Below are 57,671 nucleotides of genomic sequence, written 5' to 3'. Positions count from 1 at the left end.
ACGGGCGGTCGCTCGCTTGGCGCAACGCTCCGGCGAAGTGGGGAAAATCGTGGACGTGATGGCCAAGATCGCGGCTCAGACCAACTTGTTGGCGCTGAACGCCGCGATTGAAGCAGCGCGCGCAGGCGAACAGGGCCGGGGGTTTGCTGTCGTCGCCGACGAAGTGCGCAAGCTCGCTGAACAGTCGGAAGGTTCGGCGCGTCAGATCGCCGGGTTGATGCAAGAGATCAACCGCGACACGGCCCAAGCGGTCACCGCGATGAGCGCCGGCACACAGGAGGTGCAGGCAGGTCTCGTGCTGGTGGGTGCGGCGGGGGAGGTTTTTGCACGGATCTGTCACGCGACAGAGGAGGCGGCCCTGCGTGTGGCGGAGATCACCACGCTGTCCCAGACGATGAACAGCGGTGCCCAGCGCGTGGTCACCTCTGTAGGAGCGCTGACCGCCAATGCCCACGAATCGGCAGCCTCCTCACAGTTCTGTGCGGCGACTTCGGTCGACCAATTGACCGCGATCGAACGCGTACACCAGTCGGTCGATGCGCTCGGGCAGATGGCGATGCAACTACAACTGGCGATCGGGAAATTCACGCTGTAGTGGAAAAAGGAGCAGACCCGGCGCGGGTCTGCTCCTTTTTTCAGATCGGGCACGCCAAGAGGATACGATGGGCGGTTGTAGAATAAGACAGAGGATGGAATTAAGAGCTAAGTGCAAATAATGCGGAGAGATTTCTGGTTAATAGATGGGGAGATATAGAAATGTCTATTAAACAAACAGTACACCTAGATACCCATCGCGAAATGGCGAGCGGAAGCGGGATAGGGAGCGGAATTGGGAAACCGATGCTGTTGCGCAGTGTGTTTTCGTTTGCGGTAAGCGCCCTGTTCCTGTTGCTGTTGGACCAAGGGCGGGCGCACCACATGTTCGGATTGCCTTGGGTGCAGCCTGACGAGGAGACAGTCGTCCTGTGGGCGCTGATCATCAATGTGATCCAATTGAGCATGGTCTGTTTCGGCTTGCTGTTCCTTGGCTACAACGTGATCACGCACGATGTGCGCAGACATCTCTATAAAGCGTATTCGGTGTTGCTCGCGGTCTCGTATCTCGCGCTCGTGGTGAAATACTTTGCCGGGCCGACCGTGGAGGTGATCAGCCAAGTGATCGGCTTGGTCGGATTCCTCGGCATCCCGGTGTCGCTGTATGCGCTTTATGCGATGGTTGGAGTCTACCGCAACATCGAGATGCGCTTACAGAGCGCGGAGGAACTGTCGGTTAACTACTACAAGCAATTGATCACCGACCCGCTGACCGGCCTGCCGAACCGCATCCTTTTCCAAGACGAGTTGAACAAGCGCTTGGCGGTGATGCAACGCACGGGTACACCGCTGGGCATCCTGTTCCTCGATCTCGACCGCTTCAAGTTTATCAACGACACGCTGGGGCACCGCATCGGAGATCTGTTGTTGCGAGCGGTGGTCAAACGCCTCCAAGCAGTGCTGGAGCCCACGGAGACGATCTATCGCCTCGGCGGTGACGAGTTCATCATCGTCGCGGAAGTGGGGAGCAAGGAACAAGGCATCGAACGCGCCCAAGCCTTGTTGCTCGACATGAAGGAGCCGTTCCAGATCGAAGGGCACGAGCTGTTCATCACGACCTCGATCGGACTCTCGTGGTACCCGGACGATGGGTTGGACATGGAGACGCTGTTCAAAAACGCCGACATGGCGTTGTATCGCGCCAAGGACCAAGGGCGCAACAACTTCCAAATGTACGATTCGGGGATGAACGTCCACGCGGTCGAGCGCTTGCAGATGGAGAAAGACCTGCGCAAAGCGCTGGAGCGCGAGGAATTTCTCGTCTACTACCAACCGCAGATCGACATCAAAAGCAACCGGATGATCGGCATGGAAGCGCTGGTGCGCTGGCAACATCCGGAGCGCGGGATGATCGCTCCCGGCCTGTTCATCCCGCTCGCGGAGGAGACCGACCTGATCGTGCCGCTCGGCGAATGGGTGATGCGCACCGCCTGTGCGCAGACCAAGCGCTGGCATGATGCGGGCTACCCGGACATCCGCGTCTCGATCAACCTCTCCGCCCATCAATTCGGGCAGGCGACGCTGGCGGCGAAGGTCTGCGAGATCTTGGAGCAGACGGGCATCGCCCCGCGCTACGTCGATTTGGAGATCACGGAGAGCATCACGATGACCAACGTCGAGCGGGCGATCTCCACGATGTTGGAACTGAAAAACTTGGGACTCCATATCTCCATCGACGACTTCGGCACGGGCTATTCGTCGCTCAGCTACCTCAAGAAATTTCCGATCCAGACGTTGAAAATCGACCAGTCCTTTGTGCGAGACATCCCGCAGGACCCCGATGACGCGGCGATCGCCACGGCGGTGATCGCGATGGCGCACAGTCTCAACCTCAACGTGATCGCAGAAGGGGTGGAGACGGAGGAACAGTTGGAATTCCTGCGCGAACGCAATTGCGACGAGTTCCAGGGCTACCTGTGCAGCCGCCCGCTGCCTGTGCAGGAGTTTGAAAAGCTGTTACAACAGGAGTTGCAAATGAGACGTTGAACCATACTAAGAACCTCAACCGCTTGTGCGGTCGAGGTTCTTTTTTTGCCAAGTTTACAATCCCTTAACGAACTTCGGGAACTAGATTTACGATCTGTTGGTAGGATGGAGACTGTAAGAAACAAACAAACACATCCAATGTGAAAACATTTCTATTGTATCCAAAGGGGGATTTTCAGTGTTTAACGTGTCGAAGAAGGCGGTCACACTCGGTATGGTGGCTACGCTGGCCGCAGGTCTTATGGTCGGTTGCGGTACGAGCTCGAATACAGATACCTCGAACAAAACGGGTGACGCGGGCAAAACCACCGAGCCGGCCCAAGCGGAAGTTTCCGGCAAGATCACCGCTGCTGGTTCCACGGCACTGCTTCCGCTGGTCAAGCAAGCGGCCACGGAGTTCCAAACGAAACATAGCAAAGTCACCGTCGACGTGACGGGCGGCGGTTCTGGCACCGGCCTCAAGCAAGTGGCAGAAGGCACGGTCACGATCGGCAACTCCGATGTTGAATCGGGCAAGGACTATGAAGGCAAAGGCCTCGTGGACCACCAAGTCGCCGTCGCTCCGTTCGTCCTCGTCACCAACAAGGACGTCACGCTCACGAACATCACCAAGGAACAAGCGGGCAAGATCTTCACAGGCGAAATCACCAACTGGAAAGACGTCGGCGGCAAAGACGAGAAAATCACCATCATCGGCCGCGCCGAATCCTCCGGTTCCCGCAAGCTGATCAAGCAACTGGTCCTGCCAGAAGGCAAGGACTTCGCCAAGGACGCGATCGCCCAAGACTCGACCGGCGCGCTCCGTCAAACGGTCGAACAAACCGCAGGGGCGATCGGCTACATGGATGCACCGTATGTGACAGACAAGATCAACGTCCTCAAGTACGAAGGCGTCGAATACAAGGCGGACAACATCTTCAACGGCACGTACAAACTCTACGCGTTCGAGCACATGTACACCAAAGGCGAGCCGGACAAAACCACCAAGGCGTTCCTCGACTACATGATGTCTGATGAGTTCCAAACCAAGTTCGTCGAGGAGCTCAAATTCATCCCGGTCAGCAAAATGAAGAAGTAAGAACCAATGCCCTGCGCACGATCAAGGGGGTAGGGACGGTGTGAGCAATCGCCGTCCCTACCCCTCTGTCAGAAACCAATTGTAAAAATTGTTTACATTATTCACAAAACTTTCTCTTGGAGGGAATCGCGCATGGACATCGCGCTCAAGGAGACACCTAGCGATGATCGCACATCGGCCCCGCCGAGCTGGAACAACCGCCGTCGTCGCACCGACCGTGTGATGCACGGGCTGTTTGTCGGCAGTGCGGCGTTTGTCAGTCTGATCATCTTCTCCATCATCCTGTTCGTCGGCAGTCAGGGTGTCAAAACCTTCACCGACGTGAGCTTTTTCCAGTTCTTTTTCTCACTTGATTGGACTCCGGCTGAACATCAATTCGGGGCCGGTGTGTTCATCCTCGGCTCCTTCCTCGTGACCGGCCTCGCGCTCGTGATCGCCGTTCCGTTCGCGGTAGCTGGTGCGGTGTTCATGTCAAAAATCGCCCCGAGCTGGATGCGCGAGATCATGCGTCCGGCGACCGACCTGTTCGTCGGCATCCCGTCGGTCGTCTACGGTCTGGTGGGTCTGACCACCTTTGTACCGATCATCGCCAAGCTGACGGGCACGGCAGGTTTTGGGGTGTTGCCGGCGGCGTTGATCCTCGCGATCATGATCCTGCCGACGATCATCTCCGTCTCCGAAGACGCGATTCGCACCCTGCCCAGTTCGTTGGAGGAAGCGTCCTACGCACTGGGCGCGACCCGCTGGCAGACGATTGGCAAAGTGTTGCTCCCGGCGGCAACGCCCGGAATTCTGACCGGCGTCATCCTCGGCATGGGCCGTGCGATCGGCGAAGCGATGGCGGTGCAGATGGTGATCGGGAATGCACCGCTTTTGCCAAAAGGCGTTGCCGAACCGACCTCTGTGCTGACGACGCAGATCGTCAAGGAGATGCTGAACGCGCCGTTCGGTTCCACGCTCAGCAATGCGCTGTTCCTGATGTCGCTCGTGCTGTTGCTCGTCTCGCTGTCCTTGATTCTCATCATCCGAATCGTGGCTCGCAGGAGGTCTGTCTAAATGTTGAACGCGAAACTGACCAACAAACTCGCCACCGTGATGTTCTGGGCAATCGGATTCGGAATTCTCAGCATCCTCGCGTGGTTCCTCTGGCACATTCTCAGCGCTGGACTTCCGCACATCTCGTGGAACTTCCTGACCCGCAAACCGGAGGAGATGATCGCGGGCGGCGGGATCGGCCCCCAGTTGTTCAACTCCTTCTACATCCTGTTCCTGTCGCTTTTGTTCTCGATCCCATTTGGGATCGGCGCCGGGATCTGGCTGGCTGAATACGCCCGGAAAAATTGGTTCACCGATCTGGTGCGCCTCGCCACTGAGATGCTCGCCTCTGTCCCGTCGATCGTGTTCGGTCTGTTCGGTCTGCTCGTCTTCGTCACCACCCTGCATCTGGGCTACTCGATCATCGGCGGAGCGTTGACCCTGTCGCTGCTCAATCTGCCGGTGCTGGTGCGCGTGACCGAGGAAACGTTGCGCGCCGTGCCGGATTCCTACCGCGAAGCCTCGCTCGCACTGGGGGCGACCAAGTGGCAGACGATCCGCAAAGTCCTGCTCCCGTCCGCGCTGCCGGGCCTCGTCACCGGGGTCACGCTGGTCGCCGGTCGTGCGCTCGGGGAGTCGGCGATCTTGATCTTCACCGCCGGGGTGTCCGTGTCGCGATTTGCCCCGGACTTGAACCTGTTCGCATCGGGGGAGACGCTGTCGGTACACCTGTGGTACGTGCGCTCCGAAGGTCTCGTCCCGGATGCCACGCAGATCGCAGAAGGCACCGCCGCCCTGCTCGTGCTCGTCGTCCTCATCCTCAATCTGCTGATCGCCCTGCCGAGCCGTCTGTACCAACGCAAGATGGCCGGCAAGTCTTCCTAAGGAGGGAACGCTCGTGACCACCATCGCCACACAGGACAAAATTCGCGTCCAAAACCTCAACCTGTTTTACGGAGAGAACCAAGCGCTCTACGACATCGACCTCTCGATGCAAGCGGGTTCGATCACCGCATTTATCGGTCCGTCCGGCTGTGGCAAGTCCACGCTGTTGCGCACCTTGAACCGCATGAACGACCTGATCGCCTCTGTGAAAATCACCGGGGAAGTGCTGGTCGACAACCAGAACATCTATGCCCCCGACACGGATGTCGTCTCGCTGCGCAAGCGCGTCGGCATGGTCTTCCAACGTCCGAACCCGTTCCCGATGTCGATCTATGACAACATCGCATACGGCCCGCGCATCCACGGCATCAAGCGCAAGCGCGACCTCGACGAGATCGTGGAAAAATCGCTCAAGCAAGCCGCGCTCTGGGAGGAAGTGAAGGACCGCCTGAACAAGTCGGCGATGGGTCTCTCTGGCGGACAACAACAGCGCCTGTGCATCGCCCGTCTGCTCGCCGTCGATCCCGATGTGTTGCTGATGGATGAACCGACTTCTGCACTCGACCCGATCTCCACCTTGAAAGTCGAAGAGCTGACCCAAGAGCTGAAGTCCCGCTACAGCATCATCATCGTCACACACAACATGCAGCAAGCGGCGCGCATCTCCGACACCACGGCGTTTTTCCTGAACGGGGTGATGGTCGAGCACGGGGAGACGGACAAACTGTTCACCAATCCGGGCGACCAGCGCACCGAGGATTACATCACCGGACGCTTTGGTTGATTTTCAAAAAAAGGAAACCCTGAGAAGGAGGCGTGTGCTGTGGATTCGAGAAAAGGATTTCATCACGCACTGGAAGAGCTGCAACATGGCATCCTGAAAATGGGTGTGCTCGTAGAAGAAGCGATCTACCACGCCGTCAAATCGCTGGCGAAGCAAGACTTGCAGATCGCCGAGCAAGTGATCGCCAACGACAAGCGCATCAACGACAAGATGATTGAAATCGAATCGGCCTGCCTGAAACTGCTGGCCTTGCAACAGCCGATGGCCTCCGACCTGCGCGTGATCGGCACGGCGATGAAGATCGTCACCGACTTGGAGCGCATCGGGGACCACGCGGTTGACATCGCCAAAACCACGCGCCGCTTGGAAGGGCAGAAACTGATCAAGGAATTGGTCGACACCCCGCGCATGGCAGATATGATCAAGACGATGCTCCATGATGCCTTGAATTCCTACGTCAAGCGCGACGTGGAGCTGGCGATGACGCTGGCGACCAAGGACGATGAAGTCGATGCGCTCTACAAGCAGATCTTCAGCGAACTGCAAGAGTTGATGGAACAGAACGGCTCGACCGTCAAACAAGCGACGATGTTGCTGATGGTCTGCCAAAGTCTGGAGCGGATCGGAGACCACGCCACCAACATCGGGGAATGGGTCATCTACATGGTCAGCGGAGATCGTACAGACCTGAATATCTAGGAGTCGGGCAGGACAACGCAGTCGCCTGCTCGAAATCCAGTACGTGAAACGTGTTGGACGGAGAGCAGGTGATTTTTTATGGAAATGTATCAAGGACGCGTCAAAAAAATAAACTTCCAAGCGGACGAGGACGGCTACACGATCGCCAGCCTGTACACCGAGGAGCCCCAAGGCACGGTGACCCTCGTCGGAACGATGCCAGGGCTGACGGCGGGTGATGAGATCAAAGTGTCCGGCTCGTGGACACGCCATGACAAGTTCGGGGCGCAACTGCAAGTCGAGAGCTGGGAGAAAGTCATGCCGCATACGCTCGACGGCATCTTGAAATACCTCAGTTCTGGCGCCGTCAAGGGCATCGGCAAAGCGACTGCAAAAAAACTGGTGAGCTTTTTCGGACTGGAGACGTTGCAAGTCTTGGAGCGCACCCCAGAGCGACTGACGGAGATCGAAGGGATCGGGGAGAAAAAAGCGCTGCGGATCGCCAAGAGCTTCCGCGAGCACCGTGGCGTGCAAGCGCTGATCTACTACCTCGCTTCCCAAGGCGTTCCGACCGGGATCGCTGACCGCATCTACAAGCGCTACGGCGCCGAATCGATCGCCGTGTTGGAGGAGAACCCCTATCGCCTCGCAGACGAAGTAACCGGCATCGGCTTCAAAACCGCCGACCGGATCGCCCAGCAGCTGGGCATCCCGCCCCTCGCGCCCTCGCGCTTGCGGTTCGGGTTGAAATTCGCGTTGGTGCAAGCGGCGGAGGATGGTCACGTCTACCTCCCGATGCCCGACCTGATGGAAAAAAGCCTTCACCTGCTCGGCGCAGAGTGTGCAACGCATCTCGATGAGGCTTTGTACGGTTTGATGCAGGAACCGACCGGCGGGATCAGAGTTGAGGAAGACCGCGTCTACCTGACCGGCTTTTATTATATGGAAGAAAAAACAGCCGCCCGGCTGTCCACCTTGATTCACGCGCAGTTTGATGCCTCCGAGCACGACCCGCAGGTGATCGCGGATGTGGAACGCGAGGAAGGTCTCGCGCTGGCCCCGCTGCAACGGGCGGCGGTCGAGGCCGTTTTGACGAAACGCTTGGTGGTGGTCACCGGGGGGCCAGGTACAGGGAAAACCACAACGGTCAAAGCGATGATCGCCGCACTTGGCAAGCAAGGCATTCGTCCCACGCTCGCCGCTCCGACAGGTCGTGCCGCCAAACGCATGACGGAGAGCACGGGTGTGGAAGCCAAGACGTTGCATCGCCTGTTGGAGTATGGGCAGGTCGAGGGCGAAGGGATGAAGTTTCAACGCGACGAGGAAAACCGCTTGGACGGTCGCGTTTTCATCGTGGACGAAGCGTCGATGATCGACTTGCACCTGTTCTACTGCCTGTTGCGGGCGTTGCCAGCTGAGGCGCGGTTGGTGCTGTGCGGTGACATCGACCAATTGCCGAGCGTCGGGGCCGGTCGGGTGTTGCAAGATGTGATCGATTCCGGCCGGGCGACGGTCGTGCGCTTGTTGACGATCTTCCGTCAGGCGGAGGAGAGCTACATCGTCAAAAACGCGCACAGGATCAATGAGGGACAATTGCCGCAATCGGCGAAGGATTTCTTTTTCGTCGAGCAACGCAGTGTGGACGATGTGATCGGGTATGTGCTCGATCTCGTCACGCGGCGCTTGCCGAAGTACTTGCAGGGAGATCCGCTGGAGGACATCCAAGTGCTGGTGCCGATGCGGCGCGGACCGTTGGGGGTCGAGGCGTTGAACGGGCATTTGCAACTCGCCTTGAACCCCCCGTCCGGGGAAAAACGCGAACTCACGCATGGGGAGCGCGTTTTTCGCGAGGGCGACAAAGTGATGCAGGTGCGCAACCATTACCAAAAGGATGTGTACAACGGCGACGTCGGGCGGATCGTGGAGATCGACGCAGAGGATGACGAACTGATCGTGGAGTTCGACGGACGTCCAGTGAATTATGCGGCGGGCGAATTTGACAACTTGACGCTGGCCTATGCGGTGTCGGTCCACAAGAGCCAAGGCAGTGAGTACCCGTGTGTCGTGCTCCCCGTGGTCTTTCAGCACCGCGTGATGCTCCAGCGCAATTTGCTCTATACCGGGGTGACGCGGGCGAAGCGGCTGGTGATGCTGGTCGGCTCCAAAGGGGCTCTGCAAGTCGCCGTGAAAAATGCAGACGGACAGCACCGCTACTCGTGGTTGTCCCAACGGCTCCAAGCAAGTGTGTAAACAACTCAGGAGGTGTCCAATGGCGGCTTCCCGCATCTTGGTGGTAGATGATGAAGAATCGATTTCCAAACTGGTGGAATACAACTTGCAGCAAGCGGGCTTTGACGTGAGCACCGCCGATTCTGGCACGCGTGCCTATGAGATTTTGCAAGAATCGCCGCGCCCGGACTTGATCGTGCTCGACTTGATGCTGCCGGGGATCGGGGGCATGGAATTGTGCCAACGCCTGCGCAAGGAAGGCATCTCCACGCCGATCATCATGCTGACGGCGAAGGACGATGAGATTGACCGCATCCTCGGTCTGGAGATGGGCGCTGACGATTATGTGACGAAGCCGTTTTCCCCGCGGGAATTGGTGGCGCGTGTGAAGGCGGTGTTGCGCCGCGCCAACGAGGAAGCCGGGCAAGAGGAAGGCGTGTATCACTGTGGTGAGATCATGCTGGACATCAACCGCTACGATGTGACGATCCGTGGGGAGCGCGTTGATTTGACCCCGCGCGAATTTGAGCTGCTGCACTACCTCGCCAAGCACATGGGGCGGGTGATGAGTCGCGACCATCTGCTCGACAAAGTCTGGGGCTATGAATTTGCCGGGGATACGCGGATCGTCGACGTACACGTCTCGCATCTGCGGGATAAGTTGGAGCGCGACCCGAAGCAGCCGGAGTACATCAAAACCGTGCGTGGCGTCGGCTACAAACTTGTCCGGGGTGAGTGATGAGAGGGATTCGCTATCGGATCGTTCTGACCTACGTGGTGCTGATCGGGTTGGCGCTCTCGATTTTCGGCGTGTACACGATGCAATTTATCGAGAAGCTGTACATGGACAGCATGGAAGCACACGTCCGCGAAGAGACGCTGTTGCTCTCGAAGTGGGTCACTCCGCATCTTGATCTGGACAAAAACTTGCTCGCCCGCGAGGAACTGCAAGACCTCGTCTCCCGCACGTCGCTCGAGACGGGCGGACGCGTCACGATCCTCGACCCGCAAGGCACTGTGCTGGTCGATTCGCGCCTGGATGCCGACTCCTCGGAAAACCAACTGACGATGCCGGAAGTCTCCGCGGCGGCCAGTGGCACGATCGGCAAAAACATCCGCAAAACGTCCTATACAGCCTTCAATATGCTCAACCTCGCAGTGCCGGTCATGGGCGACGAAGGGCCGATCGCGATCGTGCGCATGGCGGTGCCGATGGAAGTGGCACACGACACGTTGACATGGCTGTGGGGGCGCATCGGGATCTCGCTGGTGGTCGTCGCGGTGCTGGCGTCGCTGTTCGGGTTGCGATTCGCGCACAGCATCGCCGCCCCGATCGAAGTGATCACGAACACCACGCGCAAGATCGCGGAGGGTGCCTACGACGAGCGCATCTACCAGCGCGGACGGGATGAACTCGGCGTGATGGCCGACTCGATCAACCTGATGGCGGCGCGGATCTCCGACCAGATCGAAGACCTGACGCAGCAGAAGGGCAAGGTCGAAGGGATTCTCACGCACTTGGTCTCCGGCGTGTTCGTCGTCGATCGCTCAGGGCGCGTGACGATGGTCAACCCCGCGGCGGAAAAAATGATCGGCGTCACAGCGGAGGACATGTTGCAGAAGTGGCACTGGGAAGCGGGCGGCAACTTTGGCCTGTCGACGCTGATCGACGAAGCGATCCTCGTCGGGACGGCGCAAAAGCGCGAAGTGACGTTTTACAAGCCGGTTGAGCGCACTGTGGAAGTCTACATCACGCCAATCCAGAGCAACCACAACCGGATTGCCGGTGCGGTGGTGCTGTTGCATGACGTGTCGGACTGGCGGCGATTGGAGCGGATGCGCAGTGAATTCGTGGCGAACGTCTCCCACGAATTGCGGACGCCGATCACGGCGGTGCGCGGTTTTTCCGAGACGTTGTTGGACGGGGCGATGGAGAATCCGGAGATCACCAAGCAATTTTTGCAGATCATCCATGATGAATCGGAGCGGTTGACCCGCCTGATCAACGAACTTTTGGAACTCTCCAAAATCGAGTCCGGGCACATCCAGTTCCGCCATGGGCCAGTCGATCTGGTCAAGCTGGTGGAGCGCACCGTCGTGCGCTACAACCATCAAGGCGCGCAAGCCGGGCTGAGCATTCGAACGGAGTTGCCCGAGCAGCCGGTGGAGTTGGAAGCGGATGGCGATCGCGTGGCACAGGTGTTGATCAACCTGCTAGGCAATGCGATCGCGTACACGACACCGGGTGGCGTGGTGACCGTGGGCGTGGAAGAGGCGGGCGCCGAGGTGGTGTTGCGCGTGAACGACACGGGGATCGGGATTCCCGAGGAGGACCTGCCGCGCCTGTTCGAGCGCTTCTACCGCGTGGACAAAGCCAGAGCGAGACGTTCGGGTGGTACTGGACTGGGACTGGCGATCGTCAAGCACATCGTCGAAGGCCACCACGGGCGCGTGGTGGTGACCAGCGAGGTGGGCAAGGGCAGTTGCTTCCGGGTCTATCTGCCCAAGGAGCAACCGCATGGGTAAAAAACAGCACATCCGCTGTGGCGGGTGTGTTGTTTTTTTTGTGGAAATCACCTCTTGGGGGTTTTTTCTATTTCGGGTATACTGGTAACACGTATTCGAATGATTGTTCTCACTTTTACATAGGAGGGATTCTTCCATGAGCAAAATTGCGCTTGTAACGGATAGTGCGGCTTATGTGCCGAGCGATATTCTAGAAAAGTACGGCATCACGGTGGTTCCTCTCTCGGTGAACTTTGGCAACGACTCCTTCCGCGAGGGGATGGACATCTCGTCTGACCAGTTTTACGAGCGTCTCGTGAAGGAGAAAAGCCTCCCGACCACCTCGCAACCGGCGGTCGGTGAGTTCGTCCAGACGTTTGAAAAACTGCTCAAAACGCATGACTCGGTTCTCGCAGTCCTGCTCTCCAGCGGGATGTCGGGCACGGCGAACTCGGCGGAAACGGCCGCACGGATGGTCGGTGGCGACATCGCGATCATCGATTCCAAGATCACCGCATGGGGCCAGTACGCGCTGGTACTGGAAGCCGCCAAACTTCGCGACGAAGGTCTGTCCAAGGGCGAGATCGTCGACCGTTTGACTGCGATGCGCGACAAAGTCGGCGCCTACTTCGTAGTCGACAGCTTGGAGCACTTGCACCGTGGCGGACGCGTCTCTGGCATCTCCGCGATGCTCGGGTCGCTGTTGCAGGTCAAGCCGATCCTGCGCGTCACCGATGGCAAGTTGGAGATGTTCGAAAAAGTCCGCACACGCAAAAAAGCCCTCGCCCGCGTCATCGAACTCGTGAAAGCGGAGATCCCGGCTGGCGAACAACTCGTCGCCTCGATCGTCTACGCGGACAATCGGGAGGATGGGGAAGCCTTGCGTGCGCAAGTGCAGGAAGCGCTTCCAGACGCTGAGTTGCAAACATCCCAGCTCGGCCCGGTCGTCGGGACGCATACGGGACCCGGACTGCTCGCCGTCATCTACTACACCCGATGAAAAAGGGCGGATGGTGGGACGCGCTGGTCGGGTTGCTTTATCCCGAACCGCGTCGCTGTCTCTTCTGCCGCCACAACTTCATACAAGACCCCGAAGAGGTGGTGTGCGCTCCTTGTCTGAGACAAGTTACAGAGAGCGTGCCACCTCTTTGTCGTGTCTGCGGGCGGGAGCAGTCGGGGCGCGGTGTTTGTGACGACTGCCGACGTCGTCGGGAGGCGTTTTTTCAGCGTGCTGTGTCCTATGGGCCCTATCGCGGGCGGTTGCGCGCGTTGCTGTTGGCGTTAAAAAAGGACCGGCACACGAGCGTCGTGCCGATCCTCGCTGGATTTCTGGAGCAGGTCTGGGCGGCGGAATTGGCAGATCGGGGCGTCGAGGTGTTCGTGCCGGTGCCGATTGCGAGGGACAAGTTGCAGGAGCGCGGGTTTAACCAGGCGTTGTTGCTGGCCGAGGCGGTAGGGGAGCGGGTGCGCGTTCCCGTCTGCGAGGCCTTGACGTGGCAAGGGGCGCGGCGAGCACAAGTCTCCAGAAATCGAGCGCAACGGTTGGACAGCATGGAGGACTCGCTAGGGTTGTCACCGGAGGCGGCAGCAGTAGCGGGGCGGGTGGTGTGCCTGCTCGATGACATCTACACGACAGGAGCCACCGCAAATGCCTGTGCGAAGAAACTGCACGAAGCCGGGGCGCGGGCGGTGTATGTGATCACGGTGGCGCGGTAGTTTGACTGTGACCAACAGGCCGGTATGTGGAACCTGACTGGTCGCGAATCGAACACGCGAGATAAAAAGGACTTCGCCCTTTGGGACGAAGTCCTTTTTTTGCCTACCTTGACCGGAGGGCTGGACTTCTACTAGACTATATTTGTTAACACAATGTCGCATCTAGGTTAACAATCGGAAATGAGGAATGACACATGGCCTCACCAGACGTCTTGCGCATCTTGGCGCATCGAGCGCCTTTTTTGTTTATTGAGGAGATTGTCGAGCTGGTGGCTCGGGAGCGGGCGGTGGCGGTGTCGCATGTGCCAGCGGAGGACTTGCGTGCCTTGGGCGCCACTCTCCAGACGGTGCCGCTCTGGTACGCTGCGGAATTTCTCGCGCAGACGGGCGCCCTCGCCGTCCTCGCGGGCGCACCCCCTGAGGAAAAAACGCTGATGACCGGCCTCGACGGATTCACGATGGTCAGCGCGGCTACGTGCGCGCAACCGCTGCGTGCTGAAGTCACCCTGCTCGGTGAAAAGCGCGGCATCGGCAAACGCCAAGGCACGGTCTGGCAGGGCGACCGAAAAATCGCGGAAGGGCTGGTGTGGTATGCGCGAACCCGAAACTAATCCCCGCACCACAGCGTCGTCGAGCCTTGAGCCGAGCTGCACAGCACAACTCCGCACCCGCAGAGTTGCGCTCATCACCGGGGCCTCAGGTGCGATCGGAGCTGCCATCGCAGAACAGCTCGCACGGCGCGGCGATGACGTTTGGCTCGCCTACCATCGAAATGGGGAAAAAGCGGAACGTCTCGCGCAACACCTGCAAGCGACCTATGAAACTTCTGCCACGGCACTCCCGCTGAATTTGCTCGACCGCCCCGCCATGCACCAAGCCCTTGCGCGCATCCTCACCGCACATGGCAGGCTCGACATCCTCATCCACTGCGCCGGGGTCACTCGCGATAAACTATTGATTCAAACGGGAGCGTCTGACTTTGACGATTCGCTCGAACTCCATGTCACGGCGCTCTACCGACTCCTGCAAGCGTGTTTGCCGTCGATGCGCGCACACCATTATGGGCGCATCGTGGCCTTGACTTCCTACGCCGCACTTCACGGGCGGACCGGGCAATCGGCTTATGCAGCCAGCAAGGCGGCGCTGATCGGTCTGGTCAAAGCGGCCGCCCTCGAAGAGATCGCACACGGCATCACCGTGAACGCGGTCGCCCCCTCCGTCACCGCATCGGCGATGACCGATGCGCTCACCGATTCAGAACAGGCTCGATTGCTCCACCAGATCCCGCTCGGGCGGATGCAAACGCCCGCTGAAGCGGCGGCGCTGGTGGAATGGTTGACTTCGGAACCAGCAGGTACAGTCAGCGGGCAGGTTTTGGCTGCCGACAATCGAACGCACAGGTGGTAGATTTGCGATGATGAACAGCCAACCAAACAGACGCGTCGTCGTCACGGGCATGGGTGCGGTCACGCCGTTTGGCGTGGGCGTGCCGCTTTTTTCCAACGCTCTGAAAAAGGGTCAGAGCGGCATCCGCCTGCTGACCCAAATCGATACAACCCTCGTCCGCACCAAGGGCGGTGGGGAAGTGCAAGCTCCACTCCCGACGCATAGCTCCCTGCGCTTCCTGAATTTCGCCACCCTCGCTTGGCGAGAAGCGTGGGAGCAAGCTGGACTGGCAGGTCATGTCGATCCCTCGCGCCTCGGCGTCTTGCTCGGCACCTCGCGGGGGGCGGTCCGCGAACTCGAACTCGCCCACACGCTGCTGGAAAAAAGGAACCCAGCTGCGCACGGGTTCCTTTTTGCAGACGAACGCCCTCCCGCGTTGTCCGAACTGTTGCCGATGCTGTTCCCAAACTTCGGCTCCTCTCCGCTCGGCAGCTCGGTCGCAAGCCTTTGCGCGGCAGCAGGTCCCGTCGGAACGATCTCGGCGGCCTGTGCATCCGGCACGATTGCGATCGGGGAAGCGGCGCAGTGGATTCGCGAGGGCCGTTGTGACGCAGTGGTCACAGGCGGGGCCGAAGCGCCTTTTACCCCGGTCTCGTTTGCCGGTGTCTGTTCCTCCAAAGCGATGAGCGACCGCTGGGACGACCCGGCGACCGCCTGCCGCCCGTTCGATCGGACGCGGGATGGCTATGTGATGGGCGAGGGAGCGGGCATCCTCGTGCTGGAAGCGGAGGAACATGCGCGGGCGCGCGGGGCTGAGATCTATGGCGTCGTGCTCGGCTATGCCCAGACGGATGACGCTTCGCACATCACCGTGCCGACGGGCGATGGACTGGCGCGGGCGATCACGCTCGCCTTGCAACAAGCGCAATTGACGCCCGCCGACCTCGACTACATCAACGCGCACGGAACCTCGACCGAACTCAACGACCGCTGGGAAACCTGGGCGGTGAAAAAGGCACTCGGGCCACAGGCGTCCCGCGTGCCGCTCTCCTCCACCAAGTCGATGACCGGTCACCTGTTGGGCGCCGCGGGGGCGGTCGAGGCGATCGCCACGATGCTCGCGATGCGCGAGAGCTTCCTGCCGCCGACGATCAACCACCATCATCTCGATCCGAACTGCGATCTGGATTATGTGCCCAATTCAGCCCGACCTCACACCGTGCGCACCGCGATGTCGCAATCGCTCGGGTTTGGCGGGCACAATGCGGCCTTGGTGCTCGCTTGTTATTAGTAACGAGGATTCATCTTTTGCATCCCGCCATCGTTTGTTATAATGAGTATGAATGGGATGGAGGGGGAGTATCATGGCACTCGCAAACTGCAAGCGTTGTGGGCGACTTTATAATAAGATCAACAGCTTCGTCGAATCGTGTACGGTCTGTATCAAGGAAGACGACGAAAAGTTCTTCCAAGTTCGTGATTATTTGCAGGAGCAGCGTCGCGCAACGATGTACGAAGTCAGTGACGCAACCGGGGTAGATGTCAGCTTGATCATTCGATTTATCCGCGAAGGTCGGATTACCACCGTTGACAATCCGAACCTCAATTTTCCGTGTGACAGCTGCGGTACGCCGATTCAACAAGATCGCTACTGCAAACCTTGCAAGGACAAATTGCAAAAAGGCCTCAGCTCCACGCGGGAAGCTCTGCGCCAGCCGGAGAGTACCGGCAAGAAGCACGACTACTTCCACAAACGCGATCGCTAGAGTCCTCTCCTTTTGAAACAGAGCGGATACACGAGCATACGTGACCTGATGGGGAATAACGGTCACTTTTTCTACTCAACCCAATCTGGGCTTCAACCGATACTGGAATTATCCAAGTATCGGTTTTTTATTGTGGGGTGACATATACGTGAAAATCAATGATTCCAATCGCATCTCTCAGGTGCAAAAATACCAACAAGCCAATCGTCTGACAGACAAGGACCCAGCTACGGCTGCGTCGACATATGCCAAGCTTGACGGGGTCTCGATCTCGCCGCAAGCCTTGGAGAAGGCGCGCGACCTATCGCAATCGGAGGGTTCGGAGCACGCTGAGCGCATCGCGGATGTGAAGCGTCAGATTCAAGAAGGAACGTACCATGTGGAAACGAACGCCGTCGTGCGAAAAATGCTCGAAGCCTACGGTGAATAGCAGAGAGGAGACTTGCGGTGAGCGTGTTAAAGCCTTTGTTCTCGGTCGTCGAAGCCCTATTGCGTGAACACCAACAACTGCTCGAACTCGCAACGCGCAAGAAGGATGTCCTGATCCAAAATGATTTGGAAGCGCTAAACGAGATCGTCCAGACCGAAGTCGCCCATATCCATCGCATTGAGCGGATGGAGTTGGAACGCCAAGGAGCAGGCCGCCTGCTCGCCGTTCGCGCAGGTGTGCCAGCCGATCAATTGACGGCGGAACGCGTCAGCCAATTGGCCGAAACGCCGGAAGAACGCCAACGGATGACCTCACTGACCGACGACTTGCGCACGGTCATCCTCAAACTCAAGGACGCCAATGACCTCAACCAGATCCTCATCCAGCAGTCGCTCAACCTGATTCAATCGACGGTTGAAGTTTTGACCGAGTCACCGTCCGTACCGAATTATGGCGGTTCTGGTCAAACGCTTGCGAACAACCCGTACCAGCAAAGTCGCGTATCCTATTTCGATTCTAAAGCCTAACGGAGGTACTCCGATGACATCGACTTTCTTCAATCTAGAGACGGGCAAGCGCGGGTTGTTTGCACAACAATCCGGGCTGAGCACGGTTTCGCAAAACGTTTCCAACGCCAATACGCCGGGCTATTCCCGCCAGCGCGTCGATCTGGTCACCACCGCCTCGATGTATGTGCCGAGCATGGGGCGCACGATGGAGGCCGGGCAGATGGGCACTGGAGTCGTGGCGGGGCAGATCACCCGCATCCGCGAATCGTTCCTCGACGCGCAATTCCGCAATGAGAACACCACGTCGGGGGAGTGGACGATTCGCCAAGACACGCTCGACAAATTGCAAGCGGTGTTTAACGAACCGACCGATACCGGGTTGTCCAAAGTTCTGGATAACTTCTTCCTCTCCTGGCAGACGCTGGGCCGCAACAAGGACATGGCCTCGCGCAATACCGTGCGTCAAGCCACAATCGACCTCGTCGAAACGTTCAATACGGTGGGGGCGAAGCTCAACGAATTGGATACAGATATCGGTGACAATATCAGCTCTAAAGTCAATGAGTTCAATACGTTGACCGGGCAGATCAGTGATTTGAACAAGCAGATCACGACACTGGAAGTGCTCGGTGACAAAGCCAATGACCTTCGCGACCATCGCGACTATCTGGTCGATCAACTGTCCAAGACGGCAGGTGTGACAGGCAAGGAACTTCCGAACGGCACCTACCAACTCTCCGTGGGGACGACGGTCATCCTGAGCGGCGATACCCCGCCGGTTCAACTGACCTATGACGCGGCGACGAACACCACTTCGTTCCCGGTGCCAAGCGGTGAGATCGGGGGCATGACGTTCTCGCGCAGCAACATCATCAGCGGATTCAAATCGCAACTGGACTCGATGATCAACGGGATGGTCAACGGGCAGATTCAAAGCAAACTGCCAGGCGACTACACGTATGACAGCACCGTAACCCAATTGCCCAACGATATCACGTTGGCAAATGGGACTGTCGTTCCGAAGGGCACCAACGTAGACCCGTTGTATCGCACCCTGCCCAAGGGCACCACGATTACGTTTAACGGCCTGAACGAATTGCATCAGTTCGGGTTTACCGCCACGAAGCCGACGAGTAAGGCGGGCGTGCTGTTCGAGACGACAGACAGTTCAAAAGTCTTCACCGCCAGCAACATCAAAGTCGCGAAAGCCATTCTCGATGATGTGCAGAACATCGGTTCTTCGAATGCCACCTATGTAGATGCCAACGGCAAAACGCAGGCCAAGGAAGGCAACGGTGACTTGGCGTTCATGTTAGGCGAGTCTGTTTCTGCGACGATCGACTTCAAGCAAGGATTGCCACCGAATGGGGCGATTTTGGCAAAGGGTTCGGTCAACGACTACATGCGGGCGACGATCGGACAACTTGGGTTGCAAGCGCAGACCGCCGAACGACAAGTCAAGAACCAAGGCGCGCTGATCCAGCAGATTGACAACCGACGTCAATCGATCAGCGGAGTTTCACTCGATGAGGAAATGTCGAACATGATCCGATTCCAACAAGCCTACGCAGCTTCCGCGCGCGTCGTCACGACGGCGGAAACCATTCTCGATACGATCATTCACTTGGGCGGCAAATAACCAACGCCTGATCTCGATATAGATAGGAGGCAATGCGAAGCATGCGAGTCACACAATCCATGATGAACTCCCAGTTCATGTCGAACTTGAGCGCGAACAACGAGCGCTTGGTCAAGTACCAAGACCAATTGGCGTCCGGCAAGAAATTGAACAAGCCCTCAGACGACCCGATCGCGGTTGGCTATGCGATGCGTTATGACCAACAGATCTCGCGCAACGACCGCTACCAGCGCAATGTCGACGATGGCTTGAGCCAGATGGAATTCGTCGAATCAAACATCAACGAGGTCAACGACATCCTGCAACGTGCGCGTGAATTGTCTGTGCAAGGCTCGACGGGCACGATGTCGATCGATGAACGCAACGCGATCGCCAACGAAGTCCACCAGCTGTATGAACAGATGGTGCAGGTCGGCAATGGCAAATTTAATGATCGCTACCTGTACAATGGGCAGACGACCGATATCCAACCCTATGATCCTACGAATGCCATGTACCAACAGACGGACATGGGGTCGATTTCGTTCATGATGAGTGAAGGTGCGAACATGCAGATCAATGTGATCGGGGATGAACTGTTCGGGCAACCGACAACGGTAGGCAACGAAACGAACTCTGACAATGCGTTCGCCGCGTTGAAATCGCTGGAGACTGCGCTGCGTGCGGATAACCCGCCTGGCATCGAGAAGGCGCTCGGGAAGATTCAGGACCGCGCCAACAAGATTCAAACCGTTTGGTCGGATGTCGGGGCGCGCATGAATCGGATCGAGTTGATCCAAAATCGTCTGAAGGACTATGACGCGAACGTCCAAGGATTGCTCTCCAAAACGGTCGACGCCGACGTCGCCGAATCGATTATGAACATGAAAGTGGCGGAAAGCATTCAGCAGGCCTCGCTCTCGACAGGTGGTAAAATCATCGTGCCGACGCTGATCGACTTCCTGCGCTAGAACAAGCAGGGCAGAGGGAGGTGAGGGCTGGTGCTGAGCGTATCGCTTCGGCTTGGGTTTACGCAAGCAGCCGCTCGAATCGGGATTCAATCGACTGCAGGGAAATGGGAGATGCAATCGCCACGCGCAGAAGTCAGCATCACCCAACAGCCGGCTGTCTTGACGATCGACCAAGGCCCTGGACAACTCGACCTCGATATCTATTCGGCTCGCAAAGCGCTCGGGTTCAAGACCACGACCGATATGCTGGCCGATATCGGGTCTCAGGCGAAGCAGGTGGCGTTGGAAGCGGTCGGGCGAATCGTCGAGGAAGGCAACCAGATGGCGGCGATCCAGAACCATTCCAATGCGATCGCTGATATCGCCTTGCAACGGCAGGACATGGGTCCGATGCCGATCAAGGATTACGACGCTGCGAGTTACCGACCTGTGCAGATTTCCTATCATCCGCATGAAACGCAATTGAATTGGGAAGTCCGCGGAACGGAGATTCATGCCACGACGCATACCCCGATCATCAACTATACACCGGGTCAGGTCGAGGTTTATCTCGATCAGAAGAACTGGATACAGTTCAATGTCACAGGGCAATACATGAATATGCAATATTAAAAAGGAGCGGTGCCTATTGGCACGCTCCTTCTCGTCTAGGAAGGAAAGTGAGGAACTGCAATGGAGATCACATCCGTACTATTTGGTAAGTTGGAAATCGAAGAGCATGCAATCTTGCAATTTCCCGAAGGATTGTTCGGGCTGGAGGAGGTCCGGGAGTATGTCATCTTCAAGCAAGATGACTCGCTACCGTTCGCATATCTGCAAGCAAAGGAAGAACCAGGTGTCTGTCTCCTGCTTGCCGACCCGTTTGTGTTTCACCCGGCCTACGAGTTTGAGCTGAGCGCACAAGACCTGCAAGCGCTCGGCGACCCGGAACCGATGAATGTCCAACTGTGGGTGACGGTCACCACGACCGAGGAGATGGAGCATTCCACGATGAATCTGCTGGCACCGATTGTGGTCAACGCAGACAAGAGCCTCGCTCGTCAAGTGGTTCTGCACAACACGGGGTACCAGTCGCGCACCCCGCTGTTCCCACGGAAGGGGGAAGCGTAAGTGCTGGTCCTGAAACGCAAGATCGGGGAGTCGATCATGATCGGTGAGGACGTCGAAATCGTCTTGTTAGAGAAGGATGGGGACTCTGTGAAGATCGGCATCCATGCGCCGCGCACCATTCGCGTGTTTCGCAAGGAAATTTACGAAGAGATCCGCCAAGCCAACCGCAGTGCGCTGTCCACCGCGATGCCTCCGCTGGCCGATCTACAAAAACTGATGCAGAAAAAGTCGGATCTAGGAGAAAAATGACCAAACAGGCTTCTGTGGTTGAGATAATCAATCGGGAAGCCTGTTTTTTGTCCGAAATGGGCTCAAATAAGGCTCAAGTATTCCGAATGGCCAGACGATATAGATAGTGTAAGCGAGAAGCTTACTAAAACATCGGTCCCGCAAGGATGTGGGACGACATTCCAAGGAGGAAATTATCATGCGCATTAACCACAACTTAACCGCTCTCAACACCTACAACCGCCTCACCACCAACAACACCAATGCTTCGAAATCGATGGAGAAACTGTCTTCCGGTCTCCGCATCAACCGCGCAGGCGACGATGCAGCTGGTCTGGCAATCTCCGAAAAAATGCGCGGCCAAATCCGTGGCCTCGACCAAGCAGCTCGTAACTCCCAAGACGGTATCTCCCTCATCCAAACCGCTGAGGGCGCACTGAACGAAACCCACGACATCCTGCAACGTATGCGTGAGTTGGCAGTTCAATCTTCCAACGATACCCTTGCAACTGCTGACCGTGACAAAGTTCGCGGCGAAGTCTTGCAACTCTCCAAAGAAATCAGCCGTATCGCTTCCCAAACCGAGTTCAACACCAAGAAAATCCTGGTGTCCGGTAACTCCGCGATCACGTTCCAAGTTGGTGCAAACAGCGGCCAAACCATCAAACTGTCCATCAACAAAATGAACGCATCCGCACTGAAAGTTGACTCCGCTTCCCTCAACCTGGCAAATGCTAGCTGGGTAGGTGCTGCTCAATCCGCAATCGGTGTCATCAACTGCGCAATCAACACCGTTTCCAAAGAACGCGCAAACCTTGGTGCATACCAAAACCGTCTGGAGCACACCATCAACAACCTGACCACCTCTTCGGAGAACTTGACCGCTGCAGAATCCCGTGTCCGCGACGTAGACATGGCGAAAGAAATGATGAAGTTCACCAAGGACAACATCCTTGCTCAAGCAGCTCAAGCTATGTTGGCACAAGCAAACCAACAACCGCAAGGCGTTCTGCAACTTCTTCGTTAATTGGTTCATACTTTTTGGGAAAAGAGCCAACCATAATGGTTGGCTCTTTTTTAAAAAAACGAAGTTTACGGAGGCATTATGAACATAGACGCCTTGAAAATTGAAGAGATCGTGACCGAACTTTCCGGCATCGCAGACCTCTTTTATCGGATGGAATTCAACCTTGGGATGCAGAAATTGACCCGGGTTGTGGAATTGTTTGGCGAATACGTGGTCCTTGTTCAAGGGAACAATTTATTAAGCGTGGAACAAATTCAAGAGCTGAACGAGCTTTTGGAATTCTCGATGACCTGCATCAACAACCAGGATTATATTCTGTTCGCAGATCTTGTGAAATTTGAGCTATGTCAGCGGTTACGCGGATTTTCTCCAGCATAGTGTTGAGCTAAGGAGGGCGCACATGAACCTGTTCGAAAAAAATCGTCAATACCTATCAGAATACAACGCCCCGATGTTCATCGAGATGGAGATGGAAGCGGCGTCGACAGCGGATCTAGAAGTTCTCCACGTACAAGACGAACTCATTTTTAAACTTACGGACGACAACGGCAATGAATTTTATTCGGCAAGCCTCTATGACCCAAGTGCAGAAGCTGACGTGTTTCTGGACGGGGTCAATTTTGATAACACAGGCTATATCGTGATGGGCCTGAACTCCAGTGCAGTCATCCGGAAAATTTACGAACGAAAAACCGAAACCGCGTGGGTGTTTGTCATCGAGCGCGATTTAAATAAAATCAAGAAATTCCTAGAGGAAGTGGATCTTTCCGATTGCTTGGGGGATAAGTTAGAACGCTTGGTGTTCTTCTACGGACCTAGCACCTCGATCAAGATGAACCTTACGAGCTTCCTCTACTCCTTAGTAGGATTCTATTTCCTTCAAACTGAATTGTTGCGGACGTTCCCAACGTTCCGTCAAGACAAAGAGTATTATGGCGATTTGTTTGAATTTTTGCTGGAACAGATCAAACTCCATGTCTCGAACATCGGGAACTCCTTGGAAGATACATTGCTTGGTGTGACCAATGAATTCAAAAACCTGAAGCACATTTTGGGGAACAAACAGCTCAAACAGTTCAAGGACAAGTACAAGGGTGTGCCGATCATTTGTGTGGCATCGGGCCCGTCGCTTGACAAACAGCTTCCCTTGTTGAGACAGGCCAAGGGCAAGAGCCTGATCATCTGTGCGGAATCTGCGTTCCGCGTCTTGATGAAAAACGGGATCACCCCGGATATCGTCTGTATCTTAGAGCGCGGAACTCCCTCGTATGAGATCAGTTTGAAGGGGATTGAGATCCCTGAAGAGACAGCTTTCTTTGGACTCTCGCTGGTCGATTCTCGAATCTTCGAGGTATGGCCGAAATACAAAGTACCTTGTTTCAAACAGAATGTCGGGAACAGCCGCTTCTTGAACGAGGCACTAGGCAATTTCGGTGAATTGTATACGGGCAGTTCGGTCGCGCACATGAATCTCTCATTGGCGCATTATCTTGGGGGGAGCCCGATCGTCTTAATCGGTCAGGATCTGGCCTACTCCGAAGACGGCAATACCCACAGCAAGGACACGCTGTACCAAGATGCGGATGCCGTGGAGAAGGAACTGGGCCCAGATCGATTCAAGTCGATTCAGGATGTCTTCAAAGCGGAGAATGAATACAACAAGACCTACTATCTGGACGGGTATTATGGTGGACAAGTCAAATCTCGTGGATTGTGGAGACAATTCCTCAGATGGATGGAGCACTTGGTGGCCAGCACGCAGGCTGAAGTCATCAATGCCACAGAGGGTGGCGTTTACATTCAAGGCACGGTCAACATGCCATTCCAGGAAGTACTGGACACCTACTGCCAAGATCAGTTGGCACCGATTGGAGAATTGTTCGAATCGTTGCCCGATCTGGAGTTCGATACACACTACTACTTGGAGCGCGTCTATAACCGCATCTACAAACACAACCAGTCGTTGGATGGGTTGAAGCGATTTGCCGAAGAGAACCAAGAGATGCTGATGAAGTTGAGTCAGGAAGTGGCAGCCGGGAATACGGAATATTTGGAGACCAAGGTAAGTCGCGTGCTCCGAAATACCGAAAACCTGATCAAGTGGTCTTTGGAAGACGAGCACTTCACGTTCTATTTCCGACCGCTCATCGCCAATCTCCATGTGAAAACCAATCCGATCTCTCGCTTGACTTCTCTGGAGCGATTGCATGAGATCTTGAAGCATCAATCGTACTTCATGGCTCGGATGATCGATGGAGCCGCCGAAATGATTCAGACCTACGAGGAGGAATTCGAGGCGACGATCCTCGACCTCGGGTACACCCTCGATGAGTTCGAGCTGGACGAGGACTCGGAGGCGCATGAGGAAGAAGCACACACAGAATACATGGGGTAAGAGGTGAGCGCTGCGATGAATGATGTACAAGTGCTGGTTCGAGAGACGAAGGAAAGTTTGGCGGACTACCTGCCGAACCTGATTGCTGCATGCGATCAAGTTGCTGAAAAGTTTCAAACGGGGCAAGAGGACTGGGTGGAGCTGTTCCAAGCCGTTCTAGAAGGAATCAATTGGGTGACCGGTGCTGTACAAGGGATTCGAAACGTCGAGTCCACCACGTTGCTAGGTCTCGAATTGGAACGCGTCATCGAACTGCTCCAAGAAGTACAAGCCGCAATGACGAACCGGGACTACGTCCTGTTCTGCGACTTGTTACAATACGAACTCAAAACCCTGCTGCAAGCCTACAGCGACCAAGTCCAACAGGAGTTATAAGATCATGCCTCAAAAGCATTTGGTTGCAACGGAACCGATGGCGGACTGTGCGTTTCGGCTGGAATTTACACAGGCGAAGACGGGCGACTTAACGTGCTACTACAACCCGGGTACAACCGGGTTTTGGCTACACAGCAAGTACAACCCGATGCAAGAAGCGGAGCGTTTTGTCGGACAACAACTACAGATGGCGGTCGAACCGTTTTCGAAGCTCATCGTCTATGGATTCGGTTGTGGGCACCACCTCCGCGTGCTTTTGCGGCACCCCCAACTGATCGACACGGTGATTGAGGTCTGGGAATCCAATGTCGCTTTTTTCCACCAGATGTTGCAACAAGGGAATTTCGATGACATCATCAACGATCCGCGCGTGCAGTTGCGGGTCTCTGATGACATCGAGGTGATCGGGAGCATGGCCCAAGAATGGGAGCAGGAGCAACCGTTTTTGATTCTCCATGGTCCGTCGATGCGGATGATGCCACCTGAGCTGGAGCCTGTGCACAACGCATTGGTTACGTATCAGGTGTTTCTCAACAGCGCGGGTGCGTTTCAAGGACTGATGCGTGATAATTTTGCGAGCAATACCGCGCAGTCCTGGCCCGGTGTGAAACGTTTGATGGACCGTTTTACGAACGTGCCGATGATACTGGTCGGGGCAGGGCCGTCGCTTACGAACAACATGCATCTGCTAAAACAAGCGCGTGAACATTGTCTGATCGCTGCTGTGGGAACTGCCTTACAACCTTTGTTGAACAACGGAATTCGCCCCGACCTTTTCATGATCGCCGACCCGAAGGAACTGGTCGCCGAACAGATTCGCTTTGTCGAGCGGCATGACATGCCGTTATTTTTTTTAAGTACCGTGTATCAAGGTGTTCCCTTGAGTTATCAAGGTCCGCGGTTCTTGGTCTGCCAAGAGGGGTATAACTTGGCGGAGCAACGAGCTGCCGAACGAGGAGAACCTTTGATTCGCACCGGTGGTTCGGTGGCGACGGTGCTTTTCGATTTGTTGCTCGCTTTTGGTGCCAATCCGGTTTGCGTCGTGGGACTTGATCTGGCCTACACGGATAACCGTAGCCATGTAGAAGGCGCACACGATTTCCAAACTCGCTCGGTGGTAGACCAACATCAACAAGTGCTCAACTTCCATCGGGACGGGTACGTCAACACCCCGAACAATATGAAGACGTATCTGGAATGGTTTGTCCAACGTGCCGCCAGTTTGCGACAACCGGTGTACAATGCAACCGAAGGCGGTGCCTTCATTGAAGGATTTGTACATCTAGACTTGGCGCAGTTTTTGGAGGGTGTACGTCACCATGACGCAGCACCTGCGCGCAACAAATGGAGTTCCCTTGTACAGGAAATATACTCAAGTGAAATTGGGCGGTGAACGACATGTACACGGGCAAAAAGATCCTCATCACAGGGGGAACGGGTACGATTGGTAAGCTCTTAACCAGTTTTTTGCTGCAACACAATCCAAAGGTCATTCGAATTTTCAGTCGAGACGAGTACAAGCAGTTCGAAATGCAGCGTGAGTTTCTCGATCATGGGGATAAGTTGCGCTTCCTCATCGGAGATGTTCGGGATGGACAGCGGTTGGCTCGTGCGATGGAGCACATCGATTATGTGTTCCATCTGGCGGCCATGAAGCATGTCCCTTTTTGTGAATACAATCCGTTTGAGGCTGTGCAGACCAACGTGATCGGTACGCAGAACGTCATTCAGGCGGCGATTCAGAATAGCGTGTGCAAGGTCATGTTCACCTCCACCGATAAAGCGATCTCGCCTACCAATACCTATGGAGCGACGAAGCTGACTGCGGAGCGTTTGATCTCAGCTGCTGAATATCAAAAGGGCCCGAAACAGACGATTTTTTCCTCCGTTCGTTTCGGGAATGTCATGGGATCGCGAGGCTCTGTCATTCCGCTTTTCGCCAAGCAAATTATGGAGCGTCGCAAGATCACGATCACAGATATGAAGATGACGCGCTACATGATGACTCCGACACAAGCGATTTCGTTGATGCTGAAGGCCAATGATCTGGCGCATGGCGGTGAAGTGTTCGTGCTGAAAATGCCAACCGTCTCGCTCTCCGATCTGGCTGAGGTGATTATCGAGGAAGTCACGCAAAAATACAACCTGCAAGAGCCTGTTGAGATAGCGGAGATCGGTCTTCGTCCAGGGGAGAAAATGTATGAAGAGCTGATGACTGAGGATGAGATCAATGCGGCGTTGGAAACGTCGGAGATGTACATCATTCCTTCGAGCTTCACCGAACAGCGCATCGAATATCCGGAGGCGTTGAGCGCGACTCCGAATCACGCAAACTCAAGATATGAAACCCCGATCAGCAAAGAGACGTTGCGGGATTGGATTCTGACGGAGCGGTTGGTCTAACACAACTTTTGTCAAAAAGAGGTCGGGTCTTATGAAGCGAGTTGTTATTGTGCAAGCGAGGATGGGCTCCTCGCGTTTACCGGGGAAAGTCATGCTCGATCTGATGGGCAAACCTGTATTGGCACACGTCATCGAACGTTGCCAGTCGATTGCCCAGATCGACGAAGTTGTAATCGCCACCACGGAGAATCCGTCTGATGATGTGCTGGTCCATGTAGCCGAACATTGGGGGGTGACCTGCACGCGCGGAAGTGAGGATGATGTGCTCAGTCGCTACTACCAAGCGGCCCGAGCAAGTCAAGCGGACGTGGTGATGCGCGTGACCTCAGACTGTCCGTTCTTGGACCCGTCTGTGTCAGGGGCCGTGTTGCAGCAGTTGCTGTCCAACCCGCATTTGGATTATGTGAGCAATGGTCTGGTGTGTAGCTACCCGCGGGGGCTGGATACGGAAGCGTTTACTTTCGCAGCTCTGGAGAAAGCCTACCAAGAAGCCACACTACCTTTCGAACGTGAGCATGTCACCCCGTACTTGTATCAAAATCCGCAGATCTTCCAGCTTGCTTCACATGAGAACGCGGTCGACTACTCCCAGTATCGATGGACGTTGGATACGCCAGAGGACTGGGAGTTAATCTCGCAGGTCTACCAAGGGTTGTACCGACCGGGAGAGATTTTTAGCTGGCAGCAAGGCATTCAGTTCATGGAGCAACATCCAGAACTGCGCGCCATCAATGCGCATATCGAGCAGAAAAAACTGGGAGAATGACGATGAAGCGCAAGGGCCTACAGATCGTTTTTCGCGCTGATTCTTCGACCGAGATCGGGACTGGACACGTGATGAGATGCCTGACGTTGGCTGACGAATTGCGCGCACGCGGAGCGCGCATTGCTTTTCTCTGTCGCGAACTGGACGGCAATCTGTGCGACTATATCGAAACTATCAAAGGACATGCTGTTTTTCGCATGCCGGTGATTCCTGATCTTGAGGAGTCTTCGTTGAGTTTTTATGAGCGGTGGATGGGGGCTTCGTGGGCGCAGGATGCTCTGCAGGTGCAGGAAATTCTCCAAGAGTTGGACCCCCCCGCTGACTGGTTGATTCTCGATTCCTATGCGTTGGATCAGCGCTTCGAATCGCGCATGCGCCAATGGGTGGACCAGATCATGGTGATTGATGACATGGCAGACCGCCCGCATGACTGCGATTTGTTGCTCGATCAAAACTTGTACCCCAATCTCGAGACGCGTTACGACGCACTCGTGCCCAAGGACTGCCGGATGTTGCTCGGCCCGCGATATGCGTTGTTGCGCCCCGAATTTGCAAGTGCTCGGGAAACGTTGCGCCAACGCGACGGACAGGTGCGGCGAATGCTCGTCTTTTTTGGGGGGAGCGATCCGACAGAAGAGACGGAAAAAGCCTTGGAGGCACTGCGAAGCTTGAAACTAGACCACGTGACCGTGGATGTTGTGGTCGGAGGTGCGAATCCGCGCAAGGCGCAAATTGCCGCGCTCTGCGCCGAACTGCCAACCGCGGTTTTTCACTTGCAGATTCAAAATATGGCGGAGTTGATGGCATCGGCCGATCTGGGGATTGGTGCGATGGGGTCCGCCACGTGGGAACGGTGCTATCTGGGGCTGCCCTCGATAACGGTCGTGGTCGCTGAGAACCAAGCGGAGACCACAGCGGCGGTGGAGGCGGCGAAGGCCGTTTGGAACTTGGGTTGGAGCGATGAGGTGACACCTGCGAAACTAGCAAAGGCTGTCTATGACATGATGCAGGCTCCCGATCAACTGCTTGAGATGAGCGAGGCTGGTCTGAAACTGATGGGCAGCCGTCAGGACCTCGGGATCGGCGGTCCCGTCTCACAGGCAATATACTCCCGATATGAGGTGGACCCAGCATGACGATTCGTTTGCGTAAGGTGACTCCGAATGACTTAGAAATGGTGATGAACTGGCGGATGATGCCGGAAGTTACCAAATACATGTATACCGACCCGGTTTTGACCCTCGAAGATCAGCGCAAGTGGTATGAGACCACTAGTCAGAGCGATACCGAAACATACTGGATCATCGAACTGCTCGAAGGAGCAGTTCCGGTGGGGCTGATCTCGGTCAACTTCATCGACCGACGCAACCAGCACTGTGCATGGGCGTACTACATCGCCGATGAACGCGCTCGGGGCAAAGGGTTGGGAACGCTCCTCGAATGCAACATGTATGACTATGTCTTCGATCGGTTGGAGCTGAACAAGCTGTGGTGCGAAGTGTTTTCCTTCAACGACAAAGTTGTGCAAATCCACCAAAAGTTCGGTTCGGAGGTTGAAGGGGAGTTCAAGGAACACATTTGCAAAAACGGGCAGTTTTACGACGTCATTCGGATGGGAATTACCCGTGCGAAATGGCAGAGCATCAAGGCCACGTACAACTACCGCTCGATCGAGATTCAATAACACAAGGGAGGAAGTCAAATGAAAGTTGGCGATACAGCATCGATCACCAAGAAAATCACAGCTGCCGATGTGGAAAGCTTTGCCGAACTCTCGCTCGACACCAATCCGTTGCATCTCGATGAGCAGTTTGCAGCCCAATCCCGATTTGGCCGAAAAATCTCTCACGGCGCTTTGGTCTCCGGTCTGATCAGCGCGGTGCTCGGAACCAAGCTGCCAGGGCCGGGTACGATCTACCTCAGCCAGAGCTTGAACTACCATGCGCCTGTCTATCATGAGGATGAAGTCACAGCGAAGGTTACCATCGAGGAGATCAAAGACAAGCGAGACAAACAGATTTTTCGCTGCAGCACGATCTGCACCAACCAAACGAATGACGTGGTGATGGACGGAGAAGCGTTCGTCATGTTGATGAAGGAGCAGTGAGGTAGATGAGTAACTTTTCGATTGCAGGTCGGATGGTTGGGCCTGATCACCCGCCATTCATCATCGCGGAGATGTCAGGCAATCACAATCAATCCTTGGAGCGGGCGTTGGAGATCGTCGAAGCCGCTGCGCAAGCAGGAGCACATGCGCTGAAAATCCAAACCTACACCGCAGACACGATGACGTTGGACCTCGAAGAAGGCGAATTTTTCATCAACGACCCCAACAGTCTGTGGAAGGGCACTTCGCTCTACAAGCTTTACCAAGAGGCCTACACCCCATGGGAGTGGCACAAAGCGATTTTTGATCGGTGTCGCGAACTAGGTATGATTGGGTTCTCGACTCCGTTCGACGAAACGGCAGTCGATTTTTTGGAGTCCTTGGACGTGCCCTGCTACAAGATCGCTTCATTTGAAAATACAGACCTCCCCTTGATTCGCAAAGTCGCGGCGACGGGCAAACCGATGATCATCTCCACCGGGATGGCAACTGTGGCCGACCTCGACAAAACGGTGCGAGCGGTGCGCGAGGCAGGTTGCGAACACTTGGTGCTGCTAAAGTGTACCAGCACCTACCCCGCAACGCCGGAGAATACCAACATTCTGACGATCCCGCACATGAGCGAACTGTTCAACATCCAAGTCGGCTTATCCGACCACACGATGGGCGTCGGGGTCGCTGTGGCGAGCGTCGCGCTGGGGGCAACGGTCGTCGAGAAGCATTTTACGCTGCGCCGTGCTGATGGTGGCGTGGATTCTGCATTTTCGCTGGAGCCAGAAGAGATGCAGGCGTTGGTCGTCGAGACGGAGCGCGCGTGGCAGTCGCTGGGTCGAGTGACCTACGGAGCGACCAAAAAGGAGCAGGACTCCTTGAAATATCGTCGTTCGCTGTATATCACAGAAGACATCAAGGAAGGCGATGTGCTGACCAAGGGGAACCTGCGGGCGATCCGTCCAGGTCTTGGGTTGTCACCGGAACACTACGAACTTGCGCTAGGCAAGCGAGTCAGCCGCGATGTGAAACGCGGTACGCCTCTGAGCTGGGATTTGATCTAACATTTGCGGGGAGTTGTGAGAGATGAACGTATTTCTGACTGGCGGTGCCGGTTTTATCGGGCGTTGGGTCGCGAAACGCTTGCTGGAGGATGGACATAAGGTGTGGATTCTCGACGATCTCTCCAACGGTCGTGCCGAAAACTTGGACGAGTTCCAAGGCCACCCGAACCTCCAAGAATTTGTCGTGGGCGACATCAAAAACGAAGCGACGCTCGCAGAGCTGTTCGCGAAGGGTCAATTCGACCTCTGCTATCACCTCGGCGCCTCGATCAATGTCCAAGACTCGATCGATGACCCGCGCACGACGTTCAACAACGACACGGTCGGCACGTTCTATGTGATGGAGCAAGCGCGCAAACACAACGTCAAAGTCGTGTTTATGAGCACCTGCATGGTCTACGAGCGTTCCTTCGACGAGTCGGGCATCGCGGAAACGCACCCGACCAAACCGGCATCTCCGTATGCAGGTGCCAAGATCGGCGCGGAGAACATGGTGCTCTCCTACTTCCACTCCTACGGCTTGCCGGTCGTCGTCGTACGCCCGTTCAACACCTATGGACCGTTCCAAAAAACCGGCGGTGAGGGCGGCGTTGTCGCGATCTTCGTGCGCAACCAACTCAAAGGTCTGCCGCTGAAAATCTACGGCGAAGGCACGCAAACTCGCGACTTGCTGTTCGTGGAAGACTGCGCACGATTTGTCGTGGAGGCCGGCTACAGCGATGCGGTCAACGGAGAGATCGTCAATGCAGGTCTCGGTCGTGACATCGCGATCAATGACCTCGCAGCGCTGATCTCCGGCGGCACGGTGGAGATTGAACACATTGAACACATCCACCCGCAAGCGGAGATTCACAAGCTGCTCTGCAACTACGAGAAGGCCAAACGCTTGATGGGCTGGGAGCCGCAGGTGTCGCTCGAGGAAGGCATCGAACGCACGCGTGAATGGATCAAGACCAGTCACTTGATGTAAGGGAGGAAACCTCGTTGGAAAAACTCGCCCTCTACGGCGGCGCACCTGTGCGCACCTCCGTGCTCTCCTATGGTCAGCAATGGATCGAGGATCATGACGTGCAAGCGGTGGTCGACACCTTGCGCGGCAGCTTTATCACACAAGGCCCAAATATCGACGCCTTCGAACGTGCCGTGGCAGATTCCTGCGGTGCGAAGTATGCGGTCGCTTTCAGCAACGGCACGGCCGCGTTGCACGGAGCTGCATTTGCCGCGGGCATCGGGCCGGGCGATGAAGTGATCACCTCTCCGATCACCTTCGTGGCTTCTTCGAACTGTGTTTTGTACCAGGGCGGTACGCCCGTTTTTGCTGACATCCGTCCCGACACCTACAACCTCGACCCGGAGGCGGTGCGCGCCAAGATCACGGAGCGCACCAAAGCCCTGATTCCCGTCGATTTCACCGGCCAGCCGGCAGAGATGGACGCCTTCCGTCGCCTTGCTGATGAGCATGGGCTGGTGTTGATCGAGGATGCGGCGCATTCGATCGGCGCGACGTACAAGGATCGCAAGGTCGGAACGCTGGCTGACATGACGATGTTTTCGTTTCACCCGGTCAAGCACATCACCACGGGCGAGGGCGGGATCATCGTCACCGATCGCGAGGAATATGCGGAGAAGTTGCGCCTGTTCCGCTCACATGGCATCACCCGGGACGCGAAGTTGCTGACCAAGCCGGATGAAGGTCCTTGGTACCATGAGATGCATGAACTCGGCTACAACTATCGCATGACCGATTTGCAAGCGGCACTTGGCACGTCGCAGATGCAGCGTCTCGATGAGTTTGTCGCGCGCCGCCGTGAGATCGTCGCCGCATACGACCAAGCCTTTGTCGAATTCGCAGGCATCGTGACACCGTTCCAGCACGAGGATACGAACTCCTCGTGGCACCTCTACATCCTGCGCTTCCAACGCGACAAGTTCACTGCATCACGCAAGCAGATCTTTGAGGCGCTGCGTGCGGAGAACATCGGCGTCAACGTGCATTACATACCCGTCTATACTCAACCGTACTACCAAGGTCTGGGGTACGAAAAAGGTCTTTGCCCGCATGCGGAGGCCTTGTACGAGGAGATCATCACGATTCCGCTGTTCCCCAAGATGAGTGCAGAGGACATCGCAGACGTCATCCGCGCAGTTGGAAAAGTACATGCACACTTCTACAAAGCTTGACAAAAAAGTCCGCCGAAACTTCAGGCGGACTCTTTTTGTATCTAAACGGCGATTGGACGAGATAGATCTAGATAATCTCCCCAAACGCCTGAATATCGCACTCATGTCGTGTCCATCCCTGCCGATACAGAGACTAGAGATATATTCGGTAAAGGAGTGATTACGTCATGCCAATCCGCATCAGTGGTTTGGGGACCTCTGGTCTCGACACAGATACATTAGTCAAGCAACTCATGCAAGCCAAGCAGATTCCCATCGACAAAATGGTTCAAAAGCGCACCACCCTCGAGTGGAAACGAGATGCATATCGAGATATGAACACGACGTTGGCGGGTCTCCGTTCCGCCGTCGATAAAGTCAACCTCAGCACGACGCTCGCAGCGAAGAAAGCAACGTCGACCGATGACACCAAAGTCACGGCGACCGCTTCCAGCAGTGCGAGCAACGGGACGTATAGCTTGGAAGTGAAACAGGTGGCGAAGGCTGCGCAAGTGACCAGTGGAGCTCTAGGGGTCGCCTCGAACACAGCGCAGAGCATCACCGCCTCGGCGGTCGAATTCAACCTGACTGGCGAACTGGGCACGAAAAAGATCTCCATCGCCGCAGGAAGCTCGATCACGACCACTGTCAGCCAGATCAATGCCGCCTCCAACCAAACGGGTGTCAAAGCGGTCTATGACAAAGCGATCGACAAATTGACCTTGGTCTCCACCAGCACCGGTGAAGCGTCGAAGATCCAACTCACAGAATTGGACAACTCGCACTTCCTCTCGAACGGGTTGAAGCTGTCTGTCACCAATGATACGACAACGGCAACAGCAGACACGACAGCGACTGTCATCGGGCAGGACGCCATCGTGAACCTGAATGGCACGGGCGACAACAAAGTCCGCACCAACACCTTCACCTTGAACAACGTCTCGTTCTCTCTGAAGAGCGATCCGGCTGCACTCGGCGTCCCTAGCTACACAACCACGTTGACCGTGGAAACGGACATCGATGCGATGTACAACAACATCAAGACGTTCATCGACAAGTATAACGAAGTGATCGACAAACTCGATGCGAAGGTAAGCGAAAGATCCTATCGCGACTTCCCGCCATTGACCGACACTCAAAAAAAGGACATGAAGGACAGCGACATTTTGGCGTGGAACCAAAAGGCCCAATCTGGTCTCCTGCGCAACGATGATTTTTTGAAACCGGCGATGGATCAGTTCCGTCAGTACATTACGACACCAGTGGCGTCGATCGCCGATCCGATATACAATTCGATGACCTCGATTGGCATCACGGGTGCTGCAGTAACCGGGAGCAACAAGTACCAGTATGCCGACAAGCATCTCTACATCGACGAGAAAAAACTGCGCGAAGCGCTCACCGATGAGCCGGACAAAGTCGTGGAGTTGTTCACGAAGTACAACACTAGCAGCTACGATTCGCACGGCGTCCTCACCAAATCGAGCGATGAGGGGATCGCGTCCCGCTTGTCGTATGCACTGAAAAACGTCATCAACCGGATGGGTGATCGCGCCAGCACGAGTCCTTCTACGAGCCCATTGACCAAGCAGATCAACGACTATAACACGCAGATCTCGACGCAAACTTCGAAACTCGGCAGTTATGAGCAGCAATACTATTCGCAATTCGCAGCGCTCGAGAAAGCACTGTCCAAAATGAATGCGCAAGGCAGCTGGCTGATGTCTCAACTAGGCCAGTAATTTTAGGAGGAGGAACCTATACATGTCGATGAACGCGAACGCCTACAAACAAACGTACAACAATGCACAAGTCATGACCGCTCCTCCGGGCGAACTCACCCTCATGCTCTACAACGGTGCGATCAAGTTCTTGAAGCTCGCCATCAACGCGATGAAAGCCAAGCAAATCGAGGAGACGAACAAAAACATTCAACGTGCACAAGACGTCATCTCGGAACTGATGTGTACGCTGAACATGGACGTGGAGATCTCCAAGAACCTGATGGCACTCTACGACTTCATGAACCGTCACCTCTTGCAAGCCAACATCAAAAAAGACCCGGCGCTGGTGACGGAAGTGCTCGACCTCGTCGAAGACCTTCGCAACACGTGGGTTGAAGTGATCAAAGTCAACCGAAGCCAATCGGCACAAGTGGCAAACGGACTGGCCTAATGCAAGAGTTCCTCACATCTTACCGTGACCTCACACAGGCGATCATCGACCTGTTCCTTACGAGCGAGCGAATTGTTGATGCCGAACGCTTAGATGAGCTGCTGGCACAGCGCGACAAACTGATTGAACGCCAATCGACGTTGCCCAACCTGCGAGGGGAACCTGCCTTGCAGCGGTTGACCGAGGAGATCGTGCAACTCGACGCCCGCGCTCGGGAGTTGTTGCGCGAGGCGATGCAGGAGACCCAGCAATCGATTCAGCAGTTGAACACGCAGTCTCGCCGGACGTCCGCCTATGAGCAAGCGTACCAGCCTGACGCGATGTTTTTCGATAAAAAGAAATGACAAAAAAGCACTAGACATCCTCTGTCCACAGTCCTTCATAGCCCTTTTCACATTCCACCTGTGGATAGATGTAGGTTTATACACAGTAGCTGTGAATAACTTATCCAGAATTGTGAATAACTTTCGCATGGGATTGTGAAAAGGGAGGGATTTGCTTGCAAATTTCGAAGTATCCACAGCCAACATCACCAGTCGAAGCGGAAGTGCGTGTGCAGGCACCGAGCCCTGCGCCAGCCAAGAAAGTCACAGCGGAACAAGTTACCGACGGCATGGCCAGACTGCGGAAAAAACTCGAAGAGATGCAGGGTACGAAGGTGCAGATGAACTATGACAAGGACATCGATCGCGTGATTATCCGCTATACCAGCCAGTCCACTGGCGAGGTAGTGCATCAGATCCCAACTGAGAAGTTCGTGGAATTTGAAAAGGAATTTATCAAATCTGTCGGCTTGCTATTTGACCACAAAGCCTAGAAAAGCCCATCCCTGCAGACGCGGGGATGGGCTTTTACGCAATCGCTACAACTACTGCACTTGGTCAAATGTCAGCACGACCGAGACGAGCATCAGCAACAGGGCCGCGACCAGCAACGTGACGTCACGACCGCGCTCGCGCAGCACGACTTTGTCGCGCTCGTTGAGCTCTGCCTTCACTTTTTCATTCTCAAGGTGTTCCTCGCGGGTCTTGATCTTCATCAGCTCGACGTAATTTCGCAACCCCATCCGGCGGCGGAAACTAAACAGGCGGGAGAAGATCACGACCCCGACCATCAAGTAGATCAGTCCGAACTGAAACACGCCGTTCGAGATCCGGGTGTACAAATCCAACGTCGTGTCCGGTCGATACCGCAACCATTGGTAGAGCACGATCACCACGGCGCTGACCAAGCCGATGATCAGCCCACGCACGATTCCCTTGCGCATGGTGTCCCCTCCTTACAGGTTGTAAATGCTCTCGACCTCTTCGATTTCAAACTCCATCGTCCGCTCCTTGTTGCGCTCGCGGAAACTGACGACATAATGCGTATACGTGCGCTCTTGCAACAATAGATCCGTCACATGGAAGTCGGTCTGCAACTTCGCGGCCAAATCGGTTTTGGCGGCCTGTGCTTCTTCATCAGGTGCGATCATCTCAATCGCCACCATCTGCGTCCAACTCAACAGCAGCAAATCAAGGTCCGGCATGATTTCAACTTCCAGATCGTCTACGTAATCAGACACAGAAATCCCTCTCTCGTTTCAAAGCTATTTCCTATCTTACCACATTTTCCTTCGAATCAACCCTCCCAGCCCTTTCGCAGCAGGGAAAAAGCAGACCTATCCAGAATTGGTAAGACAGAGATTTTTACGGAATAGGAGAGTGAAGTCGACCATGCGCGAGACGATCAGACTGTTGCAAGCGGGCGACCTGCACATCGGCACCGCATTTTCCGGAAGCGGGTTCGGGGTTGAAAAAGCACGTCGCCGCCGCCGGGAAGTATTGGGGACGTTTCGCCTGCTGTGCGAAGCGGCCCTCACCCATCGGGCGGATGTGCTGCTGTTGACCGGCGACCTCTTCGAAGCAGAGTGGGTGACAGAAGCGGAAGTTTCCGAAGTGCGCCACTTGCTCGGCAAACTTCAACTGCCCGTGCTGATCACCCCTGGCAACCACGACGCCCTGCTGAGCGGCGGCCCCTACTCGTGGGGCGAATGGCCGGACAACGTCCACCTGTTCGGCCCAGCGGTGGAGGCGAAGACCTTCCCCGAGCTCGGCCTCACCGTACATGGATACGGCTATGGGCAGAAGTGGGTGCGTGACAACCCGATGGCAGGCTATCGGGTGCCAGCGGACGGACTGTTGCATGTGGTGATGATCCACGGCTCCTATGAAGCGCCTGAAGCAACCCCTTATTGGCCCGTCTCGCGTGACGAACTGCTCGCGCTGGGTGCTGACTATATCGCGCTCGGACACTACCACCAAGCGCAAGTCCTGCTCGACGAGGCCGGACTGATGCAAGCGGCCTATGCGGGCAGTTTGGAGCCGCTCGGCTACGACGAGACGGGAGAGCATGGCGCGTTCCTGTTGCAACTGCAGCGCGGCGGGGCACGGGTGGAATGGCTGCCGATCGCGCAGCGCGCCTACCGTCGCGTGGAGGTCGAACTCGACGGCTGTACCCACCTGCTCGATGCGGCCGACCGAATCCGCGCAGCCGTCCCCGAGGCGTGGCGCGGGCGCGACCTGTTGGAGATCGTGCTGGGCGGAGCGGTCGATCCAGGTCTGCATCTCGACGCACACGACCTCACCGAACGCTTGCAGGGCCTCGCGTTTCACGTGCGCCTCACCGACCGCACACACCCCGACCTCGACGGGGATGCCTATCTCCCGACCTCGGCGGCGGGACGCTATGTCGCCAAGTTGCGCGAGCGGCTGGCAACCGAAACGGATGAACAAAAGCGCAGGCTGCTCGAGCGTGCGCTGGTGATGGGACTGAATGCCTACGAACGCGGCAAGGTGGTGAACGCATGAAACTCCTAAAAGCACACATCGACGGATTCGGCCGCTACACCAACCGAGACTTTGCGTTTGGTGACGGCCTCAACGTCATCTATGGCAAAAACGAAGCCGGCAAGTCCACGCTCCAACACTTCCTGCTCGCCATGCTCTACGGGCAGAAAAACCCCAAGCGCAAGCGCACCGTCTATTTGGAAGAGGAGCAAAAGTACCGCCCGTGGCAGACCAGCACCTACGGCGGTGTGCTCTGGTTCGAAGTCGAGGGCACGGAGTACCGCATCGAGCGCAACTTGCGCCGCGAGGACGAATGGGTGCGGCTGTACCTGCAACAGAGCGGCGAGGAGATCACCGACCGCTTTGAGCTGGATTCGCGCAAGGAACCGAACTTTGCGCAGGTGTTGGTGGGCGCGGACCGCGACCTTTTTGCCCATGCCTTGTGCGTGGGGCCGGTGCGCGACCGCGACCGGATCGCATGGCTGCGAGATAGTGTCCGCGCAGGCGGCGAGAGCGCGGAGGGCGACGCACCTGCCACCCAAGAGCAACAGCAGATGCGGCTCGCCACCGAGGCGATCACCAAGCGCCTCGAAGCCCTCGGCAGCGAGCGTGCTGCCACCAAGCCGTATGGACAAGCTGTGAAACTGCGCGACGATCGCCATCGCGCTCTCAACGATGCCTTGGAGCGCGAACGCACCCAAGCGGGGGCTCGACAAGCGGCGGAGCAGACGGAGAGCGAGTGGCAGGAGTTTGCGCGCGAGGAGCAGATGTTGCGCGACCAACTGACCGACCAACTCGGTCAGTACCTGAGCATGCAGGAGGTCAGACGCACTGAATTGCGGGTGCAGGTCGAACAACTGACGCACGCGCTGGAGCAAAACCGTGCGGCGGCAACGACGGAACTTGCGAACCTCAACGAAGAGACCTTCCGCGAACTGCAAACGGACTTCAACCGCTTGCTCAACGCCAAAAAGGAACTCGACAACTACCAAAAGCGCCTCGACACGCTCCAAGCGGAGTCCAAGGAAGCCTCGCGCTATGTCGCGGAGCACCGCGCTTTTGAAGAATCGCAACTGCTCGACGTCGAACGCATGGCCCAGCGTCTGGAATGGTATGAAGCGCACGCCAGCGAACAAGTGGAGGAGACCGATGAGAGCGAGCGCGTTGCGATGCAGGTCGCTCAGAAACAAGCGCGGGGCAAAGTCTGGATGGGCGGTGTGGCGGCCGTTTTGACGACGCCGCTGACCTTCCTGCATTGGGCGGCGATCCTCGTCGTCCTCGCCTGCGTGGCGTTCACGGTGTTGACCTTCCTCACGATCTCGCGCATCCAGAGCGACATCGAGCGCTGGGAAGCGGCGCGGGAGCAGGAAGCCTGCGAGCGCGAAGCGGTGCGCCATGAACAGGAACGGCTGGAGCAGCAATTGCAAGACTTGCTCGCCCGCTTCCAAGTCGACACGCCGCGCCAATACCGTCAGAAGTGGAACGCGCTGGTCAAGGCCCGCGAGCAAGTCACCCTCTACGAGCGCCAGACGTTGTGGCTGTCGGGTGAAGTGTCCCGCGCCACCGGGGAGCGCGACATCCTCGCCCGCCGCTTGCTCCGCCAGCTCGGGGGTCAAGAGACGCAGGCGAGCTCCTTGGACGCGGAACGACTGCGTGCGGAGATCGCGCGGTGGGAGACGCGCTTCAGCGAGGCGCGTGCGCTCCACCAACAAGCGACGGTCTGGGAGCGCGAGTTGAATCAATTGCAGTTCGACTTGCAGACGTTGGAATCCGACCTGTCCCGTTGGGCGGAGATCGCCGCCCGGTTTGGTGTATCTCCCCAAGCTCCGTCCCTGCTGTGGCAAGCGGAGGAAGTGGCAACACACGACCTCGACGCTCTCTACCAGAGTTGGGATGCAGCCGAACGCTTGCTGCTCGATCAGAAAAGCACCGTCGCCGTCGCCCAAACGCGATACGCGACGCTCGTCGAAGGACAAAAATCGCTCGCGGACCTGTTGCTGGAGAAGGAACTTGCGGACGCGGACCTGCATCTGCTCACAGAGGAGCGCGAGGCGTTGCTCCTCGCAGCCGAAGTCTGGGGCGAGGTGCGCGATGAATTGTACCAAGCGATCGCACCGAAGTTCGCCGCGACACTGGCCGACGTCTCGTCCCGCGTCACACAGGGGCGCTACGGCGAAGTGTTTCTCGACGGCACCGACGGGATCACCGCTGTGTCGCCCGACTCCGGCTACACGGTCGATCTCTCGGCGCTGAGTGAAGGCACGATCGACCAGATCTCGTTTGCGATGGGGTTGGCGCTGTCCGGCTGGAGCATCTCCGGCGGGGAACGACTGCCGCTGTTGCTTGACGAGCCATTCCGCCGCTATGACGATGACCGCCTCGACGCGGTGCTGGGCGTGTTGCGCGAGGAAGCCCTGCAACGGCAGATTTTCCTGTTCACCTGCCGCGAGCAGGAAGTGGAACGCGTGATGCAAACGGGCGGCGAACCTGTCCGACTGGTCGAGTTACAAGATGGTAAGTATGGTATGATAAGAGATGAACAACCTAGCACTGCACACCTATAAGTCGCGAACTCTAGGGGGAAACTTACATATGAAAAAAACCATCAGTGTCATCGGCGTTCCGATGGACTTAGGTCAAGGGCGCCGCGGCGTCGACATGGGCCCGTTCTCCATCCGCTATGCAGGGTTAAAGGAACGCATCGAACGCCTCGGCTACACCGTTCATGACCAAGGCAACGTCAACGTCCCACAGGCAGAATCTCACCATATCCATGACGAAAAACTCAAATACCTCCCGGAAGTCACCCGCGTCTCCGAAGACCTCGCTTCGAAAGTGAAGGATGTCGTCGAGCAAGGGCACTTCCCTGTCATCCTCGGCGGTGACCACTCGATTGCGATCGGTTCGATCGCCGGGATCACCCAAAAGTACAAAAAACTCGGCGTGATCTGGTTCGACGCCCATGCGGATTTCAACACCGAAGACAGCACGCCGTCGGGCAACATCCACGGCATGCCGCTGGCTTGCTGCCTCGGGGTCGGCCACGAGAAGCTCGTCAACATCGCAGGGTTCGCGCCGAAGATCCAACCGGAGAACGTCGTCATCGTCGGCGCGCGTTCGGTTGACCGCGATGAGCGCCTGTTGCTCAAGCAACACGGCATCAAAGTGTTCGACATGCACGAAGTTGACAAGCTCGGGATCGCCAAAGTCATGGAAGAAGCGATTCGCATCGCAGGGGAAGGCACGGATGGCATCCATCTCTCGCTCGACCTCGACGCGATCGATCCGGACATGGCACCGGGCGTTGGAACCCCGGTTCTGGGCGGCATCACCTATCGCGAAGGTCATTTCGCGATGGAACTGCTGTTCCAATCGAACAAAGTCATCTCCTGTGATGTCGTCGAAGTCAACCCGATCCTCGATGAACACAACAAAACCGCACGCACCGCAGTCGATCTGGTCTGCTCGCTGCTTGGCGAAGCGGTCATGTAAGGAAAAAAGGCTCCCTCCGCAACCGTGCGGAGGGAGCCTTTTTTTTCGTAAAACCAAGTAAGCAGGGAGGTATTGACGGTCTCGCTAATTAGGGGGTATACTTACCTGAAAAGTTGGACTTGGCAGATGGTGGAACGCTCCGCATCTGACCTGTATATCTTAGAATAGACTTGGGAAAAGGGAGTGTGTGGCATGAGCACCAAACAACTGCTACTGACGGCTGAACAAGTCGCTGAACTCAATGAACAATACGTAGGGAAGACACCGCAGGAGATTTTGAAACTTGCCTTCGAGACCATCGACAACATCGCCTTCGCCTGTAGCTTTGGTGCAGAAGATGTCGCGCTCGTCGACATGATCGTCAAAATCAAACCGGACGCAAAAATTTTCTACCTCGACACGGATGTTCTGTTTGAAGAGACCTACACCGTGCGCGATGAAATCCTCAAAAAGTACTCCGCGAATCTCATCAAATACTCCCCGTTGCTGACCTTGGAGGAACAAGCAGACCAACACGGCGACAACCTCTGGGCGACCGACCCGAACGGCTGCTGCAACATCCGCAAAGTCGAGCCGCTCAACCGTGCGCTCTCGACCTTGGATGCATGGATCACCGGGATTCGTCGCGACCAAGCGCCGACGCGTGCCAACGCAGGCGTCGTGGAGACGGACACCAAGTTCAACCTGATCAAGTTCAACCCGATTGCGCTCTGGACATGGGAGGACGTCTGGGCGTATATCCGCGCCAACGACGTTCCGTACAACGTCTTGCACGATCAAAATTATCCGTCGATCGGGTGTACGCACTGCACGCGCCAAGTCGCACCAGGAGAAGACCCGCGCGCTGGCCGATGGGCTGGCAATGACAAGACGGAATGCGGCCTGCACAAGTAAATTTGACTGTGGGGCGCAACTAAGCCCCCGACAGGACCGCACCTCTAGGCCGGCCTGAAACGGGCCAACGGAGGAGGCAAACAACAGAGATGAACTGGGAACTATCGTTTGGCGGTTTTGTCGTGGGCATTTTGGTGGGGATGACAGGCATGGGCGGCGCTCTGGTGATGACGCCGATGATGATCTTTCTGTTCGGGGTGAACCCGACGGTGGCGGTCGGAACCGACCTCGTCTATTCCTCGATCACGAAGATCTTCGGTGCCTGGCAGCACTGGCGGCAAAAAACGGTCGACTGGACCGTCGTCCGCCTGTTGAGCACGGGCAGCGTGCCCGGCGCATTGGCCGGGGCGTTGATGATGATGATCTTGCAGAAAAGCTATGCCGATTCCGTACAAACGATTCTCGGCAAGGTATTGGGGTTGACCTATCTGCTGATCGCGCTGTTCATGATCTGGCAGATGGTGCGCAAGCTGTCGGAGATGCGCACCAAGCGCAATGAACTGCGCCACGCATCACAAGCTGAAGCCGCCGCCTCCCAGCAAGAGCTGGCAGCGACGGCGGACGGTGTCCTGACGCAGGCACCGGAGACGATTCGCCCCGATGCGCGCAAGATGATCTGGCTCGGCCTGATCGCCGGGTTCGTGGTCGGGCTGACCTCGGTCGGATCAGGAACGCTGTTCATGGCTGTCCTCGTGTTGATCTACCCGGTGGCCGTGGCGCGCTTGGTCGGGACGGATATCGTACAGGCGGTTCTGGTCACCGGTGTCGCAGGGCTTGCCCACTTGTCGATGGGCAACGTCGATCTGCATCTGGTCGGACAATTGTTGATCGGATCGATCCCTGGCATCCTGATCGGCAGTCGGATGACGACGCGTGTGCCGGAGACGTTTGTGCGCAGTAGTCTGGTGGTGCTGATCTTTTTGGCGGGATTCAAGATGTTGATGAAATAGAGGGAGGTCTGCAACCTTGAGCGGATTGATTGCACCACATGGTGGCACGCTGGTAAACCGCGTGTTGACAGGAGAAGAGCTACAGAGACAGCAGGAACGGGCGGCGACCTTGAAACGTGTACCGCTGGATGCGTTTGCGTTGTCCGACTTAGAATTGATCGCCGTCGGTGCGTTCTCGCCGCTGACCGGGTTCTTGGGAAGCGCGGACTATGACAATGTCGTCGACAACATGCGCTTGGCGGACGGCACGGTGTGGAGCCTGCCGATCACCTTGCCGGTGACCGAGGAGACTGCACAGGGAGTGGAAGTCGGGGAAAGCGTAGCCTTGGTTGATGAGCACGGCGTGATCTACGGCCTGCTCGACGTGACCGAGAAGTTTATCCCGAACAAAGCGCGGGAAGCTTCCCGCGTCTACCGCACGACCGAACCTGAACATCCAGGCGTTGCCAAATTGTACGAACGTCCGAACGTCTACCTCGCCGGACCGATCTGGTTGCTGCAACGCGACCCCAACAAGGACTTCCCCGAGTTTCGCTTCGACCCAGCGGATACGCGTGCGCTTTTTGCCCAGCGCGGTTGGAAAACGGTCGTGGGCTTCCAAACTCGCAACCCGGTACACCGGGCGCACGAGTACATCCAAAAGTCGGCGCTGGAGATCGTTGATGGCCTGTTCCTGAACCCGTTGGTCGGGGAAACCAAGTCGGACGACATCCCGGCTGACGTGCGGATGACCTCGTACCAAGTGTTGCTGGAGAACTACTACCCGGCAGACCGCGTGCAGTTGGGCGTGTTCCCGGCGGCGATGCGCTATGCAGGGCCGCGCGAAGCGGTTTTCCACGCGATGGTGCGCAAAAACTTCGGTTGCACGCACTTCATCGTCGGTCGCGACCATGCGGGTGTGGGCAACTATTACGGCACCTATGACGCGCAGTTGATCTTCTCAAACTTCACAGCTGAAGAATTGGGAATTCTGCCGTTGTTCTTCGAACACAGCTTCTACTGCACGAAATGCCAAGCGATGGCGTCGACCAAGACCTGCCCGCACGGCACCGGAGACCACCTCACGCTCTCCGGCACCAAAGTCCGTGAGAAGCTCCGCGCAGGCGAGGCGCTCCCGGTCGAATTCACGCGCCCAGAAGTTGCCGCCGTGTTGATCGCCGGCTTGCGGGAGAAGGAAGCGGTCCAATAGCACGAGAGCATGACCGCACGACACGACCGCACGACCGCATGAGAAAAAGGAGATGCCACGAGCTGGCATCTCCTTTTTTTCTATACCCAGCGCCCCTATGTACCGCCGCTCACAACAGCGTTCCTGGCTCGTACTCAGGAAGGCTATCCCCCGCTAGGAGGTCGCTGGCTTGACGTAACAGGTCGGCAGCCTGCCCAAGCTTGCCCTGCCGCTTGTAGGCGTCTGCAGCGATCTTCAAGGCGGCAGCGGCCTCCTCAGGGGAGTGCATCTCCAGCGCCTTTTCATAAGCGGTCATCGCGTGCTCAACAGACTCTTCGTACTGTTCGCGAATGATCATGAACGTTGCCTGTGTCGTGTAGTAGGTCCGCGTGATGAACATCGAAGGAATTTCTGCTGTCAACAACTCTGCCGCCCGTTGAAGGTGCTTGGACGTCTCCTCGTAGCGCTGCTTCTTCAAGCAATGTTCCGCCGCGTTCGAGTACGAATTGATCAAGCGGATGCGATCGTCGTCGCTGAGCGCATCGAGCCGAACCTCGCGCAGCAGCTCCTGCAACACCGCCTCTGGGTTCGCTTGCCGACGGCGCACTTCGTTCATCGCCTCGACGATCTGAGTGTGCATCTGACGGCGGTTCAGCGACCGGTACAGCGCTTTGGCTTGTGTGAGGTAGTTGAACGCCATGCGCGGGTCGCGTTCAGCAGATGTGCTGGACATCTCGAACAGTCGGTCTGCCATCTGTTGGGCACCGCCCATGTCATCAGCGACTCGACCAAGCCCTTCCGCCAACTGATCAGCGAGTCCAGCCGCTTCCGAGTGTTGGAGCTTGTCCACCAAGAGATACCCGCGCATATAGGCGAGATACGATTCCATCTGGGCTTCCTCCAAGGGCATCCGTCCCACCCTCGATTGGCTCAGGTACAGCTCGCCTAGACGGTGATGCAACTTCGCTGCGTAGACATTGTCCTCTGGTGATCGCCGCCCTACACAGCTCTCCACCGCCTCCAACAGGATCGGGAGTGTTTCCTCCACGCGCTCCATGCGGACCAACGCGTCCACTTTGATCAACAACAACTTGCGTCTAGCTTCTTGAGGCAGCTCGGGGTCGAGCTCTTGCGCGCTTACCTGATCGAGAATTTGTCGGTAGGTCTCGCGCAGGTAGTAGCCCTGCCCGATCTCCATCCGTACCGGAGCCAACGTTGGAAACGTTTCCGATGCGGGCAACCATTCCCCGGCCTCCACGCCCAAGCGCGCGGCCAACTTCCCGATCAGTTCCACCGTCGCGAAGCCCATGCCCTCCTCAAGTTTTCGCAAGGCGTCCACCGAACACAACCCCTGCGCTGCCTCCCCCTCGGATAAATTCCGTTGCAACCGGGCTCTACGAATTCGCAAGCCCACATGAGTCAGTTGATGTTCCGGCACGATGCTGCACCGCCCTTTAGACAAAAAGTATCAAAATTCTCAACAAGTATTAGTATAAGGTCTACATTAAAATGAATCAATAGAAGTTAACCACATTTTACAAACGGCGAACTGGCAACTGAAAGAACGCGTCCGGGTGTATCGGTGAAAAAAAGGGGAGAATAAAAAAAACATCGGGGACTTGGAGCGCTGGGGGCAGGGATTTTTTAACAGACAGGGAAAAAGAAAAAGGATGTGAAACTTTTTCGGACCCGGTTCGTATACCCTGTTAGCCGGAGAAAACACGGCGGAGGAAACCAATGGAACTCATGGAGATCAGGATCGTCAAAAGAGCCCAGAAAGGCGATCGTCTCGCATTTGCTGAGCTGGTCGAGCTGTACAAGGACAAACTGTATAACCTCGGCTACCGGATGCTTGGCAACCCGCAAGAGGCGGAGGACATCGCCCAAGAGGCATTTTTGCGAGCCTACAAAAATTTAGACAAATATAATGCGAGCCACAAATTCTCCACGTGGATCTACCGCATCGCAACCAACCTCTGCATCGACCGCATGCGCAAGAAAAAAGCGAGTTACTCGCTAGACGCGGAAGTGGACGGCATCGAGGGTGGCGACATGTACACCCGCCTCTCGTCCCCAGATCTGGGGCCGGAGGACGAAGTGATGCGCACGGAGACGCAGCGAGAAGTCCAAGACGCCATCGAAGCGTTGCCAGAGAACTACCGAGCCGCTGTGATCCTGAAATACCTGCACGACATGTCGTTGCAGGAGATCGCGGACGTCCTCGAAGTGCCCGTCTCAACCGTCAAGACGCGGATTCACCGTGGACGCGAGGCGTTGCGGGCAGGCTTGCGACACCAAAGCCGATAGGAGGTGTACCGAACAGTGAGCACTTCACACATGAACGAACGGATGCACCAATACCTCGATGAGGAATTGACGGGTGCTGAGTTGGAGGAATTTGAATCGCACATCACGACATGTGCCGATTGCCAGAGCGAACTCAAGGAACTGGACAGCGCGATGCACCAGTTCGCCCAAACCGACTGGGTAAAAGCACCTGCTGGGTTTACGGAGAACCTGATGGAGCAATTGAATGCGATGCACCCGCCCAAGCGCAATTGGCGTGTGCCGATCATGAAATATACAGGGGTTGCCGCCGCCGTGTTGTTGGTCTTTGGCCTCGGCGTCTCGATCACGGCCCCGGAGAAGTTCGCGTTGCAAGCGGACAACACGCAGGGATTGGTCGTCGCGGACAACAAAGTCATCGTGCCGGCCGGAACGGAATACAACGGAGACCTCGTTATACAAAATGGCGACGTCGAAGTGCGCGGCAAAGTCAACGGCAATGTCACCACGCTCAACGGACGCGTCTACCGCATGGCGGGAGCGGACATTTCCGGGGAGACGGAGGAAGTCGACCAAGCGGCTGAGAAGGTCGCCTACTATGCCAAACGCTTGTGGCATGACCTAGCGAAATAAACGGGTCTGAGGAGCAGAACTTTTCTGCTCTTTTTTGTTGTTCGTAAAAAGGGAAACCACGACCCGAAGCGAAATGGTATACGGTACATAAGGACAAGCTAACAGGGGATTTTGCAGCGAAATTGTAGAGAAGGCAGCAGGTGGCGGATTTGCAGACGACTTTCGAAAAATTGGTGAGTTCACTTCGACTTTTAGACGCGCTGGACGTCATCATCGTCGCCTTCGTGCTATATCGATTGATCTTGATGATACGTGGCACTCGTGCGGTTCAGTTGTTGAAGGGTGTCGTGATGATCCTCTTGGCGACGGGGATTGCGCATACCTTGCAACTCGGGGCGCTCAGTTGGTTATTGGACAAAATTCTCACGATCGGGCTGTTTGCGATCCCGGTCGTTTTTCAACCAGAGTTCCGTCGGGGCTTGGAACAGCTCGGGCGCGGCAAGTTCTTCTCCTCGCGCAGCACGACGCTGTTCCAGGAGGAGGAGGACATCCCGAAGACGATCAACGAACTGACCAAGGCGACCAGCGTGCTCTCCAAAAACAAAATTGGCGCCCTGATCATCCTCGAACGCGACACAGGTCTCGTCGATCATATCGAGACGGGCATCCCGATCGGGGCGGTCGTGTCCTCGGAGCTGTTGATCAACATCTTCATCCCGAACACGCCGCTGCACGATGGAGCGGTGATCATTCGCGGGCAAAATGTGCTCGCCGCCTCCTGCTTCCTCCCGCTCAGCGACAACGCCAGCTTGAGCAAGGAGCTAGGCACGCGCCATCGGGCGGGCATCGGCATCTCCGAGCAGTCGGATGCGGTCGCGGTGATCGTCTCTGAGGAGACGGGGGCGATCTCGCTGGCAGCTGATGGCAAGCTCACGCGCAACCTCGACGAGCAATCCTTCCGCGAGTACCTGACCAACCTGCTGGTGCCGGTCAAGACGAGCGGCTTTACACTGTTCAAGGGAAAGGCGGGATCGTAGGATGATGGACCGCCTGTTACGCAACAACACTGTCGTCAAAATTGTCGCCTCGATCCTCGCGATCCTGCTCTGGCTGATCGTACACTCCGGCGAGGAGGGCACGACCACGGGCGGCGGCATCACGCAGATCACGCAACCGTTGCGAGACCAGAGTGTGAGTGTGCTCTATGACGACCACAATTTCTCGCTGGTGGCCGAGCCCAAAGTCACGCTCACCCTGCGCGGACCGGGATTTGACGTGATGAACGTGATTGCCCAGAGCGACTCCGTGCATGTGATCGCCGACGCGACCAAGCTATCGGAGGGGACGCACGAAGTTCCCGTCTATGTGACGGGGCTGCCCTCGGGGGTCACCAGCAACTCCCCGACCGTCACGATCCAGCTCGAGGCGAACGTGGTCAAGGACTTTCCGATCACGCTGAACACCGAAGGCAAGCCCAAGGAAGGGCTGAATGTCGGGGAAGCGGTGATCTCCCCGAAGACGGTCGTGCTGTCCGGGGCCAAGTCGGTCGTCAACAACGTCAAATCGGTGGTGGCGACGATTTCCGTCGAAGGCGCGGTGGAGGCGGTACACACCTCCGTTCCATTGGTCGCGCTCGATGAAGCGGGCAAGGCGATCAAGAACGTCCGGCTGAACAGCGACCGCGCCGAAGTGACGATCCCGGTCAACCACCCGTCCAAGTCGTTGCCGTTGAGCTTGCAGTTCAAGGGCGATCTGGCACCGGGCTATGCGGTGGAATCGATCAACCACACGATGACGGTTACCGCCTATGGCGACCCGAAAACGCTAGAAGCCTTGGAGAGTTACCCGGTGCCGGTGCTCGATCTGACGGGACTGAACAAGACCACCACGCAGAAAATCAAGCTCCCGATTCAAGCGGGCATCACGACGCTTGAGCCGGCGGAAGTTGAGATCACGATCACCGTGGTCGACGCGAACCGCCGCACGTTCGACGGGATGCCCGTGAAAGTGACGGGGTTGAAGGAAGGCCAGTCCTACAAAGTGGTCGGCGGACCTGAGCAGGTCTCGGTGACGATCGAAGGGGCGAAGTCGTTGCTCGACAAGTTGCAGCCAAGCGACTTGCAAGTGTATGTCGATGCTGCCAACCAAGCGGCTGGCACGCATGAGGTGCGGCTGCAGATCACCGTACCGAACTTCCTCCGTGCGGTGCAGATGCAGCCGGAGACGATGATGGTCAGCTTTGTGAAGTGAGTTCGTGAAAAAGTCCCACCCCGGAGACGGGGTTGGGACTTTTTTGTACCTGTGGAACATCTGGGGGCTGGCGTGCGTCTACTGAGAGTGGGCAGGGTCTTGTGAAAGCCCACCGGATATGGGAAAATAGGCGTATTGCGCTGAGATAGCAAACTAACCGACTTCATCTATGCGAAGGAGATTTTCATACGTGGCACGTTACTTTGGTACTGATGGTGTTCGCGGTGTTGCCAACCTCGAACTGACCCCTGAATTGGCATACAAGCTCGGCCGTGCAGGTGCGTTCGTCCTGACCCAAGGGTCGACGAGCGTGCGCGCTCAGATCGCGGTCGGCAAAGATACTCGCATCTCCGGTGACATGCTGGAAGCCTCGCTGGTCGCAGGCATCCTGTCGGTCGGCGTGGATGTGTTGCGCCTCGGCGTCATCCCAACGCCAGGCGTTTCCTACCTGACACGCAAATTGGGCTGTGACGCAGGCGTCATGATCTCGGCGTCGCACAACCCGGTGCCGGACAACGGCATCAAGTTTTTCGGCGGAGATGGGTTCAAATTGACCGATGAGCAAGAGGCGGAATTTGAGCGCCTGCTCGATGCAGCCGTTGACGAGCTGCCGCGACCGACCGGCGAACAGGTGGGCCGCATCGTGGAACAAGCGAACGCGGGTGAGCTGTTCACCGAATTCCAGAAGTCCACGATCTCGCATCGCTTCGACGGGATCAAAGTCGTGCTCGACTGCGGCAACGGTGCGGCTTCTTACGTAGCGGGTGACGTATTCCGCTCGTTGGGTGCCGATGTGATCGTGATCAACGCGGAACCGACCGGCACCAACATCAATGTCGGCTGTGGCTCTACACATCCAGAGAAAGTCCAAGAAGCGGTTCTCGCGCATGGCGCGGCGATCGGCTTGAGCTTCGACGGGGATGCGGACCGCCTGATCGCGGTCGATGACCAAGGCCAGATCGTCGATGGTGACTACATCATGGGCATCCTCGGCGTCGCGATGAAAAAGCGCGGGGCGCTCCCGAACAACACCGTCGTCTCCACGGTCATGTCGAACATCGGCTTCCACAAAGCGATGCGCGAACAAGGCATCGACGTGAAAGTGACCGCCGTCGGGGACCGTTACGTCATGGAAGAGATGCGTGCGGGTGGATATGGACTGGGTGGGGAACAATCTGGACATATCATCCTGCTCCAGCACAACACCACCGGGGACGGTCTATTGACAGCCCTGCATCTCACGGATATCATGGTAGAATCGCAACAATCGCTGAGCTCGCTTCGCTCGATCATGCGTTCCTTCCCACAGATTCTGGTCAACGTCCGCGTCGTGACCAAGGACGGGTGGAAGGACAACGCGGAGATCCTCGCGGCGATCCAACGCGCCGAGGAAGCCTTGGGGGCTGACGGTCGCGTGTTGGTGCGTCCGTCGGGCACCGAGCCGCTGATCCGCGTCATGGCGGAAGGCCCGGAGGAGGAAGCGCTGCAAGGGTACGTGAACGACATTGCCAACGTTGTACGCCGCGAACAAGGCGAGAGATAAAAATGGGGGAGCGCCTGCTCCCCTCCTAACTCTCGGCGGCATACGATACCTTGATGGAGGTGATGTGGAGAGCGCGACCGCAGTTGAGATGTTGTGTGCAAGTTGCAAGTGGTCTACCATATACCAAAAAGCGCCTGAACTGACCGTATGAGCGGAGAATTTCCACGGCCAGTTGACGAGGTGGAGGAGTATCGATGTTTCGGCGGATGCCTCCCGGTGGTTGTACCCCACCGATATAGCGCACTTCGAAATCCGTTGGGTGACCGACGGGACAAGAGGCGCTACCGGTACACACAACAAAAAATGGCTGACGAGGCACTAGGGTGCTTGTAGCCATTTGGCACAAGTTTGATTACCTCTTGCCTCCGATCCACAAAAAGGAGATTTTTTAACTATGTGTGGAATCGTGGGTTACATCGGCAACAAACAAGCACAAGACGTACTCTTGCACGGTCTGGGCAAGCTGGAATACCGCGGGTATGACTCCGCAGGGATCGCGATCTTTGAGAACGGTGCCGTCACCGTGAAAAAATCGGTAGGCCGTCTCGCCAACCTCGCAGAACTGGTCGACGGCACGGGTCGTCTGTCTGGTAACCAAGGGATTGGACACACCCGTTGGGCGACGCACGGACGTCCGTCTGACAACAACGCCCACCCGCACCAAGACGACAACGGCAACTTCACGATCGTCCACAACGGGATCATCGAGAACTACCAATCCCTGCGTGAAGAACTGACCGCGATGGGTCACACCTTCCTGTCCGAAACCGACACCGAAGTGGTGGCGCACTTGCTCGACGACATGTGGACAGGCGACCTGTTCGATACCGTACTGGCGATCAACAAGCGCATCCACGGTGCGTTTGCACTGGGGATCATGGCGAAGCAAGAACCGGGCAAACTGATCGCGGTTCGCAAGCAATCGCCGCTGGTCATCGGTCTGGGCGAAGGCGAGAACTTCATCGCGTCTGACATCCCGGCGATTCTGGAGTACACCCGCAACGTATACATCCTCGATGACGGCGAGATTGCCGTGTTGACGGCTGATGCGGTGAAAACCTTCGACCTCCAAGGCAACCCGACGGAGAAGGAAGTCTACGAAGTCACGTGGTCCGCTTCGGCTGCTGAGAAGGGCGGCTACGATCACTTCATGCTCAAGGAAATCCACGAGCAACCGAAAGCGATCTCCGACACCCTGACCGGTCGGATCTCCGAGGACGGAACGAAAGTGGTATTTGACGAAGTGCAATGGCCGGCTGGTTTCGCGAGCGAGATCGACCGCATCCACATCCTCGCATGCGGTACATCTTGGCATGCAGGGATGGTTGGGAAGCACGCGATTGAGAAGCTGACCCGCATCCCGGTGGATTGCGAGATCGCGTCTGAGTACCGTTACCGTGACCCGATCGTTTCGAAAAACACCCTGATGGTCGTCATCACGCAATCCGGTGAGACGGCAGATACCCTCGCGGCGCTGCGCCAAGCGAAGGAACAGGGCACCCGCATCCTCGCGATCACCAACGTTGTCGGTTCCTCGGCAGCGCGTGAAGCGGACGATGTGATCTTCACCTGGGCAGGCCCGGAGATCTCCGTGGCTTCGACCAAGGCGTACACGACGCAGTTGACCGCTCTGTACCTGTTTGCAGGCTGGTTGGCACAGGAACGCGGTTCGGTTGGGGCAGCGGAAGTTCCGGCTCTGCTGACCGACCTGCGCGACATGCCGGCCAAGGCAGAGACCGTGCTGGAAACTTCTCCGGCGATTGAGACGTTCGCGAAGCAATGGAGCTCCCGTGAGCACGCGTTCTTCATCGGCCGTGGTCTGGACTATGCGGTTTCGATGGAAGGCTCGCTGAAGCTGAAGGAGATTTCCTACATGCACGCCGAGGCGTATGCAGCAGGGGAACTGAAGCACGGGACGTTGGCGCTGATCGTGGAGGACATTCCGGTGATTGCGTTGGTGACGCAGGATGACCTGTACGAGAAGACGGTGTCGAACATCCAGGAAGTCAAGGCACGCGATGCGTTCGTGCTGGCACTGGCATGGAGCGGTGATACCGAGATCGGGAAGACGGCTGACCAAGTCATCCACATCCCGCGCGTGAACCCGTTCCTGGCTCCGATTATCGCGGTGATCCCGCTGCAGTTGCTGGCGTATTATGCGTCGGTAGCGCGTGGGAATGATGTTGACAATCCTCGTAACCTTGCGAAGTCTGTGACGGTTGAGTAGTTTTATTTGCAAAAAGAGAGGGGCTCTGTGTAGCCTCTCTCTTTTTTTGTACGCTCTAGTTCATGCAGAAGGGTGGTTGTTCAACAAACTCGCTATGCGTGTACTTTAGAGACTACATCCAACAGTCCATCTTCAACCCGCATCAGGCAACACTCGGAACAAAGGCAAGCGCAACTGACGCACTGGTAGCGTATTTCAGAGCGCAGATAAACCAAGTAGAGAGAAAAGAGAACGGGTCATGATGCCCGTTCTCTTTTTTCTACGCCAATCGCTTACAGAGCTCCCGAAGCTCATGCACGGCTAGGTGTTCGAGCAGAGTAGTCTTTAACCGCTTCGGCTCCACGGAAGAGATGAGATCGTCCAGCGCGGCATCGCGATTGGGAACCAGTTCCACGAGGCTGCATCTTAGCCTGTCGGTATTGAACATGCCCAAGAGGATCTCCAGATAGCGATCACGGCACGTATGCCCTGTGCCGTGATCATCATGTGGATGAATGGTTCAGGTATATGAGTGGTGAATGGCTGTGCGCTAGGGAACGTCCAAGAACAGTCAAACATTTGATAGTAAGTATACATAATTCGGCTGTGTAAGTTATAAAAACGTCGAAAAATTGAGGAAAAGGAAGTTTGATCATCATTGACTATTGACTATTCTTGACCTATAATTCAATCAAGATCTTCCAAAAAACACAATATATCCCGAAAGGTGGACGAGAAAATGCCAGTCGAATTGAACGCGCACCAAGAAGAGCTTCGCCAACAACTTCAGACTGATGTGGACGAGCTCCGAGAACATTTCCGGAATGAGACCTTGAGCAGAGAGCAAGTGCAGAAATATCTTGCTCGCATGGGGCGAATTGCTCATGAGCTTCACATGTCCCTCAATCCACATCCCACGCACCACAGACACATGATCGAGAATCGCGGGATGTCGGCGACTGATCCCCGTTTCTACGAGCACTTCCATCCTTGCGAGGACTTGCTGGACTATCTTCAAGACCCGACCGCAAATGATGATCCGATCGACCACACTATCGGTGATATCTTTAACTTCCGAGTATGGACGAATCGCTGGGGTCACTATGACACGTATCGTTTGACCCGTACTCAGGACGGATGGAATGTCCAAACAATGTCTCTCAGTGAACAAGGCGACAAAGGTGGGGAGCCGATCCTGCAGCACGCGCTGACTAACGACTCGGTCAGCTACCCGAGAACGCTCGACTCCAAAATGTACACCATTTGGGAGCAAGCGAAGAATTTGGGTCTCACACACGACCAAGTCCAAGCGGCACTAGATGAAGTAGCTGAATGGGTCAGCACGACCGAACGAAATACGCCCAACAGAGGTATCTTTAACTACTAATAAGGGAGGAATACAAATGAACATCCAAACTTTCATGCAACAAATTGTCAATTCTAGTGCAGATCAGTGGAATCACATCTCGTGCTGGGGGCATGGGAGCGGTCCGTCCTATCTGAGCAGAGTAATGGTCTCTAATACGTCTAACGGTCAGACGGTAGAGGTCGAATCCCATTCGAATGTCGCCTCTTTTAAAGAAGATCTCTCGATTAGTATGGCGTGGGGATTTGAGGCAAACGATGATTTTTCCGAAGACTGGACCGACAGATTCAGCGATACCCGAGCCTCTTCAGCCTACTTGGACTTTTTCTACAAAGGAGTCCTTGTAAGACGAGAGATATTCGTGAACGTAGATGGTGGTAGAGCGATGTTGCCGCTTCCGAAAGTGACTTGGAATGCGTCCACTAATACTGTGGAAGGCCTCAGTATTACGAGAGAGCAGTATAATATTTTCCGACTAATTGCCTCGCATGTCGGGAATGAGGAGGATGTCGAGAGGTACGAGCAGTATGTCGATAGAGCAGGCTTTACAATCGTGTAGTTGGCAAATAACAGGCGGTAAACCCTTTGGGTTTACCGCCTGTTGTCTCGTTATTTTCCACTGTTCGACCCGAAGCAATGTACTAAGCGTAATGAAGGTCTATCGTGGCCGTAGAAATAAGGTGCAAGGGGATGTTCTGAACGTCGAAGCAGATTCAAAAACTAAAGGACGCGTGGCTAATTACGCCTCGGCATTCTTTTCTTCGTATATCTCGATTAACTTGCCGATCGTACAAGGTAGAGCTGCGCATATCTTCGCGACATTCGTGACCACACGAGCAGCATGTACCCGAAGAAGTGGCCCGCTGAGGAAATGCTTTGCCGCAGCCATTCGCAGAGCACTTGTTACGCGCAAATGAAAAAGGAAAGATAAATTTTTGACAAAGCTTCGAAACGTCGAAAAGGCCACCATTATGGTGGCCTAGTGGGTGACATGTACATTGCTTAGAGCAATTTTGACCAGATAACCAAACAGTTGGATGTCTTGTTTGTTTCATGGTACAACTTTATTATCACGAAAAATCAGCATTTGATTGACATTAGAGGTCTCATGATACAACTTTTTTATTATATTCGTGGTGCGGGGCTACGGTAGAATCAGGGTTCGTTCGCTCTGTGATGATACAACTTTTTTATCACTCTACAGGGCTCTGTGTAGCCTCTCTCTTTTTTTGTACGCTCTAGTTCATGCAGAAGGGTGGTTGTTCAACAAACTCGCTATGCGTGTACTTTCGTGCTAAATCGACGAGAGAGAGGCTAGAGATGTCATGGAAGATGGTCGGGAGGTCATCGCCAACATAGAAAAACGGGTTCGATGCAAACCGTAGATCAAACTCATGCGGGTCAGTGGTTGGAGTGACGAGGTGAATTTCGAGGTGATTGTCGAGGATCGCGATTGCTGTGTATTCGGCGACGAGGCAGCCGGGAATTTTAAAGTACTCGCCCGTGTCCTCATTCGGCCAGCGAATCATGATCGGTTGTGTGGTTTGCATAGGGGACCCTCCTGTTGGGTGATGTGATAGAATGGATTGGTACGGGGTTATGGCTCTATTATATATCCAACTATAGTTGGAATCAATTGAGTAGATGTTGATTTGGCGGCAATACCGTGGATGTACTCGATGATGCTTTTGTTTTCTTCGAAATAGAACACTTGTTCCTGCAGAGGGTGATTTCATGAATGAGCTGAATAGACACATCAGAACGGCACGAAAAGAACAAAACCTAACAGCAGTTCAATTGGCAGATGCAATCGGAGTGACTAAAAACTACATAAGTGATTTGGAGACGGGAAAGAAAGCCAATCCAACCATTCAAGTGGTCGCTCAGATGGCGAAAGTTTTGAACAAGCCAGTTAACTACTTTTTCGGTGAAAACGTGGAGGACTTGTTTCTTTCGACCTTACCGGATGACGTTTGGGACTACATCCAAAAGTCCATCATCAACCCGCATCAGGCAACACTAGGAACAAAGGCAAGCGCAACTGACGCACTGGTAGCGTATTTCAGAGCGCAGATAAACCAAGTAGAGAGAAAAGAGAACGGGTCATGATGCCCGTTCTCTTTTTTCTACGCCAATCGCTTACA

59 protein-coding genes (1 of these 59 only partly in view) are annotated in these 57,671 nt (G+C 56.1%); 55 read left to right on the top strand and 4 right to left on the bottom strand.

All coding sequences use genetic code 11. The features are described 5' to 3' along the window. The 40 genes from C7459_RS00335 to C7459_RS00140 all read left to right on the top strand — a co-directional run. Positions 1-595, top strand: partial view of a methyl-accepting chemotaxis protein gene (locus C7459_RS00335; protein WP_109685102.1) — the final stretch only. Its footprint begins 1,070 nt before the window's first position; 595 of the gene's 1,665 nt are visible here — the last part of the coding sequence; the start codon falls outside the window, past its left edge; it ends in the stop codon at positions 593-595. Positions 596-756: 161 nt separating this feature from the next. Further along, positions 757-2,580 carry a putative bifunctional diguanylate cyclase/phosphodiesterase gene (locus C7459_RS00330; RefSeq protein ID WP_109685100.1) on the top strand — a complete coding sequence of 608 codons (1,824 nt, stop codon included), beginning with the start codon at positions 757-759 and terminating at the stop codon, positions 2,578-2,580. Positions 2,581-2,758: 178 nt separating this feature from the next. Next, entirely contained in the window at positions 2,759-3,658 is a 900-nt protein-coding gene (locus tag C7459_RS00325) for a phosphate ABC transporter substrate-binding protein (RefSeq protein ID WP_109685098.1), read from the top strand. 132 nt (positions 3,659-3,790) lie between these two features. Continuing rightward, positions 3,791-4,714 carry a phosphate ABC transporter permease subunit PstC gene (gene pstC, locus C7459_RS00320; RefSeq protein WP_109685096.1) on the top strand — a complete coding sequence of 308 codons (924 nt, stop codon included), beginning with the start codon at positions 3,791-3,793 and terminating at the stop codon, positions 4,712-4,714. Between the two features lie 3 nt (positions 4,715-4,717). Further along, positions 4,718-5,578, top strand: coding sequence for a phosphate ABC transporter permease PstA (gene pstA, locus C7459_RS00315; RefSeq protein ID WP_109685870.1), 861 nt, complete (start codon positions 4,718-4,720; stop codon positions 5,576-5,578). A 13-nt stretch (positions 5,579-5,591) separates the two neighbouring features. Further along, the gene (pstB, locus tag C7459_RS00310; protein WP_109685094.1) at positions 5,592-6,362 is read left to right on the top strand and encodes a phosphate ABC transporter ATP-binding protein PstB; all 771 of its coding nucleotides are present in this window, start codon (positions 5,592-5,594) and stop codon (positions 6,360-6,362) included. Between the two features lie 39 nt (positions 6,363-6,401). Then, on the top strand, positions 6,402-7,061 hold the full coding sequence (phoU, locus tag C7459_RS00305; RefSeq protein ID WP_109685092.1) for a phosphate signaling complex protein PhoU: 660 nt from the start codon (positions 6,402-6,404) through the stop codon (positions 7,059-7,061). A gap of 78 nt (positions 7,062-7,139) precedes the next feature. After that, complete coding sequence (gene recD2 / locus C7459_RS00300) at positions 7,140-9,290, top strand: SF1B family DNA helicase RecD2 (RefSeq protein WP_109685090.1); 2,151 nt, start codon at positions 7,140-7,142, stop codon at positions 9,288-9,290. Positions 9,291-9,309: 19 nt separating this feature from the next. Further along, positions 9,310-10,008 (top strand): response regulator transcription factor, encoded by a 699-nt coding sequence (locus tag C7459_RS00295; RefSeq protein WP_109685088.1) that lies wholly within the window; start codon positions 9,310-9,312, stop codon positions 10,006-10,008. Further along, a complete protein-coding gene (gene pnpS / locus C7459_RS00290) occupies positions 10,008-11,795 on the top strand; it encodes a two-component system histidine kinase PnpS (protein WP_109685086.1) in 1,788 nt (595 codons plus the stop codon). The genes C7459_RS00295 and pnpS overlap by 1 nt, the downstream gene beginning before the upstream one ends. A 136-nt stretch (positions 11,796-11,931) precedes the next feature. Beyond that, a complete protein-coding gene (locus C7459_RS00285; protein WP_109685084.1) occupies positions 11,932-12,774 on the top strand; it encodes a DegV family protein in 843 nt (280 codons plus the stop codon). Then, entirely contained in the window at positions 12,771-13,490 is a 720-nt protein-coding gene (locus C7459_RS00280) for a ComFC family protein (RefSeq protein WP_245884352.1), read from the top strand. The genes C7459_RS00285 and C7459_RS00280 overlap by 4 nt, the downstream gene beginning before the upstream one ends. Positions 13,491-13,684: 194 nt before the next feature. Further along, complete coding sequence (locus C7459_RS00275; protein ID WP_109685080.1) at positions 13,685-14,101, top strand: ApeP family dehydratase; 417 nt, start codon at positions 13,685-13,687, stop codon at positions 14,099-14,101. Continuing rightward, positions 14,082-14,897: an SDR family NAD(P)-dependent oxidoreductase gene (locus tag C7459_RS00270; RefSeq protein WP_109685078.1), complete on the top strand. Its 816-nt coding sequence runs from the start codon at positions 14,082-14,084 to the stop codon at positions 14,895-14,897. The genes C7459_RS00275 and C7459_RS00270 overlap by 20 nt, the downstream gene beginning before the upstream one ends. Positions 14,898-14,904: 7 nt before the next feature. Further along, positions 14,905-16,167: a beta-ketoacyl-[acyl-carrier-protein] synthase family protein gene (locus tag C7459_RS00265; RefSeq protein ID WP_211320310.1), complete on the top strand. Its 1,263-nt coding sequence runs from the start codon at positions 14,905-14,907 to the stop codon at positions 16,165-16,167. A gap of 73 nt (positions 16,168-16,240) precedes the next feature. Beyond that, on the top strand, positions 16,241-16,642 hold the full coding sequence (locus C7459_RS00260; protein ID WP_170119179.1) for a TIGR03826 family flagellar region protein: 402 nt from the start codon (positions 16,241-16,243) through the stop codon (positions 16,640-16,642). 148 nt (positions 16,643-16,790) lie between these two features. Beyond that, positions 16,791-17,072, top strand: a complete 282-nt coding sequence (locus C7459_RS00255; protein ID WP_170119178.1) for a flagellar biosynthesis anti-sigma factor FlgM — start codon at positions 16,791-16,793, stop codon at positions 17,070-17,072. A gap of 23 nt (positions 17,073-17,095) precedes the next feature. Then, positions 17,096-17,599 (top strand): flagellar protein FlgN, encoded by a 504-nt coding sequence (locus tag C7459_RS00250; protein WP_170119177.1) that lies wholly within the window; start codon positions 17,096-17,098, stop codon positions 17,597-17,599. 13 nt (positions 17,600-17,612) lie between these two features. After that, positions 17,613-19,220 (top strand): flagellar hook-associated protein FlgK, encoded by a 1,608-nt coding sequence (gene flgK, locus C7459_RS00245; protein ID WP_170119176.1) that lies wholly within the window; start codon positions 17,613-17,615, stop codon positions 19,218-19,220. A gap of 41 nt (positions 19,221-19,261) precedes the next feature. Further along, complete coding sequence (flgL, locus tag C7459_RS00240) at positions 19,262-20,170, top strand: flagellar hook-associated protein FlgL (RefSeq protein WP_170119175.1); 909 nt, start codon at positions 19,262-19,264, stop codon at positions 20,168-20,170. Positions 20,171-20,200: 30 nt separating this feature from the next. After that, the gene (locus C7459_RS00235; RefSeq protein WP_109685066.1) at positions 20,201-20,782 is read left to right on the top strand and encodes a DUF6470 family protein; all 582 of its coding nucleotides are present in this window, start codon (positions 20,201-20,203) and stop codon (positions 20,780-20,782) included. A 60-nt stretch (positions 20,783-20,842) separates the two neighbouring features. Continuing rightward, positions 20,843-21,280 carry a flagellar assembly protein FliW gene (gene fliW / locus C7459_RS00230; RefSeq protein WP_109685064.1) on the top strand — a complete coding sequence of 146 codons (438 nt, stop codon included), beginning with the start codon at positions 20,843-20,845 and terminating at the stop codon, positions 21,278-21,280. After that, the gene (csrA, locus tag C7459_RS00225) at positions 21,281-21,529 is read left to right on the top strand and encodes a carbon storage regulator CsrA (protein ID WP_109685062.1); all 249 of its coding nucleotides are present in this window, start codon (positions 21,281-21,283) and stop codon (positions 21,527-21,529) included. It abuts the gene before it with no gap. Between the two features lie 178 nt (positions 21,530-21,707). Beyond that, positions 21,708-22,535: a flagellin Hag gene (gene hag, locus C7459_RS00220; protein ID WP_109685060.1), complete on the top strand. Its 828-nt coding sequence runs from the start codon at positions 21,708-21,710 to the stop codon at positions 22,533-22,535. 78 nt (positions 22,536-22,613) lie between these two features. Further along, entirely contained in the window at positions 22,614-22,913 is a 300-nt protein-coding gene (locus C7459_RS00215) for a hypothetical protein (RefSeq protein ID WP_109685058.1), read from the top strand. 22 nt (positions 22,914-22,935) lie between these two features. Beyond that, on the top strand, positions 22,936-24,930 hold the full coding sequence (locus tag C7459_RS00210; protein ID WP_109685055.1) for a motility associated factor glycosyltransferase family protein: 1,995 nt from the start codon (positions 22,936-22,938) through the stop codon (positions 24,928-24,930). Between the two features lie 15 nt (positions 24,931-24,945). After that, on the top strand, positions 24,946-25,305 hold the full coding sequence (locus C7459_RS00205; protein ID WP_109685053.1) for a DUF8042 domain-containing protein: 360 nt from the start codon (positions 24,946-24,948) through the stop codon (positions 25,303-25,305). 4 nt (positions 25,306-25,309) lie between these two features. Beyond that, the gene (locus C7459_RS00200) at positions 25,310-26,698 is read left to right on the top strand and encodes a motility associated factor glycosyltransferase family protein (protein ID WP_109685051.1); all 1,389 of its coding nucleotides are present in this window, start codon (positions 25,310-25,312) and stop codon (positions 26,696-26,698) included. A 5-nt stretch (positions 26,699-26,703) separates the two neighbouring features. Continuing rightward, the gene (locus C7459_RS00195; protein ID WP_109685866.1) at positions 26,704-27,708 is read left to right on the top strand and encodes an SDR family NAD(P)-dependent oxidoreductase; all 1,005 of its coding nucleotides are present in this window, start codon (positions 26,704-26,706) and stop codon (positions 27,706-27,708) included. A gap of 31 nt (positions 27,709-27,739) precedes the next feature. Then, on the top strand, positions 27,740-28,474 hold the full coding sequence (locus C7459_RS00190) for a cytidylyltransferase domain-containing protein (protein WP_109685049.1): 735 nt from the start codon (positions 27,740-27,742) through the stop codon (positions 28,472-28,474). A gap of 2 nt (positions 28,475-28,476) precedes the next feature. Further along, positions 28,477-29,610 carry a UDP-2,4-diacetamido-2,4,6-trideoxy-beta-L-altropyranose hydrolase gene (gene pseG, locus C7459_RS00185; protein WP_170119174.1) on the top strand — a complete coding sequence of 378 codons (1,134 nt, stop codon included), beginning with the start codon at positions 28,477-28,479 and terminating at the stop codon, positions 29,608-29,610. Next, a complete protein-coding gene (pseH, locus tag C7459_RS00180) occupies positions 29,607-30,158 on the top strand; it encodes a UDP-4-amino-4,6-dideoxy-N-acetyl-beta-L-altrosamine N-acetyltransferase (protein ID WP_109685046.1) in 552 nt (183 codons plus the stop codon). The genes pseG and pseH overlap by 4 nt, the downstream gene beginning before the upstream one ends. A gap of 18 nt (positions 30,159-30,176) precedes the next feature. Then, positions 30,177-30,581: a MaoC family dehydratase gene (locus tag C7459_RS00175; protein ID WP_109685044.1), complete on the top strand. Its 405-nt coding sequence runs from the start codon at positions 30,177-30,179 to the stop codon at positions 30,579-30,581. Positions 30,582-30,586: 5 nt separating this feature from the next. Then, entirely contained in the window at positions 30,587-31,636 is a 1,050-nt protein-coding gene (gene pseI, locus C7459_RS00170) for a pseudaminic acid synthase (RefSeq protein ID WP_109685042.1), read from the top strand. 22 nt (positions 31,637-31,658) lie between these two features. Continuing rightward, positions 31,659-32,606, top strand: coding sequence for a dTDP-glucose 4,6-dehydratase (locus C7459_RS00165; RefSeq protein ID WP_109685040.1), 948 nt, complete (start codon positions 31,659-31,661; stop codon positions 32,604-32,606). A gap of 14 nt (positions 32,607-32,620) precedes the next feature. Next, the gene (gene pseC, locus C7459_RS00160; RefSeq protein WP_245884351.1) at positions 32,621-33,817 is read left to right on the top strand and encodes a UDP-4-amino-4,6-dideoxy-N-acetyl-beta-L-altrosamine transaminase; all 1,197 of its coding nucleotides are present in this window, start codon (positions 32,621-32,623) and stop codon (positions 33,815-33,817) included. A 167-nt stretch (positions 33,818-33,984) separates the two neighbouring features. Further along, positions 33,985-35,538: a flagellar filament capping protein FliD gene (fliD, locus tag C7459_RS00155; RefSeq protein WP_109685036.1), complete on the top strand. Its 1,554-nt coding sequence runs from the start codon at positions 33,985-33,987 to the stop codon at positions 35,536-35,538. A gap of 22 nt (positions 35,539-35,560) precedes the next feature. Continuing rightward, positions 35,561-35,971, top strand: a complete 411-nt coding sequence (gene fliS, locus C7459_RS00150; RefSeq protein ID WP_109685034.1) for a flagellar export chaperone FliS — start codon at positions 35,561-35,563, stop codon at positions 35,969-35,971. Continuing rightward, the gene (gene fliT / locus C7459_RS00145; RefSeq protein WP_109685032.1) at positions 35,971-36,315 is read left to right on the top strand and encodes a flagellar protein FliT; all 345 of its coding nucleotides are present in this window, start codon (positions 35,971-35,973) and stop codon (positions 36,313-36,315) included. The genes fliS and fliT overlap by 1 nt, the downstream gene beginning before the upstream one ends. A 155-nt stretch (positions 36,316-36,470) precedes the next feature. Further along, positions 36,471-36,788 (top strand): flagellar protein FlaG, encoded by a 318-nt coding sequence (locus C7459_RS00140; RefSeq protein WP_170119173.1) that lies wholly within the window; start codon positions 36,471-36,473, stop codon positions 36,786-36,788. A 51-nt stretch (positions 36,789-36,839) separates the two neighbouring features. Here C7459_RS00140 and C7459_RS00135 read toward each other — a convergent pair whose 3' ends face one another. Then, positions 36,840-37,238, bottom strand: coding sequence for a hypothetical protein (locus tag C7459_RS00135; RefSeq protein ID WP_109685028.1), 399 nt, complete (start codon positions 37,236-37,238; stop codon positions 36,840-36,842). Positions 37,239-37,250: 12 nt separating this feature from the next. Next, a complete protein-coding gene (locus tag C7459_RS00130) occupies positions 37,251-37,535 on the bottom strand; it encodes a hypothetical protein (RefSeq protein ID WP_109685026.1) in 285 nt (94 codons plus the stop codon). Positions 37,536-37,686: 151 nt separating this feature from the next. Here C7459_RS00130 and C7459_RS00125 point away from each other — a divergent pair, with 151 nt between their 5' ends. From C7459_RS00125 to sat, 6 genes are all read left to right on the top strand, one after another. Beyond that, the gene (locus C7459_RS00125; RefSeq protein WP_109685024.1) at positions 37,687-38,820 is read left to right on the top strand and encodes a metallophosphoesterase family protein; all 1,134 of its coding nucleotides are present in this window, start codon (positions 37,687-37,689) and stop codon (positions 38,818-38,820) included. Beyond that, on the top strand, positions 38,817-41,363 hold the full coding sequence (locus tag C7459_RS00120) for an ATP-binding protein (RefSeq protein WP_109685022.1): 2,547 nt from the start codon (positions 38,817-38,819) through the stop codon (positions 41,361-41,363). Before C7459_RS00125 ends, C7459_RS00120 begins: the two co-directional genes overlap by 4 nt. A 28-nt stretch (positions 41,364-41,391) precedes the next feature. Further along, on the top strand, positions 41,392-42,291 hold the full coding sequence (gene rocF / locus C7459_RS00115) for an arginase (protein ID WP_109685020.1): 900 nt from the start codon (positions 41,392-41,394) through the stop codon (positions 42,289-42,291). Between the two features lie 192 nt (positions 42,292-42,483). Next, positions 42,484-43,185, top strand: a complete 702-nt coding sequence (locus tag C7459_RS00110; RefSeq protein ID WP_109685018.1) for a phosphoadenylyl-sulfate reductase — start codon at positions 42,484-42,486, stop codon at positions 43,183-43,185. A gap of 89 nt (positions 43,186-43,274) precedes the next feature. Continuing rightward, positions 43,275-44,135, top strand: coding sequence for a sulfite exporter TauE/SafE family protein (locus C7459_RS00105; protein ID WP_109685016.1), 861 nt, complete (start codon positions 43,275-43,277; stop codon positions 44,133-44,135). Between the two features lie 16 nt (positions 44,136-44,151). After that, positions 44,152-45,324, top strand: coding sequence for a sulfate adenylyltransferase (sat, locus tag C7459_RS00100; protein ID WP_109685014.1), 1,173 nt, complete (start codon positions 44,152-44,154; stop codon positions 45,322-45,324). 109 nt (positions 45,325-45,433) lie between these two features. Here the strand turns inward: sat and C7459_RS00095 are convergent, their stop codons facing one another. Continuing rightward, a complete protein-coding gene (locus C7459_RS00095; protein WP_146200915.1) occupies positions 45,434-46,642 on the bottom strand; it encodes a hypothetical protein in 1,209 nt (402 codons plus the stop codon). Positions 46,643-47,040: 398 nt separating this feature from the next. On the opposite strand from C7459_RS00095, the gene sigW reads away from it, so the two are divergent. The 8 genes from sigW to C7459_RS00055 all read left to right on the top strand — a co-directional run bounded on the left by sigW (position 47,041) and on the right by C7459_RS00055 (position 56,086). Further along, positions 47,041-47,610, top strand: coding sequence for an RNA polymerase sigma factor SigW (gene sigW, locus C7459_RS00090; RefSeq protein WP_109685010.1), 570 nt, complete (start codon positions 47,041-47,043; stop codon positions 47,608-47,610). A 15-nt stretch (positions 47,611-47,625) separates the two neighbouring features. Continuing rightward, complete coding sequence (locus tag C7459_RS00085; RefSeq protein WP_146200914.1) at positions 47,626-48,222, top strand: zf-HC2 domain-containing protein; 597 nt, start codon at positions 47,626-47,628, stop codon at positions 48,220-48,222. Between the two features lie 140 nt (positions 48,223-48,362). After that, complete coding sequence (gene cdaA / locus C7459_RS00080) at positions 48,363-49,199, top strand: diadenylate cyclase CdaA (RefSeq protein WP_245884350.1); 837 nt, start codon at positions 48,363-48,365, stop codon at positions 49,197-49,199. A 1-nt stretch (position 49,200) separates the two neighbouring features. Beyond that, the gene (locus C7459_RS00075) at positions 49,201-50,412 is read left to right on the top strand and encodes a CdaR family protein (protein WP_109685006.1); all 1,212 of its coding nucleotides are present in this window, start codon (positions 49,201-49,203) and stop codon (positions 50,410-50,412) included. Positions 50,413-50,602: 190 nt separating this feature from the next. Continuing rightward, positions 50,603-51,955: a phosphoglucosamine mutase gene (gene glmM, locus C7459_RS00070; protein WP_109685004.1), complete on the top strand. Its 1,353-nt coding sequence runs from the start codon at positions 50,603-50,605 to the stop codon at positions 51,953-51,955. 394 nt (positions 51,956-52,349) lie between these two features. Beyond that, positions 52,350-54,182, top strand: a complete 1,833-nt coding sequence (glmS, locus tag C7459_RS00065) for a glutamine--fructose-6-phosphate transaminase (isomerizing) (RefSeq protein ID WP_109685002.1) — start codon at positions 52,350-52,352, stop codon at positions 54,180-54,182. 718 nt (positions 54,183-54,900) lie between these two features. Next, positions 54,901-55,548 carry a hypothetical protein gene (locus tag C7459_RS00060; RefSeq protein WP_109685000.1) on the top strand — a complete coding sequence of 216 codons (648 nt, stop codon included), beginning with the start codon at positions 54,901-54,903 and terminating at the stop codon, positions 55,546-55,548. 16 nt (positions 55,549-55,564) lie between these two features. Then, a complete protein-coding gene (locus C7459_RS00055; protein WP_109684998.1) occupies positions 55,565-56,086 on the top strand; it encodes a hypothetical protein in 522 nt (173 codons plus the stop codon). Between the two features lie 679 nt (positions 56,087-56,765). Here C7459_RS00055 and C7459_RS00050 read toward each other — a convergent pair. After that, complete coding sequence (locus tag C7459_RS00050) at positions 56,766-57,077, bottom strand: hypothetical protein (RefSeq protein WP_109684996.1); 312 nt, start codon at positions 57,075-57,077, stop codon at positions 56,766-56,768. A 184-nt stretch (positions 57,078-57,261) separates the two neighbouring features. Here C7459_RS00050 and C7459_RS00045 point away from each other — a divergent pair, with 184 nt between their 5' ends. Beyond that, positions 57,262-57,636 (top strand): helix-turn-helix domain-containing protein, encoded by a 375-nt coding sequence (locus C7459_RS00045; RefSeq protein WP_109684994.1) that lies wholly within the window; start codon positions 57,262-57,264, stop codon positions 57,634-57,636. The last annotated feature ends 35 nt before the right edge of the window (positions 57,637-57,671 follow it).

This window comes from Tumebacillus permanentifrigoris (genome assembly GCF_003148565.1).
In the GTDB taxonomy this organism is placed as follows: domain Bacteria; phylum Bacillota; class Bacilli; order Tumebacillales; family Tumebacillaceae; genus Tumebacillus; species Tumebacillus permanentifrigoris.
The sequence above is the reverse complement of the archived record's forward strand: the minus strand, read 5'-3'. Positions and strand labels throughout refer to the sequence as shown.

Bases quoted from the DNA above. Each gene is read 5' to 3' on its own strand.
- pnpS (WP_109685086.1), top strand. From the start codon at position 10,008: ATGAGAGGGATTCGCTATCGGATCGTTCTGACCTACGTGGTGCTGATC.
- C7459_RS00275 (WP_109685080.1), top strand. From the start codon at position 13,685: ATGGCCTCACCAGACGTCTTGCGCATCTTGGCGCATCGAGCGCCTTTT.
- C7459_RS00260 (WP_170119179.1), top strand. From the start codon at position 16,241: ATGGCACTCGCAAACTGCAAGCGTTGTGGGCGACTTTATAATAAGATC.
- pseG (WP_170119174.1), top strand. From the start codon at position 28,477: ATGAAGCGCAAGGGCCTACAGATCGTTTTTCGCGCTGATTCTTCGACC.
- C7459_RS00125 (WP_109685024.1), top strand. From the start codon at position 37,687: ATGCGCGAGACGATCAGACTGTTGCAAGCGGGCGACCTGCACATCGGC.
- C7459_RS00075 (WP_109685006.1), top strand. From the start codon at position 49,201: ATGATGGACCGCCTGTTACGCAACAACACTGTCGTCAAAATTGTCGCC.
- C7459_RS00295 (WP_109685088.1), top strand. From the start codon at position 9,310: ATGGCGGCTTCCCGCATCTTGGTGGTAGATGATGAAGAATCGATTTCC.
- C7459_RS00135 (WP_109685028.1), bottom strand. From the start codon at position 37,238: ATGCGCAAGGGAATCGTGCGTGGGCTGATCATCGGCTTGGTCAGCGCC.
- pseI (WP_109685042.1), top strand. From the start codon at position 30,587: ATGAGTAACTTTTCGATTGCAGGTCGGATGGTTGGGCCTGATCACCCG.
- C7459_RS00060 (WP_109685000.1), top strand. From the start codon at position 54,901: ATGCCAGTCGAATTGAACGCGCACCAAGAAGAGCTTCGCCAACAACTT.
- C7459_RS00215 (WP_109685058.1), top strand. From the start codon at position 22,614: ATGAACATAGACGCCTTGAAAATTGAAGAGATCGTGACCGAACTTTCC.
- C7459_RS00120 (WP_109685022.1), top strand. From the start codon at position 38,817: ATGAAACTCCTAAAAGCACACATCGACGGATTCGGCCGCTACACCAAC.
- C7459_RS00110 (WP_109685018.1), top strand. From the start codon at position 42,484: ATGAGCACCAAACAACTGCTACTGACGGCTGAACAAGTCGCTGAACTC.
- C7459_RS00330 (WP_109685100.1), top strand. From the start codon at position 757: ATGTCTATTAAACAAACAGTACACCTAGATACCCATCGCGAAATGGCG.
- fliD (WP_109685036.1), top strand. From the start codon at position 33,985: ATGCCAATCCGCATCAGTGGTTTGGGGACCTCTGGTCTCGACACAGAT.
- C7459_RS00200 (WP_109685051.1), top strand. From the start codon at position 25,310: ATGCCTCAAAAGCATTTGGTTGCAACGGAACCGATGGCGGACTGTGCG.
- C7459_RS00045 (WP_109684994.1), top strand. From the start codon at position 57,262: ATGAATGAGCTGAATAGACACATCAGAACGGCACGAAAAGAACAAAAC.
- C7459_RS00210 (WP_109685055.1), top strand. From the start codon at position 22,936: ATGAACCTGTTCGAAAAAAATCGTCAATACCTATCAGAATACAACGCC.
- fliT (WP_109685032.1), top strand. From the start codon at position 35,971: ATGCAAGAGTTCCTCACATCTTACCGTGACCTCACACAGGCGATCATC.
- C7459_RS00270 (WP_109685078.1), top strand. From the start codon at position 14,082: ATGCGCGAACCCGAAACTAATCCCCGCACCACAGCGTCGTCGAGCCTT.
- C7459_RS00195 (WP_109685866.1), top strand. From the start codon at position 26,704: ATGTACACGGGCAAAAAGATCCTCATCACAGGGGGAACGGGTACGATT.
- glmS (WP_109685002.1), top strand. From the start codon at position 52,350: ATGTGTGGAATCGTGGGTTACATCGGCAACAAACAAGCACAAGACGTA.
- C7459_RS00190 (WP_109685049.1), top strand. From the start codon at position 27,740: ATGAAGCGAGTTGTTATTGTGCAAGCGAGGATGGGCTCCTCGCGTTTA.
- C7459_RS00205 (WP_109685053.1), top strand. From the start codon at position 24,946: ATGAATGATGTACAAGTGCTGGTTCGAGAGACGAAGGAAAGTTTGGCG.
- C7459_RS00050 (WP_109684996.1), bottom strand. From the start codon at position 57,077: ATGCAAACCACACAACCGATCATGATTCGCTGGCCGAATGAGGACACG.
- hag (WP_109685060.1), top strand. From the start codon at position 21,708: ATGCGCATTAACCACAACTTAACCGCTCTCAACACCTACAACCGCCTC.
- C7459_RS00105 (WP_109685016.1), top strand. From the start codon at position 43,275: ATGAACTGGGAACTATCGTTTGGCGGTTTTGTCGTGGGCATTTTGGTG.
- pseH (WP_109685046.1), top strand. From the start codon at position 29,607: ATGACGATTCGTTTGCGTAAGGTGACTCCGAATGACTTAGAAATGGTG.
- C7459_RS00285 (WP_109685084.1), top strand. From the start codon at position 11,932: ATGAGCAAAATTGCGCTTGTAACGGATAGTGCGGCTTATGTGCCGAGC.
- C7459_RS00165 (WP_109685040.1), top strand. From the start codon at position 31,659: ATGAACGTATTTCTGACTGGCGGTGCCGGTTTTATCGGGCGTTGGGTC.
- rocF (WP_109685020.1), top strand. From the start codon at position 41,392: ATGAAAAAAACCATCAGTGTCATCGGCGTTCCGATGGACTTAGGTCAA.
- C7459_RS00265 (WP_211320310.1), top strand. From the start codon at position 14,905: ATGATGAACAGCCAACCAAACAGACGCGTCGTCGTCACGGGCATGGGT.
- flgL (WP_170119175.1), top strand. From the start codon at position 19,262: ATGCGAGTCACACAATCCATGATGAACTCCCAGTTCATGTCGAACTTG.
- recD2 (WP_109685090.1), top strand. From the start codon at position 7,140: ATGGAAATGTATCAAGGACGCGTCAAAAAAATAAACTTCCAAGCGGAC.
- sigW (WP_109685010.1), top strand. From the start codon at position 47,041: ATGGAACTCATGGAGATCAGGATCGTCAAAAGAGCCCAGAAAGGCGAT.
- C7459_RS00175 (WP_109685044.1), top strand. From the start codon at position 30,177: ATGAAAGTTGGCGATACAGCATCGATCACCAAGAAAATCACAGCTGCC.
- C7459_RS00280 (WP_245884352.1), top strand. From the start codon at position 12,771: ATGAAAAAGGGCGGATGGTGGGACGCGCTGGTCGGGTTGCTTTATCCC.
- fliS (WP_109685034.1), top strand. From the start codon at position 35,561: ATGTCGATGAACGCGAACGCCTACAAACAAACGTACAACAATGCACAA.
- pstC (WP_109685096.1), top strand. From the start codon at position 3,791: ATGGACATCGCGCTCAAGGAGACACCTAGCGATGATCGCACATCGGCC.
- fliW (WP_109685064.1), top strand. From the start codon at position 20,843: ATGGAGATCACATCCGTACTATTTGGTAAGTTGGAAATCGAAGAGCAT.
- C7459_RS00055 (WP_109684998.1), top strand. From the start codon at position 55,565: ATGAACATCCAAACTTTCATGCAACAAATTGTCAATTCTAGTGCAGAT.
- flgK (WP_170119176.1), top strand. From the start codon at position 17,613: ATGACATCGACTTTCTTCAATCTAGAGACGGGCAAGCGCGGGTTGTTT.